General features: G+C 56.8%; 57 protein-coding genes, 1 other RNA gene and 1 pseudogene (2 of these 59 cut by a window edge). 31 read left to right on the forward strand and 28 right to left on the reverse strand.

What is annotated here, in order from left to right; all coding sequences use genetic code 11:
* Nucleotides 1–330, reverse strand: partial view of an FAD-binding oxidoreductase gene (locus TH3_RS15825; protein ID WP_007089696.1) — the beginning only. The gene continues 1,074 nt to the left of window position 1, outside the view; the window shows 330 of its 1,404 coding nt (coding positions 1–330); the start codon lies at nt 328–330; its stop codon lies off the left edge, out of view.
* Between the two features lie 197 nt (nt 331–527).
* Nucleotides 528–1,484 carry a choline ABC transporter substrate-binding protein gene (choX, locus tag TH3_RS15830; RefSeq protein WP_040061115.1) on the reverse strand — a complete coding sequence of 319 codons (957 nt, stop codon included), beginning with the start codon at nt 1,482–1,484 and terminating at the stop codon, nt 528–530.
* Between the two features lie 259 nt (nt 1,485–1,743).
* Between choX and TH3_RS15835 the strand changes: the two genes are divergently transcribed.
* Nucleotides 1,744–2,643, forward strand: a complete 900-nt coding sequence (locus TH3_RS15835; RefSeq protein WP_007089698.1) for a LysR substrate-binding domain-containing protein — start codon at nt 1,744–1,746, stop codon at nt 2,641–2,643.
* Here TH3_RS15835 and TH3_RS15840 read toward each other — a convergent pair.
* Both TH3_RS15840 and TH3_RS15845 read right to left on the reverse strand, forming a co-directional pair.
* Nucleotides 2,640–3,347 (reverse strand): TIGR00266 family protein, encoded by a 708-nt coding sequence (locus TH3_RS15840; protein WP_007089699.1) that lies wholly within the window; start codon nt 3,345–3,347, stop codon nt 2,640–2,642. The genes TH3_RS15835 and TH3_RS15840 overlap by 4 nt on opposite strands.
* 32 nt (nt 3,348–3,379) lie before the next feature.
* On the reverse strand, nt 3,380–3,985 hold the full coding sequence (locus TH3_RS15845) for a hypothetical protein (protein ID WP_139328263.1): 606 nt from the start codon (nt 3,983–3,985) through the stop codon (nt 3,380–3,382).
* A gap of 157 nt (nt 3,986–4,142) precedes the next feature.
* Here TH3_RS15845 and TH3_RS15850 point away from each other — a divergent pair, with 157 nt between their 5' ends.
* The 4 genes from TH3_RS15850 (at nt 4,143) to TH3_RS15865 (ending at nt 7,913) form a co-directional block, all read left to right on the forward strand.
* Nucleotides 4,143–5,576, forward strand: coding sequence for a branched-chain amino acid ABC transporter permease (locus TH3_RS15850; protein ID WP_139328262.1), 1,434 nt, complete (start codon nt 4,143–4,145; stop codon nt 5,574–5,576).
* Nucleotides 5,577–5,667: 91 nt separating this feature from the next.
* Nucleotides 5,668–6,666 (forward strand): sensor domain-containing diguanylate cyclase, encoded by a 999-nt coding sequence (locus TH3_RS15855; protein ID WP_007089702.1) that lies wholly within the window; start codon nt 5,668–5,670, stop codon nt 6,664–6,666.
* 233 nt (nt 6,667–6,899) lie between these two features.
* Nucleotides 6,900–7,376 (forward strand): GNAT family N-acetyltransferase, encoded by a 477-nt coding sequence (locus TH3_RS15860; protein ID WP_007089703.1) that lies wholly within the window; start codon nt 6,900–6,902, stop codon nt 7,374–7,376.
* Nucleotides 7,377–7,655: 279 nt separating this feature from the next.
* Nucleotides 7,656–7,913 carry a YjhX family toxin gene (locus TH3_RS15865; RefSeq protein WP_007089704.1) on the forward strand — a complete coding sequence of 86 codons (258 nt, stop codon included), beginning with the start codon at nt 7,656–7,658 and terminating at the stop codon, nt 7,911–7,913.
* A 121-nt stretch (nt 7,914–8,034) separates the two neighbouring features.
* On the opposite strand, the gene TH3_RS15870 is transcribed toward TH3_RS15865, so the two are convergent.
* A complete protein-coding gene (locus TH3_RS15870; protein ID WP_007089705.1) occupies nt 8,035–8,418 on the reverse strand; it encodes a hypothetical protein in 384 nt (127 codons plus the stop codon).
* A 332-nt stretch (nt 8,419–8,750) separates the two neighbouring features.
* Between TH3_RS15870 and TH3_RS15875 the strand changes: the two genes are divergently transcribed.
* Nucleotides 8,751–9,275, forward strand: coding sequence for a hypothetical protein (locus tag TH3_RS15875; RefSeq protein ID WP_007089706.1), 525 nt, complete (start codon nt 8,751–8,753; stop codon nt 9,273–9,275).
* A gap of 40 nt (nt 9,276–9,315) precedes the next feature.
* Nucleotides 9,316–10,227 carry a hypothetical protein gene (locus tag TH3_RS15880; protein WP_007089707.1) on the forward strand — a complete coding sequence of 304 codons (912 nt, stop codon included), beginning with the start codon at nt 9,316–9,318 and terminating at the stop codon, nt 10,225–10,227.
* On the opposite strand, the gene TH3_RS15885 is transcribed toward TH3_RS15880, so the two are convergent.
* From TH3_RS15885 to TH3_RS15920, 8 genes are all read right to left on the reverse strand, one after another.
* Nucleotides 10,218–10,571 carry a VOC family protein gene (locus tag TH3_RS15885; RefSeq protein ID WP_007089708.1) on the reverse strand — a complete coding sequence of 118 codons (354 nt, stop codon included), beginning with the start codon at nt 10,569–10,571 and terminating at the stop codon, nt 10,218–10,220. The two genes, TH3_RS15880 and TH3_RS15885, sit on opposite strands and share 10 nt — an antisense overlap.
* 25 nt (nt 10,572–10,596) lie before the next feature.
* Nucleotides 10,597–12,276 (reverse strand): FMN-binding glutamate synthase family protein, encoded by a 1,680-nt coding sequence (locus TH3_RS15890; protein ID WP_007089709.1) that lies wholly within the window; start codon nt 12,274–12,276, stop codon nt 10,597–10,599.
* 43 nt (nt 12,277–12,319) lie between these two features.
* Nucleotides 12,320–12,841 carry a DUF2442 domain-containing protein gene (locus TH3_RS15895; protein ID WP_167710584.1) on the reverse strand — a complete coding sequence of 174 codons (522 nt, stop codon included), beginning with the start codon at nt 12,839–12,841 and terminating at the stop codon, nt 12,320–12,322.
* An 8-nt stretch (nt 12,842–12,849) separates the two neighbouring features.
* The gene (locus tag TH3_RS15900) at nt 12,850–13,077 is read right to left on the reverse strand and encodes a DUF4160 domain-containing protein (RefSeq protein ID WP_007089711.1); all 228 of its coding nucleotides are present in this window, start codon (nt 13,075–13,077) and stop codon (nt 12,850–12,852) included.
* A 175-nt stretch (nt 13,078–13,252) separates the two neighbouring features.
* The gene (locus TH3_RS15905; RefSeq protein ID WP_007089712.1) at nt 13,253–16,906 is read right to left on the reverse strand and encodes a hydantoinase B/oxoprolinase family protein; all 3,654 of its coding nucleotides are present in this window, start codon (nt 16,904–16,906) and stop codon (nt 13,253–13,255) included.
* Between the two features lie 68 nt (nt 16,907–16,974).
* Nucleotides 16,975–18,276 (reverse strand): TRAP transporter large permease, encoded by a 1,302-nt coding sequence (locus tag TH3_RS15910; protein WP_007089713.1) that lies wholly within the window; start codon nt 18,274–18,276, stop codon nt 16,975–16,977.
* A 10-nt stretch (nt 18,277–18,286) separates the two neighbouring features.
* Nucleotides 18,287–18,799 (reverse strand): TRAP transporter small permease, encoded by a 513-nt coding sequence (locus tag TH3_RS15915; RefSeq protein WP_007089714.1) that lies wholly within the window; start codon nt 18,797–18,799, stop codon nt 18,287–18,289.
* A 127-nt stretch (nt 18,800–18,926) separates the two neighbouring features.
* On the reverse strand, nt 18,927–19,901 hold the full coding sequence (locus tag TH3_RS15920) for a TRAP transporter substrate-binding protein (RefSeq protein ID WP_007089715.1): 975 nt from the start codon (nt 19,899–19,901) through the stop codon (nt 18,927–18,929).
* A gap of 259 nt (nt 19,902–20,160) precedes the next feature.
* Between TH3_RS15920 and TH3_RS15925 the strand changes: the two genes are divergently transcribed.
* Complete coding sequence (locus TH3_RS15925) at nt 20,161–20,910, forward strand: SDR family oxidoreductase (RefSeq protein ID WP_007089716.1); 750 nt, start codon at nt 20,161–20,163, stop codon at nt 20,908–20,910.
* Between the two features lie 77 nt (nt 20,911–20,987).
* On the opposite strand, the gene TH3_RS15930 is transcribed toward TH3_RS15925, so the two are convergent.
* From TH3_RS15930 to TH3_RS23350, 4 genes and pseudogenes are all read right to left on the reverse strand, one after another.
* A complete protein-coding gene (locus TH3_RS15930; protein ID WP_007089717.1) occupies nt 20,988–21,512 on the reverse strand; it encodes a winged helix DNA-binding protein in 525 nt (174 codons plus the stop codon).
* A gap of 136 nt (nt 21,513–21,648) precedes the next feature.
* A complete protein-coding gene (locus TH3_RS23340) occupies nt 21,649–21,951 on the reverse strand; it encodes a hypothetical protein (RefSeq protein ID WP_007089718.1) in 303 nt (100 codons plus the stop codon).
* 65 nt (nt 21,952–22,016) lie between these two features.
* A pseudogene (locus TH3_RS23345) lies at nt 22,017–22,651 on the reverse strand (methyl-accepting chemotaxis protein); the annotation flags it as partial.
* On the reverse strand, nt 22,550–23,614 hold the full coding sequence (locus TH3_RS23350) for a HAMP domain-containing protein (RefSeq protein WP_007089720.1): 1,065 nt from the start codon (nt 23,612–23,614) through the stop codon (nt 22,550–22,552). The gene TH3_RS23350 and the pseudogene TH3_RS23345, both read right to left, overlap by 102 nt.
* Nucleotides 23,615–23,981: 367 nt before the next feature.
* Between TH3_RS23350 and TH3_RS15940 the strand changes: the two genes are divergently transcribed.
* The 4 genes from TH3_RS15940 (at nt 23,982) to TH3_RS15955 (ending at nt 28,521) form a co-directional block, all read left to right on the forward strand.
* Entirely contained in the window at nt 23,982–24,794 is an 813-nt protein-coding gene (locus TH3_RS15940) for a TerB family tellurite resistance protein (protein ID WP_007089721.1), read from the forward strand.
* 129 nt (nt 24,795–24,923) lie between these two features.
* Entirely contained in the window at nt 24,924–26,756 is a 1,833-nt protein-coding gene (locus TH3_RS15945; RefSeq protein WP_040061119.1) for an ATP-binding cassette domain-containing protein, read from the forward strand.
* A 166-nt stretch (nt 26,757–26,922) separates the two neighbouring features.
* Nucleotides 26,923–27,795, forward strand: a complete 873-nt coding sequence (locus TH3_RS15950; RefSeq protein WP_007089723.1) for a DMT family transporter — start codon at nt 26,923–26,925, stop codon at nt 27,793–27,795.
* A gap of 6 nt (nt 27,796–27,801) precedes the next feature.
* The gene (locus tag TH3_RS15955) at nt 27,802–28,521 is read left to right on the forward strand and encodes an N-acetylmuramoyl-L-alanine amidase (protein WP_007089724.1); all 720 of its coding nucleotides are present in this window, start codon (nt 27,802–27,804) and stop codon (nt 28,519–28,521) included.
* Here the strand turns inward: TH3_RS15955 and TH3_RS15960 are convergent.
* Nucleotides 28,515–29,384, reverse strand: coding sequence for a substrate-binding periplasmic protein (locus TH3_RS15960; RefSeq protein ID WP_007089725.1), 870 nt, complete (start codon nt 29,382–29,384; stop codon nt 28,515–28,517). The two genes, TH3_RS15955 and TH3_RS15960, sit on opposite strands and share 7 nt — an antisense overlap.
* Before the next feature lie 142 nt (nt 29,385–29,526).
* Here TH3_RS15960 and rnpB point away from each other — a divergent pair.
* Nucleotides 29,527–29,922, forward strand: an RNA gene (rnpB, locus tag TH3_RS22530) — RNase P RNA component class A.
* A gap of 54 nt (nt 29,923–29,976) precedes the next feature.
* Here rnpB and TH3_RS15970 read toward each other — a convergent pair.
* Nucleotides 29,977–30,597, reverse strand: coding sequence for a pyridoxamine 5'-phosphate oxidase family protein (locus TH3_RS15970; RefSeq protein ID WP_007089726.1), 621 nt, complete (start codon nt 30,595–30,597; stop codon nt 29,977–29,979).
* 70 nt (nt 30,598–30,667) lie between these two features.
* On the reverse strand, nt 30,668–31,240 hold the full coding sequence (locus TH3_RS15975; protein ID WP_007089727.1) for a cysteine hydrolase family protein: 573 nt from the start codon (nt 31,238–31,240) through the stop codon (nt 30,668–30,670).
* 99 nt (nt 31,241–31,339) lie between these two features.
* Here TH3_RS15975 and TH3_RS15980 point away from each other — a divergent pair, with 99 nt between their 5' ends.
* Nucleotides 31,340–32,311 (forward strand): GlxA family transcriptional regulator, encoded by a 972-nt coding sequence (locus TH3_RS15980; RefSeq protein WP_007089728.1) that lies wholly within the window; start codon nt 31,340–31,342, stop codon nt 32,309–32,311.
* A gap of 44 nt (nt 32,312–32,355) precedes the next feature.
* Here TH3_RS15980 and TH3_RS15985 read toward each other — a convergent pair whose 3' ends face one another.
* The 3 genes from TH3_RS15985 to TH3_RS15995 all read right to left on the reverse strand — a co-directional run bounded on the left by TH3_RS15985 (nt 32,356) and on the right by TH3_RS15995 (nt 34,904).
* Nucleotides 32,356–32,958, reverse strand: coding sequence for a hypothetical protein (locus TH3_RS15985; RefSeq protein ID WP_007089729.1), 603 nt, complete (start codon nt 32,956–32,958; stop codon nt 32,356–32,358).
* An 84-nt stretch (nt 32,959–33,042) separates the two neighbouring features.
* Nucleotides 33,043–34,086 carry a magnesium/cobalt transporter CorA gene (corA, locus tag TH3_RS15990; protein ID WP_007089730.1) on the reverse strand — a complete coding sequence of 348 codons (1,044 nt, stop codon included), beginning with the start codon at nt 34,084–34,086 and terminating at the stop codon, nt 33,043–33,045.
* Between the two features lie 152 nt (nt 34,087–34,238).
* The gene (locus tag TH3_RS15995) at nt 34,239–34,904 is read right to left on the reverse strand and encodes an EF-hand domain-containing protein (RefSeq protein ID WP_174441862.1); all 666 of its coding nucleotides are present in this window, start codon (nt 34,902–34,904) and stop codon (nt 34,239–34,241) included.
* Between the two features lie 615 nt (nt 34,905–35,519).
* Between TH3_RS15995 and TH3_RS16005 the strand changes: the two genes are divergently transcribed.
* From TH3_RS16005 to ftsW, 9 genes are all read left to right on the forward strand, one after another.
* Entirely contained in the window at nt 35,520–36,056 is a 537-nt protein-coding gene (locus TH3_RS16005) for a division/cell wall cluster transcriptional repressor MraZ (protein WP_007089733.1), read from the forward strand.
* Complete coding sequence (rsmH, locus tag TH3_RS16010) at nt 36,056–37,039, forward strand: 16S rRNA (cytosine(1402)-N(4))-methyltransferase RsmH (protein WP_007089734.1); 984 nt, start codon at nt 36,056–36,058, stop codon at nt 37,037–37,039. The genes TH3_RS16005 and rsmH overlap by 1 nt, the downstream gene beginning before the upstream one ends.
* Nucleotides 37,036–37,479 (forward strand): cell division protein FtsL, encoded by a 444-nt coding sequence (ftsL, locus tag TH3_RS16015; RefSeq protein WP_007089735.1) that lies wholly within the window; start codon nt 37,036–37,038, stop codon nt 37,477–37,479. Before rsmH ends, ftsL begins: the two co-directional genes overlap by 4 nt.
* Complete coding sequence (locus TH3_RS16020) at nt 37,476–39,194, forward strand: peptidoglycan D,D-transpeptidase FtsI family protein (protein WP_007089736.1); 1,719 nt, start codon at nt 37,476–37,478, stop codon at nt 39,192–39,194. Before ftsL ends, TH3_RS16020 begins: the two co-directional genes overlap by 4 nt.
* Complete coding sequence (locus TH3_RS16025) at nt 39,181–40,641, forward strand: UDP-N-acetylmuramoyl-L-alanyl-D-glutamate--2,6-diaminopimelate ligase (RefSeq protein ID WP_007089737.1); 1,461 nt, start codon at nt 39,181–39,183, stop codon at nt 40,639–40,641. The genes TH3_RS16020 and TH3_RS16025 overlap by 14 nt, the downstream gene beginning before the upstream one ends.
* Nucleotides 40,642–40,706: 65 nt before the next feature.
* The gene (locus TH3_RS16030; protein WP_007089738.1) at nt 40,707–42,137 is read left to right on the forward strand and encodes a UDP-N-acetylmuramoyl-tripeptide--D-alanyl-D-alanine ligase; all 1,431 of its coding nucleotides are present in this window, start codon (nt 40,707–40,709) and stop codon (nt 42,135–42,137) included.
* Between the two features lie 24 nt (nt 42,138–42,161).
* The gene (mraY, locus tag TH3_RS16035; protein WP_007089739.1) at nt 42,162–43,250 is read left to right on the forward strand and encodes a phospho-N-acetylmuramoyl-pentapeptide-transferase; all 1,089 of its coding nucleotides are present in this window, start codon (nt 42,162–42,164) and stop codon (nt 43,248–43,250) included.
* 17 nt (nt 43,251–43,267) lie between these two features.
* Complete coding sequence (gene murD / locus TH3_RS16040; RefSeq protein ID WP_007089740.1) at nt 43,268–44,674, forward strand: UDP-N-acetylmuramoyl-L-alanine--D-glutamate ligase; 1,407 nt, start codon at nt 43,268–43,270, stop codon at nt 44,672–44,674.
* Nucleotides 44,671–45,816 (forward strand): putative lipid II flippase FtsW, encoded by a 1,146-nt coding sequence (ftsW, locus tag TH3_RS16045; protein WP_007089741.1) that lies wholly within the window; start codon nt 44,671–44,673, stop codon nt 45,814–45,816. Before murD ends, ftsW begins: the two co-directional genes overlap by 4 nt.
* A gap of 29 nt (nt 45,817–45,845) precedes the next feature.
* Here the strand turns inward: ftsW and TH3_RS16050 are convergent, their stop codons facing one another.
* On the reverse strand, nt 45,846–46,196 hold the full coding sequence (locus tag TH3_RS16050) for a hypothetical protein (RefSeq protein ID WP_007089742.1): 351 nt from the start codon (nt 46,194–46,196) through the stop codon (nt 45,846–45,848).
* A 203-nt stretch (nt 46,197–46,399) separates the two neighbouring features.
* Between TH3_RS16050 and TH3_RS16055 the strand changes: the two genes are divergently transcribed.
* The 3 genes from TH3_RS16055 to TH3_RS16065 all read left to right on the forward strand — a co-directional run bounded on the left by TH3_RS16055 (nt 46,400) and on the right by TH3_RS16065 (nt 47,613).
* Nucleotides 46,400–46,738, forward strand: coding sequence for a type II toxin-antitoxin system RelE/ParE family toxin (locus TH3_RS16055; protein ID WP_007089743.1), 339 nt, complete (start codon nt 46,400–46,402; stop codon nt 46,736–46,738).
* The gene (locus TH3_RS16060; protein ID WP_007089744.1) at nt 46,735–47,013 is read left to right on the forward strand and encodes a helix-turn-helix domain-containing protein; all 279 of its coding nucleotides are present in this window, start codon (nt 46,735–46,737) and stop codon (nt 47,011–47,013) included. The genes TH3_RS16055 and TH3_RS16060 overlap by 4 nt, the downstream gene beginning before the upstream one ends.
* A 135-nt stretch (nt 47,014–47,148) precedes the next feature.
* A complete protein-coding gene (locus tag TH3_RS16065) occupies nt 47,149–47,613 on the forward strand; it encodes a GNAT family N-acetyltransferase (RefSeq protein WP_007089745.1) in 465 nt (154 codons plus the stop codon).
* A gap of 124 nt (nt 47,614–47,737) precedes the next feature.
* Here the strand turns inward: TH3_RS16065 and TH3_RS16070 are convergent, their stop codons facing one another.
* Nucleotides 47,738–48,133, reverse strand: a complete 396-nt coding sequence (locus tag TH3_RS16070) for a Rap1a/Tai family immunity protein (RefSeq protein WP_007089746.1) — start codon at nt 48,131–48,133, stop codon at nt 47,738–47,740.
* A 412-nt stretch (nt 48,134–48,545) separates the two neighbouring features.
* Here TH3_RS16070 and murG point away from each other — a divergent pair, with 412 nt between their 5' ends.
* The 5 genes from murG to TH3_RS16095 are packed head-to-tail and all read left to right on the forward strand — an operon-like array spanning nt 48,546 to nt 53,977.
* Nucleotides 48,546–49,745, forward strand: coding sequence for an undecaprenyldiphospho-muramoylpentapeptide beta-N-acetylglucosaminyltransferase (murG, locus tag TH3_RS16075; protein WP_076519631.1), 1,200 nt, complete (start codon nt 48,546–48,548; stop codon nt 49,743–49,745).
* Nucleotides 49,746–49,756: 11 nt separating this feature from the next.
* Nucleotides 49,757–51,166, forward strand: a complete 1,410-nt coding sequence (murC, locus tag TH3_RS16080) for a UDP-N-acetylmuramate--L-alanine ligase (RefSeq protein ID WP_007089748.1) — start codon at nt 49,757–49,759, stop codon at nt 51,164–51,166.
* Between the two features lie 40 nt (nt 51,167–51,206).
* Nucleotides 51,207–52,151 (forward strand): UDP-N-acetylmuramate dehydrogenase, encoded by a 945-nt coding sequence (murB, locus tag TH3_RS16085; RefSeq protein WP_007089749.1) that lies wholly within the window; start codon nt 51,207–51,209, stop codon nt 52,149–52,151.
* Entirely contained in the window at nt 52,148–53,062 is a 915-nt protein-coding gene (locus tag TH3_RS16090) for a D-alanine--D-alanine ligase (RefSeq protein WP_007089750.1), read from the forward strand. Before murB ends, TH3_RS16090 begins: the two co-directional genes overlap by 4 nt.
* A 39-nt stretch (nt 53,063–53,101) precedes the next feature.
* Nucleotides 53,102–53,977 (forward strand): cell division protein FtsQ/DivIB, encoded by an 876-nt coding sequence (locus TH3_RS16095; protein WP_007089751.1) that lies wholly within the window; start codon nt 53,102–53,104, stop codon nt 53,975–53,977.
* Nucleotides 53,978–54,243: 266 nt separating this feature from the next.
* Here the strand turns inward: TH3_RS16095 and TH3_RS16100 are convergent, their stop codons facing one another.
* The 3 genes in view from TH3_RS16100 to TH3_RS16110 are tightly spaced (at most 37 nt apart) and all read right to left on the reverse strand, a layout consistent with a single transcriptional unit that may run on beyond the window.
* Nucleotides 54,244–55,290: a substrate-binding domain-containing protein gene (locus TH3_RS16100; protein WP_040060061.1), complete on the reverse strand. Its 1,047-nt coding sequence runs from the start codon at nt 55,288–55,290 to the stop codon at nt 54,244–54,246.
* Nucleotides 55,291–55,327: 37 nt separating this feature from the next.
* Nucleotides 55,328–56,437, reverse strand: a complete 1,110-nt coding sequence (locus tag TH3_RS16105) for an ABC transporter ATP-binding protein (protein WP_007089753.1) — start codon at nt 56,435–56,437, stop codon at nt 55,328–55,330.
* A 29-nt stretch (nt 56,438–56,466) separates the two neighbouring features.
* Nucleotides 56,467–57,180: the 3' portion of a carbohydrate ABC transporter permease gene (locus TH3_RS16110; RefSeq protein ID WP_007089754.1), read on the reverse strand. It continues 165 nt past the right edge of the window; only the last 714 of its 879 coding nucleotides appear in the window; its start codon lies beyond the right edge, outside the window — the gene reads right to left on this strand; its stop codon occupies nt 56,467–56,469.

Consider the following 57,180-nt stretch of genomic DNA (forward strand, 5'->3'; position numbering starts at 1 on the left):
GTTATTGACCTCAAGGATCCCATCCATCCGCGAAAGATCGATGCAGATCCCGCCGCGAAGGGCCGCGACATGCCCCTCAAGCGACGATCCGGTGCCAAACGGCACGATCGGAACTTCATACTGCGCGCAAAGGCTGACAACCTTCGCGACTTCTTCGGTCGAGGTGGCAAACACCACCGCATCGGGTGGGGACGCCGCGTGCCAGCTTTCATCCTTGCCATGCTGTTCAAGAACAGCAGCAGCGGTCGACAGGCGATCCCCCAGCAAATCGCGCAAGCTCGCGATCAGGCTTTCGGGGGTTTCAATGCGGTCATATTGACGATGGGACATGACGTTCCTCTTGGTCTTTGGTGGCAGCCTGCCGCTATCACGCGGTATCAAACGGGGCGCATGCCCGGCAGGTCAAAATCTGGCCCCAGCCTAATCCGATACATTCAAAATTGGTATTACCTTTTGCCGCGAAATGCAAAAAACCGCCCGTAACGTCACGGGCGGTTTTGCAAATCCGGTCACGATATCCGCCTGTCTCAGACGCCAAGTGCTTCCTTGACCGCGGCCAGTCCGTCGCCGCCATCCTTGGTGGTCACCCCCTCAAGCCACGCATCAAGAACCGACGGATCTTCTTTCAGAAGCTTGGTCGCGGCATCATTGGGTGCCATGCCGTCATTGATGATCAGCCCCATCATGGTGTTTTCCATATCAAGGGTGAAGCTGACATTATCAAGCAACTTGCCGACATTCGGGCAGGCCTTGGCAAAGTCGCCACGCACCAGCGTATAGACATCCGCCCCGCCGTAATTCGGGCCGAAATACTCATCCCCGCCTTCAAGATAGGTCAGATCAAACTGGTTGTTCATCGGATGCGGTGCCCATGCCAGGAACACGATCCAGTCCTTGCCGCGCTCAAGGCGCTTGGCCTGTGCCAGCATCGCCTGTTCGCTGCTTTCGACAAGTTCCCAGCCCTCAAGACCGAAATCACCGGAATCGATCATTTTCTGGATCAGCTGATTGGCCGGTGCGCCCGGCTCGATCCCGTAAATCTTGTGATCGAATTCATCGCCATGCTTGCCCAGATCGGCAAAGCTTTTGATGCCTTCGGCGGCAACATATTCCGGCACGGCAAGCGTGAATTTCGCCCCCTTCAGGTTCACACCCAGATTTTCAATGCCGCCCTTTTTCTCGGCCGCATCGACAAATTTCTGCTGGGCGGGCATCCAGTTGCCCTGAAACACGTCAACTTCCCCGGCACCAAGCATTTCAAAGGTCACCGGCACGGAAATGGTTTCAACCTTCTGCTCGTAACCAAGTGCTTCAAGAACCACACCGGTCAAGGCATTGGTCGATGTGATATCGGTCCATTGCGGATCGGAAAACACCACCGTATCGCATTCCTGCGCATGGGCCGCGCCCGTCATGGCAATGCTGCCCAGAATAATGGCCGTTGCCCCCGCCGCCATCATTCCCCGTCGTCCCGCAAAACTCATGAAATTCTCCTGACTATTATAATTGGTTTTCGATCCGCGCCACCGCGCAGTTGATCCATCTGCACTTGATCCACCGGCACCTGGTCCACCGGCACTTGCTCCAAACGCCGGATCACACAGCAAGTTCCGCGATCTGCCCTTGGCATTCACAGAAATGATAGGTATCGCCGTCATGGATGGATATCGCCAATTCTTGCCTATCGGAATTCCTGTGTGAAGGCCGCTTGCATCGATCATTGGTATCAATATAATTCATATCATGAAATTCCATCACATCCCCTCGCCGCATGCCCTGATCGCGTTCGAAGCCGCCGCCCGCTGCGCAAGCTTCACAGCCGCCGCGCGCGAAGTGGGTGTGGGCCAGCCCGCCGTCAGCCATCAGATCACCGCCCTTGAAGAACAGCTTGGTCATCCGCTGTTTCGCCGCAAACATCGCGGCGTGTCGCTGACCCGCGCCGGGCAGGAACTGTTTGACTGCATTTCGGTCGCATTCGGGCAGATCGACCGCACGGTGGAACGCATCAAAACAAGGCGCTCGGCCCGGCTCAGTGTCGGCACCGACTTTGCCTTTGCCTCCTTTATCCTGATGCCGCATCTGCCGGAATTCATCGCCCGCCACCCCGATATCGAGGTCAATGTCGTCACCAACCAGACCGGGCGTTTTACCGCCGACCAGAATATCGATATCGAAATATCGTTTGATCATCACCGCCCCGAAGACGTGATGCTGATCCCCGAACAGGTCACACCGGTTTGCAGCCCCACCCTGCTTGAGGCCCGCGGCCATCCGAAAAACATCGCCGATCTGCGCCATTATCCGCTGATCCATCTCGATGATGAAATCGACCATCGCTGGTTTAACTGGGAAAGCTGGCTGCGCACCGCCGGGGTTCGGGAAACCGGCCCGCTTTACGGCCACCGGTTCAATACCTATCTGCTGGTCCTGTCGGCCACCCTGTCGGGGCAGGGCGTGGCGCTCGGCTGGACCGCCCTGTTGCAGCAGCACCTTAAAACCGGGCAGCTCGTCACCCTTGGCGATGTCACGCTGGGCTCGGACCGGGGATATGTCCTGTCCTGCCGGTCAAACACCCACCGGCAGGAACAGATCAATGCCTTTCTGCGCTGGATGCGCGAACTGGTTGCGCAAACCGCCACCTAACCCTTGTTGCGATCCTTTGGCAGGGCTGCGGCAATCCGGTCGGCCAGCCTTGCAAACGGCAATGTCTGCAACCACACCGTTCCCGGCCCTTCCAGGGTCGTGACAAAAAGCCCCTCCCCACCGAAAAGCGCATTGGTAAAACCGCCAATGAATTTGATCGAATAATCAATCGATGGCGTCATGGCGACAAGTGCGCCGGTATCGACACGCAATGTCTGGCCTGCCTGCAAATCCTTGCGAATGATCGTGCCGCCGGCATGAACAAATGCCAGCCCGTCACCGCGCAACCGCTGAAGGATAAAGCCCTCGCCACCAAATAATCCCGCGCCAAGTTTCTTGGAAAAGGCGATATCGATATCAATGCCCGATGCCGCGCATAAAAACGCATCCTTCTGGCAAATGATCTCGCCGCCCAGTTCCGGCAAATTCATCGGCACCACCTTGCCCGGATAGGGGGCGGCAAAGGCGACATGCCCCTTGCCCGATCCTTCATGCACGAAACTGGTGATAAAGAATCCCTCGCCGGTCAGCATCCGCTTGAAGCCGGAAAAAATCCCGCCGCCCGTGCCGGTCTGCATGGCAATGCCGTCCGACATATACATCATCGCCCCGGCTTCGGCGCGCACCCCCTCGCCCGGATCAAGTTCGATCTCGACAAGTTGCATTTCCTCGCCATGGATTTTGTAGTCGATCACGTCTGCCATTCGGGGCGTCTCCATTTGTATTATGCAAAAAACTACACTGGATCTTTCATTCGGCTCCAAACCGAGGGTTCGATGTCTTCATTCAGCCCCCAAAAGCGTAACTGACTTTCGACCGCGTCGTCCGTAGGATCCAGTGGAACAGCTTCACTGTCAAAGCGGGCATATTTAAAGAAATTCGAAGCATGAGCGTGAAGTTTTGTAGCATCAATTATTGCGTCTGCAATACTTTCATCAAGACCGAATGCCACCAACTTACGTGGCTCTGGCGCTAAGTCTCTAAGCATCGCAGCCTGTATTTGATATCGCGAAATCAGAGACCGAACAGCGATGCGAATGTCGTCATCGGCAGTTTCAACGACGTCTCGCAAAACACTAATTACGTCGTCAGAAATTAGAGGCTGCTCCCGGTCAGGCACCTCTTGCCAGTAAGATTTGGCATATAAAATACACGCCATCGAGTATCCACACATCTTACTAAGCGCCAATGGCATCACACTTCTAGCGGCCTCCAACCGTCGGAGCCTCTCCTCCTTATGCAATAAATCTGCCTGCTTGATCTGCTCCCGATGAGACAAATCCGCTTGTTTAATCTGCTTATTAATAATCCAAATCGTACCAAGAGCTGCCAAAGCAGCCATCAGCCCTGCGACCAGCGTCTCATGTGCGTAAACCCAACAAAGCACTGCATGCCTCCCCACCTTTAAAAGTGACATAACGAGCTTAACGCACCATGCACTTGTAAAAACACCCAAATCGCACGAGGATAAGCTGATCAAGGGCAAGCCGGAGCAACCGGTGAACACTAGATCAGGCTCAAGGCATCTTCGTCGCGTCTTCTGGCTGCTGCCATTGCTGGCCGCACTCCTGTCTTCCTGCGCCCCGCGCGATCCCTATCAGTTCAATATCTGCCGCCTCGCCCTGCCGGGGATCGAGGATGCAGATAAACAGATCCGCCTTGTCACCCGATTTGACGAAACCTCTGACGGCAACGCGATCACGCTGCGCTATCAGTTGCTCGCCCCCGGCGAAATCCCGCTACCATCCACCGAAACCCACGCCATCACCTGCCATTTCGAAACCGCCACCAAGCCCAACACACCCACCAACCTTTATGCGATTGAAACAACCCGCCTTGGCCCGGTGTCCGATGCGCATATGGTTCTGCTCAAACGGTTCTGGATTGAACGGGTCGGGCGCAGCGCACTCGAAAACTATATCGATCCCGAAAGCCACGGCCTGCGCGCCGATGTGCCCGATATCGGCCTGCCGTCGGCCTATGCGCTTCAACTGGTGTTAAGCGGCCTGTCACGCGGCGCGATTTACGGGTTGCTGGCCCTGTCCTTTACCCTGATCTATGGCCTGATCGGGCGGATCAATCTTGCCTTTGGCGAGGTGGTGATGACCGCTGCCCTTGGCACCATCATCACAAGCCTGTGGATTTCAGGCATGGTCGGCTGGCTGATCCCGGTGATGGTGGTCGGATCGGTCGTGATGGCGGCCTTTATCGGATCGGGGTTAAGTCACCTGACATGGCGCAATGTGTTCGGGCCGCTGGGTCGAAAGGCCGCCAAGGAACAGGCAAACGGACGGGCGATGATTGTCGCATCACTTGGCTGTGTGCTGGTCATTCAGGAATTTATCCGGATTGTCATATCAGCACGCAATTTCAATCTGCCGCCGATCTGGCAGTTTTCCGTGCCCCTTCTGCGCGGTGATCATTTCGTCGTCCGCCTGCACGGGTTCGATATGCTCGCCATTGGCGGGGCGGTTATGGTTGCGGGCGTTCTGGCCTGGATCATGGGCAAAACCACCTTTGGCCGGAACTGGCGCGCGATCAGCCAGGATCGTCTGGGGGCCGCCCTTTGCGGGGTGTCGCTTTCGCGGACCGAATCCCAATCCTTTGTTCTGGCGGGATTTTTATGTGGTCTGACCGGTGCAATGCTGGCCCTTCGTTATGGTGTCATTAATTTTCACAGTGGTACGCTTTTCGGGTTCAAGGCACTGACTGCCGCCATCCTCGGGGGAATTGGCCGGATGCGCGGTGCGTGGCTGGGCGGGTTATTGATCGGTTTGACCGAAACATTATGGTCGGGATATTTCGGCGGGGCCTATCGCGATGTGGCGGTTTTCGGGCTTCTGGCGGCGACCCTCGTGCTGCGCCCTCAGGGGATTTTGGGGATAAATGACAGACATGACAGCTTGTTCTCCGCACGAAACGGACAAATATAAAAGGAACGGACCCCTGAAGCGTCTGGTCACGTCGCTTGGGGCGCAAAGACCGGAACCATCAGGGAAATGGAGGGACCGAGGGCGTCAGGATATGGTGCAGTTCAAGACCCGCGACTGGCTTGCCGATGATGATGCCATCGCGCCGTCACTTGAAAAGTGGCAGCGTGCGGTCGATCTGATGACCGAACTTCTCGGTGCCAGTGCCGGTTTCATTGTCGAATATAATGACCGGCTGGGTTACCGCGCCGCGATCACCAGCACCAATGACGCCAATCCCTATGCCGGATGCGACAGCACCGTCACCGGCCTGGACACCAACATCTTCTGCCGACAGGTCATCGCGCAGGGCGGCAGTTTTTACGAACCCGATGCGCGCGGCAAATCCGAATGGGCCGACAACCCGGAACTGACCGAGGACGGCTTCTGTTCCTATTTCGGGGTGCCGGTCACATGGTCGAACGGCACGATCTTTGGCACGATCTGTGTGTTTGACTGCAAACCCACCCAATATTCCGACACCCTGCAAAAACTGATCGAAACCATCCGTGACCTGATCGAAGCCGACCTTCGGCTCTATGAACAGTTTCAGATCATGCGCAGCATCTCGCTTTCCGATCCGTTGACCGGGCTTAACAACCGCGCCGGGTTTGAAATGCTGGCCCAGCAGAAAATCCGCATCGCCAAACGCTATCACCATCATATCGGCCTGATCTTCATCGATCTCGATGACATGAAACACTGGAACGATGATTATGGCCATGCCGCGGGGGATGCCGCACTCAAGGCCGTGGGCGCGGCCATCACCGCCTCCATCCGCGAGGTCGATATCTGCGGGCGGATCGGCGGCGATGAATTTGCCATTCTGGGCTATGTCCGCAATCGCGGCGATCTGACCACCATCATCACCCGCATCCGCAATGTGCTGCAAACGACCAGAATTTCGGTACCGGGATCAAAAAAACCGATCCACGAAACCCCGAAAATAAGCGCCGGCGCCTCGGTCTTTTTCGAACCGGTCAAGGAAAGCCTCGAAGAAATGATGGATATGGCCGACCGCGAAATGTATCGCGACAAAAACCGCAAAAAATAAATCGCCTTTTTACAGTCCCTTGTGTGCCACATCACTGCACGTGACCTCAAAAAATGCGACTTTCACCCAAAGTTCAACCTGTGCTGTGGTGACATTCAGACACACCTTTGGTATGAGCCTCCCACGAAAGTCAGGATCAGACTCAAAACGTGACAACAGCCCGAAAACCCGCATGTTCCGGGCACCGACTATCGCCTGAAAAGACGTAACAATAAAAAGACAACGAGCCACGAATGCAGATCCGCAAAGGCACGGCCAACGACCTCCCCTTCATCCGCGACCTTACCAAACGCGCTACCGATTCAACCTATTTCATCGAAGGCATGGGCGATGCCGCGACCGCAACGGTTGCCCGCTATGTCGATATGTCGACCGGTGTGTTTGAAAACGCGCTTTCAAGCGACAATCACGGCGTCATCGTCGCAACCCAGGGCGACAACCTGCTGGGCTATGTCATTGTCATCCATGACAATCCCGAAATCGACTGGATCATGGTCGACCCGGCGGCACATGGGATGGGCGCGGGCAAGGCATTGATGATCGCAGCCCTTGATGCGCTGGCCGAACGCAAACCGCATGCGACCGTCAAACTCTCCGTCGTCGCGCACAACGAACGCGCCAAGGCGTTCTACCGCAAATTCGGCTTCCTCGTCACCGGCCCGATCCCGGGGCGCGATATCCCGACCGTGGAAATGCAGCGGGCGGCGTGATCGCTACGCACGACAACAGCTTGACGAACAGCCGCCGGATTGGCATTTTGGCGGCGAACCTTTATCGGAGCTTTTATGTCAGAGTCCCGGCACAGTCGCTGATCGCGGCTTGACCAAAATCTGAACGCAACCATCAATTCCGGTCGTCAGTTTCATCCTTCCGGCCGCTGATCAGCAGATCGGGTTGTCCCTGCCTTAAGACGCAGGCACGCCACCGGCACCTTTGTGCCCGTCCCGATCGGAAAAACTTCTGACTGACAGTTTTCCGGACTTACGACAGTGAATATCTCGAAAAATGAACAGCGCGTTTTGCACGCGCTGGCACAAGGCGGCCTGATCAAGGTGATCAAGGACGAAAAAAACCGGGTCTGCCAAGCCGACTGCATCACGCGCGACGGCTGGTTCCTGACCGCATGCAATATCGACATTTTCAAGAAACTGCGCAAACGCCGCCTGATCCGATCAAGCGGCGGGGCTCCCTATCGCATCACGCGAGAAGGGCTCGAAGCAGTCCGTGCGGAATTATCCCAACGCTAGAAAAACCAAAGCCCGACTGGTTTTCCGGTCGGGCTCACGCTCTCCCCCTCACATGTGAGACAGAATGCTCAAAAGCCCACAGGTCGTCACCGGTGGGCTTTTTGGAACTTCAAGCAAAAACTTACCAGCTCTTTGCTTCTTCATAGGCTTCCGGGTAGACAAAAAGAAAGGCATTCACGACATTCTCAAGTCGCGTTTCTTCCTTGAAATTGACGTTTCTGGCTTCGCAACCGTATTTCTCGACACTCACCAAGTCGATATCTCTCTTCCAGTCATTTTTCACATACTGGTTTACAAGAAACTGCGTCGCTTTGCGTTTGACGACCTTGGCATTTTCTGCTGACAAATCGGCACGTTCCTGCAATGTCAGACCGTCGAAATTTTCATAACATTTGAAATCGAACGACACGGACGCCAACGAATGTGGACGTCCGGTTTCACCCTGCCAGAAAACATTTACCGGCGTTGACGTAACCTCGGCAATCGGCCCTGCGGTTAAGTCCAAGTCAGGCGCGCTCTGTCGGGCACATGCCGAAACCAGAACAGACAGACAAACAATCGCTGCCACACGAAACAATAAAACTCGACTTTGCACCATTTCACCAAAACTCTGCACGTACTGAAAACATCTTCCGCTTCGGCAAACTGCGTCAGACGGAACATATCGATCCCTACCCTCAATGATTGATGATCCCAGTGACAGTGATCACTTTTTGGTGAATTTTCTTTTGATGTGAAACATGCCCGCAACGAGAACGTTGAGCTTCGTTCTCTGTTTTCACACTCTGGCCCTGCCATCGTCTGGGAAAAGCAGATATTTTTCACGGACACGCAGTCATGCCGAACCTGACGACCTCATTCCAGACAATCGTTGGCAACTATAAAAGCTCTGCGACGAAATTGTTCACTTCAGACATGCAGAAGCGTGTCGATAGCAACCTTGCCAGCCTGTCGACACAGATGACGGAACTCGACAATGCATCCGCTGCCACCCACGGCAAAGCATTGCCTTCCCCCCAACAGGCCGCAAAGACGCTGGCACAGGCCACCTCGGCGGTTGAACTGTCTCTGAACGCGCTGGAACAGCTTTTTTCAAGCCTCCGACGCGAAAGGCAGACCTTCATAAACAACAAGGCTCTTGTCGAACAAAAGGCCCTTTTTGCAACCGACAAAGTCCAGTCCGAACTCGATCAGAAACTTTTGGCGTCCATGCGAAACCTCGCCAACTCCATATTGTTTGCAAATGGCCAGAACTACCTTCCGCCACCCAAAACAATTATCCGATCGAAAGAAGACCTTCTGGCCGTTGACACCAGCAGTTTCGAGGCGTGGCTCGCGGGTTTTGCCGCGCAGTTCCGTTGACCAAGGGCACAATACCCTTCTATTTCCCCGGGAGATCGCAATGCCATATGTTGAACGAACAGACGTCATCATTTCCGACACCGAAGTCCTGATCAAGGCAATCGCAAAATGGCAACGCGACAATAACACCAATGGCTTTGGTCTGACGGGCAACAATCCCGGCACCGATCTGATGAATATCCTCATGGATATGATAGCCGATCTGCCTGCAACTGTTCAGGCTGGATACAATCTCAGGTTCCCTGATATGACGACCGGACCAAAGGTTCTGTCGCTGATCAAGGCAACCTTCTATGCCTATGCCCGGCATGTGCATAGCGGTGGCCCGAACATCGACATCGCGGCCAACGAAGTCGATATCACCGATCCCGGTTATGGCCTGTCATGCACTGATTTCGTCAAATATGTGTTTCTGATGCTCCGGCTGCTTCTGGTCAGCAGCGCACTTAGCCTCGAAGGTGCAATTGCCATTGCCGTCGCCTTCCTGACATGGCACGCCACCGCAGTCGGCGAACAGGACAACCATTCCGAACTGTATGTAAACATCGCCGGAATGGCGACGCAGTTTGTTCTCTGGATCGCGGGCTGGTTCGCGCATGGTTGCTTGCGGGTTGAATGGCAAAAAACCCAAACCATCGCGGACAAGGCAAGCTTCATCGCAAGTCAGGTCGGCACGGTTGCCGCCGCGGCCTCAATGGGTGCGCTGGCCTATTTCGGCACAGAGGCGGACGCATCCGACGAAATCGGCATCATGCTCTTTGTCCTGATTGGTGTTGTTCTGCTTCAAAACAACAAACCTGCAATCTTGCAGATCGGCAAAGGCATCGATGTGCTGATCCACATCATCTTTGCCCTGCTCAGTCTTGTGGGATGGTTCTTGGGAGGCGGAGTGGCTTTTACTCGATATCTACCAAGAAGGCCAGTAGGTGTACCAATGCCTATTCAACCATGACACAGAATATTCAAAAGCCTGCCCGCCGGGTCGCGAACATAAAACCGTTTCACACCCCAAGGCTCGACCGCCGGGCCGTATTCGATCTCGAGCCCGGCTTCCTTGATCCGCGCCATCATCTCGTCCACGTCATCAACCTCAATCGAAAGATCGGGCACCGGGGTGCCGGAACCGCCTTCGGTCGCGAAGCTGACCTGCGGCATGACATTCTGCCTTTCGGCGGCAAAGGTCGCGATCCAGCCGTGATCCATCACGCAATCAAGGCCAAGGACATCCTCGTAAAACGCCCTGACCTTTGCGATATCATCGACGGCAAAGTTCGAAACGATGCGTTTGACGGCCATGGGATGCCTCCTGCCTTAATGCCTCCTACTGTGCTGCCCGTTCCCCCGCGATATTCGCATGGCGTTTGAACGGCCCGAACGGGATTTCCTTGGGCGCAAAGGTTTCCGCCGATGCCCTGTCCCAGCGCGAATACCAGTCATGCAGCCCCTCGATCTCCGGCCCGCCGGACACAAGGAACCCTTCGGGCAGGTAGGGATAGGCTTCGTTGCCGTCAAGGAATTCGTTGTCCTTCTGGCGCACCATGAAGTGATAGGGCATGAAATTGCGCGGATCGGTCAGGCCCGCCGCCCCGGTAATTTCGGCCAGCGCATGCATGGTATTATGGTGGAACCGCGCCACCCGGTCGCTTTTATCACCCACATTAAGGGCCCGCTGGCGCAGCGGGTCCTGTGTTGCGATGCCGACCGGGCAATGGTTGGTATGGCATGACTGCGCCTGAATGCAACCCAGCGCAAACATATACCCCCGCGCCGCATTGCACCAATCGGCCCCCAGTGCGAGGGTTTGGGCAATATCAAACGCCGAAACGATCTTGCCCGCCGCCCCGATCTTGATCTGATCACGCACACCGGCACCCCGAAGGGCATTATGAACGAATGTCAAACCCTCGCGCATCGGCATGCCGACCCGGTTGGCAAATTCCACCGGGGCTGCCCCCGTGCCGCCTTCCTTGCCATCGACCACGATGAAATCGGGCAGAATACCGGTTTTCAGCATCGCCTTGACGATGCACATAAACTCGCGCCGATGCCCGATACACAGCTTGAAGCCGACCGGCTTGCCGCCCGAAAGATCGCGCAGTTTCGCGATGAATTCCATCAGGCCGACGGGGGTGGAAAACGTGCTGTGCGCGGCCGGCGAAATGCAATCAATCCCCATCGGGATGCCGCGTGCCTCGGATATTTCCGGGGTGATCTTGGCGGCAGGCAACATGCCGCCGTGGCCTGGCTTGGCCCCCTGGCTCAGCTTCACCTCGATCATCTTGACCTGCGGGTCGGATGCGGTTTCGGCAAAGCGTTCCTCGGAAAAAGTGCCATCATCATTGCGGCATCCGAAATAACCCGACGCCACCTGATAAATCAGATCCCCACCACCTTCGCGGTGATAGCGGCTGATGCTGCCCTCGCCGGTATCATGGGCAAAACCACCCTTTTTCGCCCCCTTGTTCAACGCCAGAATGGCATTGCCCGATAACGAGCCAAAACTCATCGCCGAAATATTATAAAGGCTGGCGTCATAGGGCTGCTTGCAGGCCGCCCCGCCCACCCGCACGCGAAAATCGATATCGGTGATGCTGGTCGGCGTGACCGAATGGGTCAGCCACGCATAGCCGGAACCATACACATCCTCGATCGTGCCAAACGGGCGCTTGTCCTCGACCCCCTTGGCACGCTGATAGACAAGCCCGCGCGACTGGCGGCTGAACGGCACCTCATCCTGATCGCTTTCGATCATATATTGCCGGATTTCCGGGCGGAAACTTTCAAGGATAAACCGGATATGCCCGCTGACCGGATAGTTGCGCAGGATCGAATGCCGGGTCTGGCGCAAATCAAACCAGCCAACCACCATCAACGCGCCAAAGATCACCACCGGCACCCAGAACCAGACATCGACCACGGCGGCACAGATCAACGAGGCAAAAGTCAAAAGCGTCACACCGGCCAGAACCGCATAACGCTGATTCAAAATCAGAAACTTCACAGTGATCCATCCCATCCAATGGTGCGGGGAGTGTTGAAGGGCATTACAATGCTGAACTTTTTTCGCGCGACGATACGCGTACTGTCTTGTGACTCTCAGCGGATTTCGGATCACGCCGCATACGGGCATACAGCACCGTCGGCTCCTGCTTCATGGTATGAATGGCTATTCTGACAGCGGGTGAAACAGGTGTATGACCGGATTTGAAGTTTTTAACCTGGCTTAACTTGTATCCAAGTGCCTGCCCGACCTGTTCATTGGTCAGCTTGAACCGCTTCTGGAAATCTTCAATCAAAGCCCGTCCGTCTTCTTCGGCCTGCTCATCGGCAATCCGCGCAAGATTTTCGGCACTATAATCAAGGCCGTTTTCCCACGCGACGCCATGCCCCCAATTGATCACACCCACCTTTGCAAAGGCATCGGGATCATCGGCAAACACGGCAAAATGACGTGACAGGGTTACCAGGCCGGAAAGGTCGGCCTGCTGTTCAAACCCGCCATCCCACTGAAGCAAAAGCGTGAATGGCCTGTCCGTTGTTTTGACTGCTGCAAGGCGTTTCATCATCGCACCTGTCATCCGTTATAGTCCTGCCAGATTGCCATCAACCGGTCGCGGTTATCAGCAACGTAACTGCTGGCCTGTCGTGTGACCTTGCCGGGCAGATCCCCGGCGAAAATTTCGGCATCTTCAATCCTGATCTTGGCAGAAAAATCGGGACCAATCACATGTATATGGGGCGGATTATGATCGCCGAAATACATATAGATTTTAAAACTGCCGAAATCCTCGATGGTCGGCATATTCCCCCCGATTTATACCCCACTTAATATAGGCCAAAAATTGGCCCCTCGCAAGATGAACAAAAAAACCGCCGGTTTCCCGGCGGCTGCAAGTCTGACAGGGAGCATCCTGTCGGGAACACCCCATAATGAGGGGCGGGTGTTCCCGAATGTCCTGTCGCTCTGAGTGTTATGATCAGGCTTTGCCGTAACCGCCGCCACCCGGCGTCTCGATGATGAAGACATCACCGGGATACATTGTGGCGCCATCCGTACCCTTAAGTTCCTCGACCGTGCCGTTGGTGCGCTCGATCGCATTGCGGCCAAGCTTGCCCGGCTCCCCGCCGCCAACGGCCTGAACCGGCACGCGACGGTGGTTTGACAGGATCGATGCGGTCATTTCTTCAAGGAAGCGCACCCGGCGCACCGTGCCGTCCCCGCCCTTGTGTTTGCCGGCCCCGCCGGACCCTTTGCGGATGCCAAAGCTTTCCAGCAGAACCGGGAAGCGCCATTCAAGGACTTCCGGGTCGGTCAGACGCGAGTTCGTCATGTGCGAATGCACACCCGACGTCCCGTCATAATCCGGGCCCGCACCGGTCCCGCCACAGATGGTTTCGTAATACTGGTGCGTATCATTGCCCCAGGTGAAGTTGTTCATCGTACCCTGCGCACCCGACATCACGCCAAGGGCGGCATACAGCGTATCGGTGACATGCTGCGATGTTTCAACGTTCCCGGCAACCACGGCGGCCGGATAACGCGGGTTGAGCATCGATCCTTCCGGCACGATCAGATTGACCGGCTTCAGGCACCCGGCATTCAGCGGAATGTCATCATCAACAAGCGTTCTGAAGACATAAAGAACCGCCGCCCTTGTTACCGCCGATGGGGCGTTGAAGTTGTTATCAAGCTGATCGGACGTACCGGTGAAATCAACCGTGGCCGAACGGGTTTCCTTATGGATCGTGACCTTGGCTTTCACCACCGCGCCATTATCCATTTCGTAAGCAAACTCGCCGTCTTTAAGCACATCAATCACACGGCGAACACTTTCCTCGGCATTGTCCTGCACATGGCCCATATAGGCATGCACAACATCAAGCCCGAAGTGATCGACCATCTTGCGCAGTTCCTGCACGCCCTTTTCATTGGCGGCAATCTGCGCACGCAGATCGGCGATGTTCTGATACGGGTTACGCGCCGGATATTTCGCACCTTCCAGAAGCGCGGTCAAACCGGCCTCGTCAAATTTGCCCTGATCAACCAGTTTGAAATTGTCGATCAGAACGCCTTCTTCCTCAAGAATACGGGAATTTGGTGCCATCGAGCCCGGAGTGATCCCGCCCACATCGGCATGGTGGCCACGCGATGCGACATAGAACAGGATTTCCTTGCCATCATCGCCAAACACCGGCGTGATCAAGGTAATATCGGGCAGGTGCGTACCCCCGTTATAGGGATCGTTGAGCATATAAACATCGCCGGATTTCATTTTCCCGGCATTGTTTTCCATGACAGCCCGAACAGACTCACCCATCGATCCAAGATGGACCGGCATATGCGGTGCGTTGGCAATCAGAAGACCTTCCTGATCAAACAGCGCGCACGAGAAATCAAGCCGTTCCTTGATGTTGACCGAATATGACGTGTTGGCAAGCGTGACCCCCATCTGTTCGGCGATATTCATGAACAGGTTGTTGAACACCTCAAGCATCACCGGATCGGCCTGCGTGCCAATCGCTTCCGACCGTTTGAGCGGCACAACACGCGTCAGCACAAGATGATCCCGACCATTGACCTTGGCCTCCCAGCCCGGATCAAGAACGGTGGTGCCGACCGGCTCGACAATCACCGCCGGGCCGCGCACCGTCGCACCGGGTTTCAGATCTTCGCGTTTATAGAACGGCGTATCTTCGGATTTGCCATCAAACACCACCTTGCGGGTGGCAAGCGGATCGGGTCTGACGCCATCCTTGGCAACTTCGGTTTCGGCATCGGGCAGGCCTTGGGTTTCGCCAATCGCCTCGACCGCGACGGCTTCCACCACCAGCGGCTTTTCATCCATGACAAAGCCGTAACGCTGCTTGTGCTGTTCTTCGAACTGCGCCTTGATCGAGGCAACATCACCGAAATCAACGATCAACGGATTATCCGTGCCGTCATAACGCAGATGCAGCTTTTTCAGCATGCTGATCTTGGCATCGGTAATGCCCTGCTCATGCAGCTCACCACGTGCTTCGGCGGCCAATGCCTCAAGGCTTTCATCAAGCCCGGCAAGGGCAGACGTTTCAAGCTTCGCCTCAACCGCCTGTTCGCGCATTGCGCGGATATCGGCAAGCCCCATGCCATAGGCCGACAGAACACCGGCAAACGGATGGACAAACACGCGTGTCATGCCCAGCGTATCGGCCACCTGGCAGGCATGCTGCCCGCCGGCCCCGCCAAAGCATTGCAGGATGTAATCCGTCACGTCATAGCCACGCTGAACCGAAATCTGCTTGATCGCGTTGGCCATGTTTTCAACCGCGATCCGAAGGAACCCTTCGGCGACTTCTTCAGGGGTGCGCACCTGTCCGGTGGCGTCCTTGATCTTAAGCGCCATGTCGGCAAAGCCCGCCTTGACCGCATCCGCGTCAAGCGGCTCGTTGCCTTCGGGGCCAAACACATTCGGGAAGAATTCCGGCTGCACCTTGCCCAGCATGACATTGATATCGGTCACCGCAAGCGGCCCGCCACGGCGATAGGCCGCCGGTCCCGGATTGGCACCGGCACTGTCTGGACCAACGCGGAAACGCGCCCCATCGAAATGCAGGATCGACCCGCCACCGGCCGCAACCGTATGGATTTTCATCATCGGCGCGCGCATGCGCACACCGGCAACCTGGGTTTCGAAATCGCGTTCATATTCGCCGTCATAATGCGAAACGTCGGTCGATGTGCCGCCCATATCAAAACCGATGACCTGATTGAAGCCATCCATTTCCGCGGTCCGCACCATGCCGACAACACCGCCCGCCGGGCCGGACAATATCGCATCCTTGCCCTGGAACTTGGCGGCATCGGTCAACCCGCCATTGGACTGCATGAACATCAGCTTCACACCGCCAAGCTCGCCCGCGACCTGATCAACATACCGGCGCAGGATCGGCGACAGATAGGCATCAACAACCGTGGTATCGCCGCGCGATACCAGTTTCATCAACGGGCTGACCTGATTGCTGACCGATACCTGGGTAAAGCCGATCTCACGTGCGATTTCGGCGGCTGCATTTTCATGTGCGGTATAACGATAGCCATGCATGAACACGATGGCACATGCCCGGATGCCGTCATCAAAGGCGGCCTGCAAGTCACGGCGCAGGTTTTCACGATCAAGGGCTGTCAGTTCCGCGCCCTGCGCGTCAAAGCGGCCATCGGCCTCGATCACGCGCTCATAAAGCATTTCCGGCAGCTTGATATTGCGATCAAACAGCTTCGGGCGGTTCTGATAGGCAATGCGCAATGCATCGCGGAAACCGGTCGTCGTCACCAGAACCGTGCGGTCGCCTTTGCGTTCCAGAAGCGCATTGGTCGCAACCGTCGTGCCCATCTTGACGGCTTCGATTTTCTCGGCCGGGATTTTCTCGCCCGCCGGAACTTCAAGCAGCTCACGAATGCCCTGAATGGCGGCATCGGCATAACGTTCCGGGTTTTCCGACAGCAGCTTGTGCGTCAGAAGGCTGCCATCGGGTTTGCGCGCGACGATATCGGTAAAGGTACCGCCACGGTCGATCCAGAACTGCCATTTCGGCTGTCCAGTCGTCTGATCAGTAGTCTGCGAAGCGGGCGAATTTTGGGTGTGCGAAGCCATGATGCTTACTCCTTCAGCATCGTATTCAAACAAATCTTGCGAATGCGCCGACCGTTAAACGGCGCGGGTCAGCCGTTCATTTTCTGCGGAAGCCAGGTGGCGATTTCGGGGAAGACCGTAATCAGCAAAACCGCCAGCAAAAGCAGGAAGAAGAACGGCAGGGAAGCCAGTGCAATGGAAAACAGGTTTTTGCCTGTCAGCCCTTGCAGAACGAAAAGGTTGAAACCGACCGGCGGGGTGATCTGCGACATTTCGACCACCAGCACCACATAGATGCCAAACCACAAAAGATCGATCCCGGCGGCCTGCACCATCGGCAGGATCACCGACGTGGTCAGAACCACCACCGAAATCCCGTCAAGGAAGCAGCCCAGCACGATAAAGAACACCGTCAGCGCGGCAAGCAACGCATAGGGCGAAAGGTTCATTTCCGCGATCCATGCCGCAAGCTCGCGCGGAATGCCGGTAAAGCCCATGGTGACGGTCAAAACCGCCGCCCCGGCAAGGATGAAACCGATCATGCACGATGTGCGCGTCGCCCCCATCAGGCCGTCGATAAAGCTCGCCCGGTTAAGCGACCCGCTGATGGCGGACAGGATCAGCGCACCGACCACGCCAAAGGCCGCGGCCTCCGTCGGGGTGGCAATCCCGCCATAGATCGACCCGATCACACTGGCAATCAGCACAATCACCGGGATCAGGCGGCCAGACGCCCGGACCTTTTCCATAAAGCCCATATCCGGCCCGGCAGGCGGCATCTTGTCCTTGTTCGCCGTCGCCCAGATCATGACAAAGCCCATGAACAGGATGATCAGCATCGCACCGGGCAGGATGCCGGCAATGAACAGGCGCGCAATCGAAAGCTCGGCCGAAACGCCATACACGATCAGGATGATCGATGGCGGGATCAGAAGCCCAAGCGTCCCTGACCCGGCCAGCGTGCCAAGGATCAGCCTGTCGGCATAGCCCTGCTTGCGCAGTTCCGGGATCGACATCCGGCCAATCGTGGCCGCCGTCGCCGCCGACGAACCCGATACGGCGGCAAAAATGCCGCAGCCCAGAATATTGACATGCAGCAACCGCCCCGGAAGCTTGTTCAGCCAAGGTGCCAGGCCGGTAAACATATCCTCGGACAACCGCGACCTAAACAGGATTTCACCCATCCAGATAAACAGCGGCAGCGGCGCCAGCGACCAGCTTGCCAGCCCCGACCACGCGGTCGTCGCGATGATCGGTCCGGTCTGCGCGCTGGTGAAAAATTCAAGTCCGATGACACCGACCGCAAATAACGACAATGCCACCCAAAGCCCCGCCCCCAGAAACAGGAACATCAACCCCATAAGGATCAGGCCGATTTCAAGTACTTCCATGACCGTCCCCCTATTCCGTCAGTTCGCTGGTTTCGCGCGTGGCAAAGACGGGCGCACGACCGCGCGCCACATCAAACAATGCTTCAAGCATGGCGATGGTAAAAACAATCAACCCGAACGCCATCGCCGCTTGCGGGATCCACAATGGAAAGGCCAGAACACCGGGCGACGTATCGCCATAGGAAAAACTTTCCTCGGCCAGCACGGCCATCCAATAGGCGAAATACCCGCCAAGAAAACTTGCCAGCGCCAGCGTGATGCTCTCGATCCCCCGGCGCAAACCGCCCTTAAGGTGCGATAACACAATCAGAACCCGGATATGGGTGCCCGCCCGAAGGGCCGGACCAAGTGCGAGGAACGTCCCCGCCGCAAGCGAGAACCCGGCAAGCTCGTTGGCATCATGCACGGCAATTCCGACAAACCGGCCCAGCGACGAGGCCAGGATCAGCAATGCGATGGCAACCAGAAAAATGGCTGCTAACCCCGCACTGAATTTGAACAAATAATCTAATGATCTGCGCACAGCAGTCCCCTTTCCGCCCGCGGGATTTCCCAGTGGTGGCTGACAATACGGACAGTCATATCATGAATTTCGGCGGGGCGTCCCGATCCGGGCGTCTTCACCCGGATCGGAAAAGTCGGTTCGTCGCTTACTTTTTATAAGCGTCGATGATGGCGGCACCGGCATCACCGGCTTCTGCCTGCCAATCGGCAACCATCTGATCGCCAACCTTGGCCAGACCGGATTTCAGCGCGTCGCTCGGGGCGGCAACATTCATGCCGTTATCGGCCAGAACCTTTTTCTTCTCGTCGGTCTCGGCCATGCTCATTTCCCAGCCACGCGTTTCGGCTTTGGCGGCGGCGTCCATGACGGCTTTCTGTACTTCCGGCGACAGACCGTCAAATGCCTTGGCATTGACGATCACCATGTTTTTCGGAAGCCATGCCTGAACGTCATAGAAGTTTTCGACAAAGTCCCATGCCTTGGAATTCGCACCGGTCGAGGGCGAGGTCATCATCGCTTCGACAATGCCGGTCGCAAAGGCGGTCGGGATTTCCGGCACTTCAACCTGGGTACCGACCATGCCGGTCAGGTCTGCCAGTTTCGACGTTGCCGAGTTATAGGCGCGGAACTTCATGCCTTTAAGGTCTTCGACCGAATTAACCGGCTTTGCGGTATAAAGACCCTGTGCCGGCCATGCGACCGCATAAAGAACCTTAAGGCCATCACCGGCCAGTTTTTCTTCAATCGCCGGGCGCGATGCATCCCAAAGCTTTTTGGCTTCGTCATAGCTGGTCGCAAGGAACGGGATCGCGTCAACGCCGTAAATCGGGTCTTCATTCGACAAAAGCGAAATCAGGGTTTCACCCGCCGGAACCAGACCGCGCTGCACCGAACGCTTGATGTCGGGGTGCTTGAACAGCGAACCACCGGAATGAACGGTGATGTCAAGCTCACCGCCGGTCGCTTCTTTCACGTCCTTGGCAAATTCGATGATGTTCTGGGTGTGGAATGTCGCGTCCGGATACGGGGTCGCCATATCCCATTTTTCGGCGGCCATGGCAAAACCGGCCGACATCGTGATTGCGGCAACTGCGACGGTGGAAAGTGCCTTTTTAAGCATCAGTCAAGTCTCCCTGTGTGTGATGAGGCCGACATGCATTTTTTCGCGCATCTCGTGACTCCGAAGTAGCCTCCCAACAGAACGGTCACATTTTACTGATAAATTGTCAATGTTATTTCATGGCTGATATGCAAAATGCGGGAAACGACGCAGGATATTTTATCGGCATTGACCCGCCAGAGCGCGCCATCAATATGATATTCCTCGATTTATGGCCGTGTGCTAGGCTCCGCGCAAATAACAAACAGGGAGAAAGCCCGTGCATGATCTTTCGGGGAAATCAGTCTGGATTACTGGTGCCGGAAGCGGCATCGGCGAGGCAATCGCAAAATCGCTTGCCGCGGCGGGCGCGCATGTCGCCCTGTCCGCACGGCGCGAAGAAACACTTCAGCAGGTCGCAGACACGATCAGGTCAGAGGGCGGAAAGGTCGAAATCCATCCGCTTGATATCAGCAACAGCGATCAGGTCGCGGACGCCGCGCGCAACATTCAGGCGTCCATGGGCAAAATCAATGTCCTGATCAATTGTGCGGGCATGAACACCCCCAAACGGCATTGGCGCGATCTTGATATTGCCGACTGGCACCGCATCGTCGCGGTCAATCTCAATGGTGTGGCGAACACGGTTTGCGCAACCCTGCCCTTCATGCGTGATCAACAGGACGGGTTGATCATCAATATCGCGTCATGGGCGGCAAAGCATGAATTCCCCGTCGCGGGCCCGGCCTATGTCGCGTCAAAACGCGGCGTTGTCGACCTGTCGCACAGCATCAATCAGGAAGAAATGCACAACAATATCCGCTGCTGCTGCATAAGCCCCGGCGAAGTCGCCACCCCGATCCTTGACCAACGCCCCGTCCCGATCAAAGAAGACGAACGCGCCCTGATGCTAAAACCCGACGATCTGGCCGACATGGTCGCCTATGTCGTCGCCGCCCCGGCACGGGTTTGCTTCAACGAAATCATCATGTCCCCGACCCATAACCGAACCCTTCTGCCGCAGCCCTAAAACGCAGACATGAAAAAGGCAGCCCCGATACCCATCGCGCTGCCCTTTGTCTGCTCTTCAGAAACTCTGGAAGTCAATCACATCGCACTGGCCGCGCGCGATGCCTGATCATACACGCCCGAAATCGCGCGCAGCGTCTTGGCCACATCGCCGACTTCCTCGTGATTAACACCCAGTCGCTGGAACGTCTCCACCAGACAGGCTTCGCGCACCTCGCGGTATTTCTCGCACATCGCGCGGCCGTCCTTGGTCGTCGAATAATGCACTTCCTTGCCGCGCTTGATCCCGTCAACCAGTCCCAGCTTGCGCAGCTTCTTAAGCGAATAATTCACCAGATGGCTGTCTTCGACATTCAGAACGAAACAGACCTCCGACAGGCTTTTTTCCCGCTCGCGTGAATTGACGTTATGCAGAACAAGGATATCAAGAACCGAAACATCGGGCATGCCCGCCGCCCGCATGCACCGCACCATCCAGCGGTTAAACGCATTGCCCGACAGGATCAGGGCAAATTCAAGCTCGGAAAGCTCGGCCGCGCGTTCCGAAACAAGATGTGACGATGATACGATACGTGGTTTGTCGGTCCGTGGTGTGTCGGTCATGCGGCGTTCCTGAAATCCCGGTGTTAACTTTCGCGATGCGCTTTGCGGCATTCACTTATACGCTTTGTCGGGATTTTATCGCAAAAAAAGCAGCCCGGACAAGGCCAGGCTGCACATTAATGTCGACATTTCACCATCAAAGTGATCGCATGCGTTCCAGGAACCCGTCAATCTGGCCGCGCAAATGACCGCTTTGCGTGCCAAGATTATCGGCCGAACCATGCACGTCATTGGCGGCAACATTGGTTTCGGCAACTGCTGCCGATACGCCCTGCATGGCGGCGGATATTTCCTCGGTCCCGGCGGCGGCCTGTTCGACATTCTGCGAAATCTCGCTGGTCGCGACCGTCTGTTGTTCGACTGCGGCGGCAACGGCCGATGCCCGTTCACTGATGTCGGAAATCATCCGCACGATTTCATCAATCGCCTCAACCGCCAATCCGGTCGCCTGCTGGATACCGTTAATCTGGCTGGTGATTTCATCGGTGGCCTTGGCCGTCTAATTGGCAAGGTTCTTGACCTCGCTTGCCACAACCGCAAAACCTTTGCCTGCATCACCGGCACGGGCGGCTTCGATGGTGGCATTAAGCGCCAGAAGGTTGGTCTGCCCGGCGATATCGCTGATCAGGCCAATGACCTCGCCGATCTTGAGCGCCGCATCATTCAGCCCCTGAATGTTTTCATTGGTATGGCGCGCACGTTCGGTTGCCGATTGCGCCATGTTCGATGTTTCGCTGACCTGACCGGAAATCTCGTTGATGGATGCCGCAAGCTCGGTCGCCGCCGTCGCGACAAGCTGCACATTCGCCGATGCTTCCTCGGTCCCCGATGACACCGCCAGGGACTGGTTTGCCGCAGTATCCGCACTTTTGCGCAGCACATTTGACACTTGATGCAGCTGGTCAACGGCACCGCCAACCTCGGCCATGACGGCCACCACCGCCTGATCAAACTCGCGGATATACCGCTCCTGGGTTTCCAGGCGTTTACGGCGGCGCTCGTCAGCCTCGCGCTGGGCGGCTTCAAGCTTGACGCGTTCAATACCGTATTTCACGGAACACCAGAACCGCCCGGCCCATCTCGCCGATCTCGTCGGCCCGATTGACTTCATTGATGTCGACATCAAAGTCGTTATGCGCCAACCGCGTCATCTTTGTCGTCAGTCCGGCGATCGCGCGCACAATTGCTTTTGACAGCAATACGGACAGCACCAGCAACGCCAACGCCCCCACAACAAACATCACGACCGTCGTGATCAGGCTACGCTGCGAAATGGCGTTTGCCTCCGCCTTCTTCGCGGCTGCGATGGCCGCTATATCGGCACTAAGCTGTTCCAGAACCGGTTCGGCTTCGGCGTAATAGTCGCTCAGCTTGCCCAATTCTTCCTCGCGCTGAAGGATCCCCGCCGCCAGCGCCTTGAAATCCGTCACATAGGATTTCATCAGATCGGCAATCTTTTGCTTTTCCGCAGCAGGAATACTGTCGGCGGCGGTCAATGCCGGACCAAATTCCGCCAGACGGTCATCAATGCGCGCAACATATTTCGGATCAATCCGCGCCAGGAAATCCTTCTCGTGGCGGCGCATCATCAACATGATGATTGTCAGCTTGTCGGCTTTGTACTGATCCAGCGCTTCCTCGACATTGTGAACGGACGCGCGCAGACTGCCAAGCAGGCCGCTTTCTTCATCCAAACCGATTTCGCGTTGCAAATCCGTGATTTTGTCGAATTGCGATGCATAATTGTCAAACGAAGTCTCGATGGACGAAATTTCATCATCAAACGGATCAAGGGCCGAATCATTGGCCAGCTTTTTCAAACCGGCCTGAACAATCGCAACCGTTTCCGCATGGTCGGCGGCGTATTTTTCATCCAACCGCAGCAGAAAGTCTTTTTCACGCCTCCGGGCGTTCAGGAATTCTCGGGCGATCCCGTCAACGATCAATCGGTCATCGACGGCTTCCTCGGCAGTCGTTTCCGCAGTTTGACGCTGATAATCCGCGACAAACAGGACCATGGCAACGATCGCAAAAATAGAAAGCGCAGCTAAACCTATCAACGAAATCTGATAGATCAGCTTCATGCGCGACAAAAAGCTCATTACGAATCTCCCAAGAGACTTATATTCAACAGGACACTAACCCTAGGTATAGTACCATACACTTTGGTATAGTAGGTCACGCGTTTTCCGCCCTATTGCCCTGCATCTGATGCATGAGTGCTATCTTGGGCTGCACCTGTGCGTTTTCATCTCCGGTTGGGTTACCGTTTTGTTACAATGGTGCACGCCGGACTGAAAGACGCCACTTGCCAAGGCCTCAGACCCTTGAAAGGACGCGACATTTACCCCCTGCCGCCGCCGCATCCGGTACACTGCAACGATTCCCTGAATGAAAAGACTGGCTTCCTGCTTCACCTGTACTATCTAATGCGCTTTGCCTGTCGGCATCTGGCCGATACGGCGATAAATGAATGTCCTTTTCGCAACCAAGAGCCTGATCAGAAGTATGAGCATCTGGGGTAAAATCATCGGCGGCACCGCGGGCTTTGCCCTTGGCGGGCCGCTTGGCGCCATTCTGGGGGCGGCGGCCGGTCATGTCGTCGACAGGATCAAGCACAATATCCGCACCGCCCGCATTGGCGGCTATAGCGGCAGTACACAGGGCAGCTTCCCCGGCGGGCAGGATGCGCGTCAGGTCGCCTTTGCCACTGCCGTTGTCGTGCTTTCGGCCAAGATGGCCAAGGTCGATGGCGTGGTGTCGCGTGATGAAATCAACGCCTTCAAGCGCGTGTTTCACATCCCGCCCGGCGAGGAAAAGAATGTCGGTCGCCTGTTTGACATGGCGCGCAAGTCATCCGACGGCTTTGAACCCTACGCCCGGCAGATCGCCCTTCTGTTCCGCGGCGAACGTGCTTTGCTCGAAGGCATCCTCGAAGCGCTTTATCAGATCGCGCTGGCCGATGGTGCCCTGCACCCGGCCGAAAAGGACTTCCTGCACAAGGTCGCAACCATTTTCGGCTTTGCCGATATTGATTTTGATCGCGTGCATCATGCCTATACCAGCCCCGGCGGCCCCGATCCCTATGAACAGCTTGGGCTGGGCCGCGATGCCAGCGACGATGACCTCAAGGCCGCCCATCGCAAACTGTCGCGCGAAAACCATCCCGACACCCTGATCGCCAAGGGCATGCCGCCCGAATTCATCGAACAGGCAAATCACAAGATGGCCCGCATCAATGCCGCCTGGGATCAGATCCGCAAGGAACGCAATATCCGCTAGGGTCACGCCCTGATAACAGCCACTTGCGACGCACCCCTGCCCTGCATGCAATGATTTCCCTTGCAAGATGCCGCGATTTGCGGTTTGCAGGGGGCCAGTTTTCATGACCTCAAGCTTATCGGTTTTTCCATGGCGCCACCGCTGATCAATATAAACGATATCCGTCTGACCTTTGGCGGCAACGATCTGTTTTCCGATGTTTCCTTTGCCATCGGGGATCGGGATCGCCTGTGCCTTGTCGGGCGCAATGGCGGCGGGAAATCGACCCTGCTTAAAATCATCGCTGGCGAAATCGAAGCCGATGGCGGCGAACGCTTCGTTCAGCCGGGCTGCAAGATCGCCTATCTTAATCAGGAACCGAAATTCGACGGCTACGCCACGGTCGAGGAATATGTTCTGTCCGCGCTCGACGAACATGAAATCGATTATGCCTATCGCGTCTATATGCTGCTGGACTCGGTCAATATCGATCCGCAGGCCGACCCGACCAAACTCTCGGGCGGCGAAGGCCGCCGGGCGGCAATCGCGCGCGCCCTGATCGCCGATCCGCAGGTCCTTCTGCTCGACGAGCCGACCAACCATCTTGACCTGCCGACCATCGAATGGCTTGAGGGCGAGATCAAAAACTTCCGCGGTGCGGTTGTCGTCATCTCGCACGACCGCGCCTTCCTGAACGCGATTTCAACCGGCATCCTGTGGATTGATCGCGGCGTCATGCACCGCACCGATCAGAACTTCTCGAAATTCGAAGAATGGTCCGAGGAAATCTTCCGCAAGGAAGCCGAAGAACGCGCCAAGCTTGATAAACTGATCGCCCAGGAAACCGTCTGGTCCGTGCAGGGCATCTCGGCGCGCCGCAAACGCAACCAGGGCCGTCTGCGCCGCCTGTGGGACATGCGCGAAACCCGGTCGCAGCAGATCGAACGCATCGGCAACGTGTCGCTGGCGGCTGACGCCGGCAGCACATCGGGCAAGGTCGTGATCGAGGCCACCGACATCACCAAATCCTTTGGCGACAGAACGATCCTGACCGGTTTCTCGACCCGTATCCTGCGCGGCGACAAGGTCGGCATCATCGGCCCGAACGGGGCGGGCAAAACCACCCTGCTTAAAATGCTGACCGGGCAACTTGAACCCGATAGCGGCACGATCAAGATCGGCACCAACCTCAATGCCAGCTATTTCGATCAGAAACGTGCGGCCCTTGATGACAATATGACCCTGTGGGATACGCTGTGCGATATCGGCGGCGATCAGGTCATGGTGCGTGGCAATCCGCGCCATGTCGTAAGCTATCTGCGCGATTTCCTGTTCGACGAAAAACAGGCGCGCAGCCCCGTCGGTGCCCTGTCGGGTGGGGAGCGCAACCGGCTTTTGCTGGCCAAACAGCTTGCCAAGCCGACCAACCTTCTGATCATGGACGAACCGACCAACGATCTCGATATGGATACGCTTGATCTGTTGCAGGAAATGCTCGCCGATTACGAAGGCACGCTTTTGCTCGTCAGCCACGACCGTGATTTCCTTGATCGCGTCGTGACCTCGTCCATCGTGATGGAAGGCAACGGCATCGCCACCGAATATCCCGGCGGCTATTCCGATTATATCGCCCAACGCAAACTGTCCGCCGCCCCGGCTGTCGCCGAGGAAAAGCTGGGCAGCACATCGGGCAAAGGCGGCAAAAAATCCGTCTCGTCACAGGCCGCCAAGCCCAAACCGACCGGCAAGATGAGCTACAAGGACCAGCGCGAATACGACAACCTGCCCGGCCAGATCGCCAAGCTCGAGGCCGAGATTGCCGAAATCGAAGCCGCCCTGTCCGATGGCAGCCTGTTCACCAAGGACCCGGATGCCTTCCAGAAAAAGGTCGACCGCATGGCCGCCGCCCGTGCCGAACTCGAAGCGGGCGAAGAACGCTGGCTCGAACTCGAAATGCTCCGCGAGGAACTCGGGCTGTCATAACGCTTCACAGCCAATGCTTTACGGCACTATTCGGATCGGTCACAATTTACCCGACAACTGAAAACAATTCACTTGTCGGGTTGCTCTTTCCATCGGATGAAGGGGCATACCGATAAACCCGCAAACGCGCCACCAGCGCCGATGCGCTTTGCCGAAAGCCCCTGCCATGCCCCTCAAAGCCGTTCTGATGGCCCTGTCCGTTGCCGTGATCTGGGGCGTCAATATGCTGACCGTCAAAGGCGCGGTCAGTGAAATACCGCCCCTGATGCTGACCGCGATCCGTTTTGGATCGGTTGCGATCCTGCTTTTGCCCTTCACCAAAATGCCGTCTGGCCGCTTTGGCCGTCTGGCCATTCTGTCGGTCATCTTTGGCACCGGCCATTTCGGCGTGCTGTTCTTTGCGCTTTCGATGCTTGATGCCGGGCCGGTGGCGATTATCGTTCTGCTTGGTGTGCCGTTCTCCTCGATGCTGGCGACCTATTTCTTCAATGACCGGCTGGGCTGGAAACGGCTTTCGGGCATGACGCTGGCCTTTGTCGGGGTGATGATCATGTTCTGGGACCCGACCATGACCGACCTGCAATTGCCCCTGTTGCTGGTGGTGTTTGCCGCCTTCATGTGGGCGGTTGCCAATGTCATGATCAAAAAACTCGGCAATATCGACACCTTCCAGCTTAATGGCTGGATGGCTTTGATGGCCGCCCCGCAATTGCTGATCCTCTCGCTGTTCCTCGAACCGGCTGCGGTTGAGGCGGTGTTCAATGCAAGCTGGGTCGCATGGGCCAACACGAGTTTCACCGTCGTGATGTCGTCCATCGTGGCCTATGGCTTCTGGTATCATTTGCTGAAAACACAGGATGTGAATGTGGTGGTGCCGTGGTCGTTGCTGGCCCCGGTGATCAGTGTTGCCGGATCGTTCATTGTCTTTAACGAACCGATCAGCACCCTTAAAATCATCGGCGGCCTGACGGTTCTGGCCGGGGTTGGCGTGATCATGCTGCGCAAACCGCCGCAGCAACAGGAACAGGGAATGGACTGACCCGAGATGTCTGCTGGAAACACGGATTTCAAGAACCGCATCATCGCCCGCCCCTCGCCCAATTACGGCGACAGGCCCGATTGCGTACCGATTGATATCCTCGTCCTGCATTATACCGGCATGCAAAGCGGTAAGGCCGCCCTTGATCGCCTGTGTGATCCGGCGGCCTCGGTCTCAAGCCATTATCTGGTCGAGGAAGACGGCACCATTTTCCGTCTGGTGGACGAGGATAAACGCGCCTGGCATGCCGGGCGCGGTCAGTGGCAGGAATGCGATGATGTGAATTCCAGTTCCATCGGCATTGAAATCGTCAATCCCGGCCATGAATTCGGTTATCGTCCCTTTCCCGACATCCAGATCGACGCCGTCATCGCGCTGTGTCGCGATATCCTGACCCGTCACGATATCCGACCGGATCGCATCATCGCCCATTCCGACATGGCCCCGGACCGCAAGGAAGACCCCGGTGAACTTTTCCCATGGGATCGTCTGGCGGCAAACGGCATCGGCCTGTGGCCCACGGCGGACATCACCAAAAACGATGCCGCCTGCACCGAAACCGAATTCGATGCGATGCTCGACCGTCTGGGATATGGCCCGAATGACGCGCTTGAACGCCGCATCGCCTTTCAGCGTCACTGGCGGCCATCCAATATTTCGGGAAATGTGGACGGTGAATGCGCCGCAATTTTGCGCGCATTGCTCGATAAAGCCGGACTTTACTGAACGATCAGGCCACCCGGATTGGCAATCGGCACATCGGATAACCCGACATAGCGGGCAAAACCGACCCGGCTAAAGCCAAGATGCCGGTGATAGATACCATCCACCACCCCGGTCAGAAGCCCGCGCGCCATTTCCCGGTCAAAATCGTTCAGCACCGGCGCCAGATCGGACCGCAGGCTCAAATACCGCTCCTCAATCTCGACCGCAGGCAAAAGCACCTTGAACCCCGTCAGGCTTTTCTGATCCCCACCAGCAAAACGCAGAAAGGCCAGATCGCTAAACAGCACATCGACATGGTGCCGTTTAAGCATCTCGAACCCCTTGGCATATTCGGCAACTTCCACCGGATGCATGGTTTCGTTGGCAAGGATTTCCGCCGGATAGGACTGCCCGATCACTTTAAGCCAGTTGGTGTTATCAAGGCTGCGCATCCCCTGATAGGTCGCAAGGCTGAAACCCGAATTGACCACGGCCACCGTCACCTTGCTAACCAGGGACTGGGACGATATCACAAGCCCGGTTTCATCAGCCTTGGCAAGATCATCAAGCAAAACGCCATCCACCGCCCCCTGCCGCAGCGAGAAACGGCACCGCGCCATCGGCATCGCGACAAAACTGACGGAATGCCCGGCATTTTCAAGGAACCGGGTCGCCAGATCCACCGCAAGCCCGCGCGCAACACCCTGATCGTCATAGGCATAAGGCGGCCAGTCGTCATAGCACAGACGCACGTCTTTCGCCTGCGCCCCAAAAGACACAGCACAAAAGATCAATATTGCGCCTGAAATCCAAAGCGCCGCACGCATGGCCAATCCTTCAAATGAAAATCCGGCATCATCAATATGAGCCTGAAAACACGACATACCCCCTTAAGAGGGATATGGCAAACCCGCAGATTTCCGGGCTTCCATGCGTTTTTGGCATGGTTCGGATAACGATCGTATAAGTCCCTGTACAAACTGCTTTTTCTTGACGACGCGATCAATGTCACCTACATCACGCCCACCAGATGGCCGGATGGCCGCCCCTGTTCTTCGGAACGGGGGAGGAAAGTCCGGGCTCCATGGAAATACGGTGCCAGTTAACGGCTGGCGGGGGCGACCCTAGGGAAAGTGCCACAGAAAGCAAACCACCTGATCGCGCAAGCCATCAGGAAAGGGTGAAAGGGTGCGGTAAGAGCGCACCGGTCCTTCAGCAATGCGGGACGCATGGTAAACCCCACCGGGAGCAAAACCTAATAGGAATGGTCGGCCGGATGCTTCGGCATTGTCGGCAGGCGGGTTTCCGCGCCACCATTCGGGTTGGTTGCAGGAGGCGTCCGGCGACGGGCGTCCCAGATGAATGGCCATCCAGTGCGGTTCGCCGCATGGACAGAACCCGGCTTACAGGCCATCTGGTCTATTTTCTTTTTTGCCCGATATGACATCGGCGGGGACATGCCCCGCCGTGAATGCCTTAACCGCGTTCGGCGATGGATTGCGCGAAATACTTATCGGCATCTTCCTGGGTGCCAACGTCGAAACTCGCTGCCGTCTGATCCTTGATGATCTTGCCAAGGGTCGGCATCACCTTGCGATCCACCTGGCTCTCGATGCTCCAGAGTTTGGACCGCATCAACGATTTCGCACAATGCAGGAACGCTTCCGCGACCCGGATTTTGATCACCGTGATCGGCGGTTTTGGCGTATCGGCAAAATGCGCCAGCAATGCCGGATCATTATGGATTTCCGCCGTGCCATTCACACGCAGCGTATCGTTGAAACCGGGCACGAAAAACAGCATCCCGACATTCGGGTTTTCAATGATGTTCGATAACGTATCAACGCGATTGTTGCCCGGACGATCCGGCATCAGAAGCGTATTGTCATCAAGCACCTTGATAAAGCCCGGCCCGTCGCCGCGCGGGCTGACATCGGCATTGCCCTTGGCATCGGCCGATGAAATCACGGCAAAGGGTGCCAGTTCGATAAAATGCCGGCAATGCGGGTCAAGCTTCGTCAATGCCTTGGCAACCGCCAATTCCATCGGCATTCCGTAAATCTCGCGCAGCTTCTCGGCAGTATCGATCTTGGTCATGGGGCAAACCTTTTCAGGGGACGATTATCATGGTGACGGGCGGCAAAACTGCGACAAACCCAGATGCAAGTCAATCGCAATCCCCCCCGATCACCTGATCTGTCGTGCAAACTTTGGCAAACTCGCCGTTCAAACTCGCCAGCGCCACATCATGCACAAGATCGGCACCAAACACCCGCCCATCGGGCAATTTGCGCTCAAACGCAAAACAGGCATCACTGACAATCGTCACCTCAAAGCCAAGGTTCGCCCCCATCCGCGTCGTGGTATTCACGCAATGATCAGTCGATATCCCGCAACAAACGATCCGGTTGATCCCGCGCGCCCGCAAATCGGCCTCAAGGCGCGTTCCGATAAACGCCGAATTGACCTGCTTGCCATAAACCGGCTCACCATCCTTCGGTGTGGCAAACTCAATAAATTCATGCCCCGGATGATCGGGATAAAGCCGCGAAATCGGCGTGGTCGAATCATGGCGCACATGGATCACCGGCCATCCCATTTCGCGCCAATGCGCCAAAATCTTTGCCCCGTTTGCTTCCGCCCCCGGATTATTGCGCTGCCCCCAATAATCCAGATCGGCAAAACCCTGCTGCCAGTCGATCATGATCAGGGCGGTATTTGCGGTTTTGGTTTCGGTCATTCTCAATCTCTCCGGCGCGGTTGAATGTTGGCCCTAGATTATCCGATCCCCGAATGGCATAAATGACAACAACCCCTCATTTCAGGACAAAGCCCCTTGATGCCCCGGCTGCCCCGCCTCATCGTTTTCATCCTCACCCCGCAAACCGTGATGCTTGATGTCACCGGCCCCTTACAGGCGTTTCACGAGGCCCGCGATCCGGCAACCGGCACCCCGCTTTATCGCACCATATTGGCCTCAAGCCACGGCGGCCCGATCATGACCGATACCGGCATCGCATTGGATACCGTCGCCCTTGCCGATCTTGATCCGGGTGAAATCCACACCCTGATCGCCGCCGGGTCCGATGAAATGCTTGATGCCCTTGGCGATGCCAATCTGATCGGCTGGCTTGAAAAACACCGCGCTCAAATCCCCCGCATCGGCTCGGTCTGCATCGGGGCGTTTATTCTCGGCGCCGCCGGGATACTTGATAATCGCGCCTGTGTCACCCACTGGCGCTGGTGCGACCGCCTGCAAGCCATGTTCCCGCAAAGCCGTGTCGCCCCCGATCCGATCTTTGTCCGCGATGGTCCGGTCTGGACCTCGGCCGGGGTAACAACCGGGATTGATATGGCGGTCGCGATGATCGAACAGGATCTTGGCCGTGACGTCGCCCTTGCCGTCGCGCGCAGCCTGATCGTCTTCATCCGCCGCCCCGGCGGCCAATCACAATTCAGCCTGCCGCTTGAACATCAGGCCAATGACAATACCGGGCGCTTTGATGCCCTGCATGGCTGGATCACGCAAAACCTTCAAACCCGCCTTTCGGTCGAGGACCTCGCCGAACAGACGGGCATGAGCCCGCGCAACTTTTCACGCACCTACAAATCCGCCACCGGCCTGAGCCCGGCGCGCGCGGTCGAACTGATGCGTCTCGAAGCCGCAAGAACCGCCCTTGAACAAACCGACAAACGCATCAGCCAGATCGCGCTTAATTGCGGCTTTGGCGATGACGAACGCATGCGCCGCTGCTTCGTCAAACATCTGGGCGTGGCACCCAGCGACTATCGCGAACGGTTCAAATTGTAATATTTAACTTCCTCAAAAAACCAATATCACATCGAAGAAATTATTTACTTGGTTCCATTCTTAACAATTGAAACTGCCTTCAATAATTTATCCGACATTTTTGGATCTATATCGCTTCGGCTCAATATCTCGGCAGCCATTCTGTCATATTCTTCAAAATCGAGGGTACCAGACTGAGAAATTCGATCAATGTAACCACAAATATCGAGAGACTTACAGTAAATAAGAGCTAGTCGTGGGAACCCAAAATCTCTTAATATCATGGCATCTAGATACATCTTATCTATAAAAAATAGGTTCTTATCTGATCCGGAGTAAGCATTATTTCTTTTCATAAAATGATATAATTTTATACGAAACGCCCACAATGTGCTCCGATCATCTTCATCAAGCAATAACTCACCCGTTTCCTGCCCATTAAATTCAAAATTCAATCGACAGTAATATTCACCGCACTCCGATGACTTAACCGTAATATAATTGCGATCAATCTCTACCAAAAAATTAAACACATTTTTCAGCCCAATAACCTTATGACTGAACTCAAAATTCTTCGGATTATTGATGTCTATTGTATATTGTGAATATTCAAGGGAATAAGATACGCTCGGAATCAATAAAAGAATAAAAACAGCAAATGCGCGCATCACCCCACCCCCAAGACCCTAGACTCAACGAAGATTATCAACTTCGCACTTTCTGAGATTGAACAGACGACGTCCAGAAACCACCTAAAGCCACCCTTTCCGCTTGAAATACCAAAGCGGAAGAACAGCCGACAGCACCATCAGGCCAATCGCCAGCGGATAACCAAACTGCCAGTCAAGCTCCGGCATGACGCTGAAATTCATGCCGTAAATGCTCGCGATCAAAGTCGGCGGCAGGAAGGCAGCCGCCGCGACCGAAAAAATCTTGATGATATTGTTCTGTTCCAGATTGATCATGCCCAGCGTCGCATCAAGCAGGAACGTCACCTTGTTGGCGATGAAATTGGCATGTTCGGTGATCGACACGATATCGCGCGAAATGGTTTTAAGCCGCGTCTTGGCATCCTTTTTAAGCCGCGTCTGTGTTGACAGAAACAGCCCCAGCCGATGCAGGTTCAGCAAACTGTCCTTAGCCTTGCCCGAAAGGTTCCCGGCCCGCCCGATGCGGCGCAGAACCGCGCGGTGATCCTGATCATGGGCCGGGTCATCGGGATTGGCGAAAACGATGTTTGACAACCCTTCAAGGTCGGCGGCCGCCTGTTCCATGATATCGGCCAGCCGGTCAACAATCTGTTCCAGCAACCCGAACAGAACCGCCTCGGCACTCGATGCCAGCGACGGGCTGCGATTGACCCGCCGGATAAAGGTCTTGAACGGCACCGGGTCGGCATAGCGCAGCGTGATCAGGGTTTTCTTGACCAGGATAAAGGTGATCGCGGTGGTTTCGGGCTCGTCACTATTGGCCTTGTTTAGCACCGATACCGTCATGAAAAGCGCGCCGTCTTCGTCATACAATCGCGATGAAAGCTCGATCTCCTGCATTTCCTCGCGGGTCGGGACTTCGATATCGAACCGCTTCTCGATCTCGTGAATTTCGTCATCGGACGGGTTCAAAAGGTCGATCCAGACCGGTGTGCGCTCCGCCTTTGGCGGCTTTGCGACACTTTCCGCGCTGTTAACTTCGCCATCAACAGCATCGCCGCTACTGACCAATGCAGCATCATCCGCCGGGGCGGCGGTATCGTCGGACGGGGTCCGGGCCGGGGCAAAAAATTCGTTGCTGTCCATGGTCACTCTCCATCCGCGCCGGTTGACCGGACATTGCCGGGTGCCGGTCTATTTCGGGCTTGTGCGCTTCCTGTCATAGGCCCGAAGGCCCCGTTCTGTCACGCGCCAAGCCATTACAAATCGGTTAAACACCGCCAAGGCACATCATCGCGCTATTGAAACGGCAGAACCGTCTGAAACGCAAACGGATCAATATCCGCATCGTTCCCGCGTTTTTCATCAAACTGCGCCTTGGCATAGGTCAGGAACTCATCCTTGCTGATCATTTTGTCAGAATTGGCGTCAACACTGCCAAACAGCAATTCGAGCCGTCGGCTTTCGGTCCGCAACCGCTGGCGGTTGGCTTCCGCCGTGCCCGGCAATGCCTCGACCGCGGCAAATTCACGCCCCACCAGAACACTGTCGCCATTGATATCGCGCCGCCGGAACATCCAGCTGGCATAGGCCGCCGCCTCGTCCGCACTGATCCGCCCGTCATGATCCATATCGATCGGGTGATATTGCTGCCGATACATCGTGACCTGTTCGGGGATGCCGGTCGCGGCGGCACTCGCCGCATTCTGATTGGCCAGCGCCTTGGCAATCGCATCCTCAAGTCCGGGGATTGCCGCCGCACCCGTGCCGTTGGTGCCAGTCCCCGTCGGCAGACCCTCGCCATCCTCAAGCCCGCCCAATCCGTTAAGCGCGCCCAAACCGCCAAGCCCGAACTGCCCCATCAATTGCGGATTATTCTGCAACTGCTTCATGATCAGTGGCAATAACTGGCGCATTTCAGGCGATGTGACTTCGGGCGAAATCGTCGCACTGCCCTTATCCATCTGAAGGCTCTGGGCATGCACCGGCCCCCGAAGGCTCAAAACCGCCACAACGGCACACGTCATTAACAATATGGCAGCTTTTTTCCGCAACACTCGTTCCCTTCGCCTGTCCTGACGCCGCCCCGCCTCAGGATCACCATCATAGCATATCAGCACGGACCAGATCGCGGGCAACATTGCCCCATCAAAACCGATTAACGATCAAATGCCAATCCCCGAAGCCGGGATCGGCCCCCAAACCGGATCATCGCCATGTTGCGTGAAAAGCCTCTCCGTCATCCCGTCAAATCCCATGCCGATCAAAAAAGGTCTGCGAATGGATTTGCATGGGCGCGCGTGGGGGCATCTATGGGCTTTCATGGGCAACAGGTAAAAATCACCCGGAAAACGGTTACTTTTGGCCCATTTCCACCCCATTCCGATCTGCCGCAAAGCCGCAGGAAACCACATTATCACCCTATTTGATCCCATCAATTCCCATTGACCCCCATCAAATCCCATGGTACCCCATAACTAGGCACATTTACGGTGTCATGCGGGGCATATCCATTTCGGCGCGGAAACTGATCACTCTCTGGCGGTTCGAAATGGTTTTTTGATCAGGGGAATGGCGAAGTGCTGTTCACAGGAACGCACATTCACAAGCTGGACCGAAAAGGGCGCGTCTCCGTGCCCAAGCGGTTCCGCGCGACCCTGGAACGTGAAACCTTCGCTGGCATCTATCTGTATCAATCCCACAAGGAAGCCGCCCTTGAAGGCTGTGGCGAAAGCCACATGGACCGCATTGCCGCGTCGATTGACGAACTGGCGATGTTCTCCGACGAGGCCGACGACCTTGCCGATACCATTCTTGGCGCATCCCACATGCTGCCGTTCGACGGCGAAGGCCGCATCATCCTGCCCCCGGAACTGATCGAATTCGCCCGCATCGAAGATCAGGTCGCCTTTGTTGGCCGTGGCCGCACCTTCCGTATCTGGAACCCGGAAATCTTCAAACCGCTGCAGGACGCCAGCCGCACCCGCACCTTCAATCGCGGATCGACCCTCAAACTCAAACCGGCATCCGATTTCGCGCCGGGCAGCCGCCCCGCTGCCCCGACCAGTGAAATCGCCCCGGATGAAGAGGGACCAGATGATGGGGGGAGCGCGTGATGAGCATCCATGACCTCAGCTTCGCCACAGGCGATGGCCCGCACAAGCCGGTGCTATTGCGCGAAGTTCTCGATGCCCTGGCCCCCAGGGCGGGCGAGATCATGGTGGACGGCACTTTTGGCGCGGGTGGATATTCCCGCGCCATTCTCGATCATGCGGACTGCGAACTTTACGCCATTGACCGCGACCCGACCGCCGTTGCCACCGGAAGAGCAATGGAAGCCGATTATGCCAATCGCTTCCACATGCTCGAAGGCTGCTTTGGCGATATGGGCACCCTTTTGCCCGCCGCTGGCGTTGATCAGGTGGACGGCATCGTCCTTGATATCGGCGTATCTTCCATGCAGCTTGATCAGGCCGACCGCGGATTTTCCTTCCGCGAAGACGGGCCGCTCGATATGCGCATGTCGATGTCCGGCCCGACGGCGGCTGATTTCATCAATACCGCCGACGAAGAAGACATCGCCAACGTCATCTATCGCTATGGCGAGGAACGCGCATCGCGCAAGGTCGCGCATAAAATCATCGAAATGCGCGCCGAGGCCCCGTTTGAAACCACCCTGCAACTGGCCCGCGCGGTGCGGTCGGTCGTGCGCAAATCCAAGGACGGCATTGATCCCGCCACCCGCACCTTCCAGGGCCTTCGCATTTACGTCAATGACGAGCTCGGCGAACTTGAACGCGCCATGCAGGCGGCTGAAAACCTGCTCAAACCCGGTGGCCGTCTGGTGGTCGTGACCTTCCATTCGCTCGAAGACCGCAGCGTCAAAACCTTCATGAAGGAACGGTCCGGCGATCCGTCGAAAATGTCGCGCCGCCTTCCGGGCGAGCCAAAGGTCGCAACCCCGACCTTCACCACCATCACCCGCAAGGCCGTAACCGCGCAAAAAGACGAACTGCGCGCCAATCCGCGTGCGCGTTCGGCCAAACTGCGTGCGGTTGCCCGCAATGAACAGCCAGCAACTCAAGGGGGGCGCAAATGACACGCGCCATGACCTTTATCGGGCTGTTTCTGACCATCGTTATTGGGGCGGGCACCTATTGGGTGTCGCACGAAGTCGAACGCCTTGAAAAACGCTATTCCGCCATTCAGTCGGAAATCCTCAATGAACAGGAAAGTATCCATGTCCTCGAAGCGGAATGGAGCTACCTGAACAATCCGCAACGCATCGAAAGCCTGGCCAAGACTTACCTTAAACTCGATCAGATCGCCCCGCTTCAGATGGCCAGCATCGATGACCTGCCCGAAGACGCCGATCTGCATCAATATCGTCTTGATAAATTCGGCGAGGCCGTCGCCTTCCTGCCGGTCCCGCGTGCGCGCCCCGATGAACTGGCCCCGGACGAAGCCGCCGAAGCCATGATCATCAATGCCCCGTCGCTTGCCGCAACCCGGTCCGATGCGCAGGAGGGCGGACAATGAGTTTCCATCGTTTCTCATACTGGCTGCGCGGTGACCGCCCGGAACTCAGCCCCGATCAACGCGAACGTCACGCGATTGAAACCGCGCGCAACCGCATCTTCATTACCGGTGCGATGTTTGCCGTTGGCTTTGTCTGGATCACGGCGGGTCTGGTCGATGCCACCGTTCTGCGTCAGGGCAATGAACCCGAAATGGCATCGGGATCGGATACCCGCGAACTTAAAACCGAACGCGCCGATATCGTTGATCGCAACGGCATGCTGATTGCGACCGATCTTCCGACCAACTCGCTTTATGCCGATGCGCGCGTGATCAAGGACCCGGTCGGATCGGCCGATCAATTGCTGACCGTGCTACCCGAACTCGATCGCGATACCCTGATCCGTCATCTAAGCTCGCAAAAGGCCTTCGTCTGGATCCGTCGCAATCTGACCCCTGAACAGCAATATGCCGTCAACTCGCTTGGCGTGCCGGGGCTTAATTTCCAGCGTGAAGAACGCCGCGTCTATCCGCATGGTCGCCTGTTTGCCCATGTGCTCGGCTTTACCGATATCGACAATAACGGCATCGCCGGTGTCGAACGCAAATTCGATAACGAACTGCGCATCAATAACGGCCCGCTGCAACTCTCCCTTGATACCCGCATTCAATACGCGCTTGAGGAAGAAGTCGAAAGCGCGATGAAAACCTATGATGCGGTCGGGGCGACCGGCATGGTCATGGATATCTATACCGGCGAAGTGCTCGGCATGATGTCGCTGCCCGATTTTGATCCGCACCGCCCCGGTCAGGCCCCGGCGGATGCGCGCTTTAACCGCGCAACGCTGGGCGTTTATGAAATGGGCTCGGTGTTCAAACTGTTTAACACCGCCATTGCGCTTGAAACCGGCACCGTCAATCTGCAAAGCATGTATGACGCCTCGCAGCCGATCCGCGTCGGGCGCTTCGCGATTAGCGACTATCGCGGCGAAAACCGCTGGTTGTCGGTGGCCGAAATCATCAAATATTCGTCAAACATTGGGTCGGCCCGCATCGCCCTTGATTTCGGGACCGAGACCCAGCGCAAATATCTCAAGAAATTCGGCATTCTCGATACCCCGAAAATCGAGCTGCCCGAAGTCGGTTCCCCGCTTGTGCCCAATCCGTGGCGCGAAGTGAACACCATGACCATTTCCTTTGGTCATGGCCTTGCCGTGACACCGCTTCAGGTTGTCAGCGGCATTTCCGCCCTTGCAAATGGCGGCATTTTGCGCCCGGCAACCATCCTCAAACAGGACGGCGCACCGGCGGGCGAACGTATTATTTCCCGGCAGACCTCGGACAAGATGCGGCGTTTGATGCGCCTCGTCGTGACCGATGGATCGGGCAAAAAGGCTGAAGTTCCGGGTTACTTCCTTGGGGGTAAAACCGGGACGTCGGAAAAACTCGTGAACGGGCGCTATGTCAAGAACGCCCGCATGTCGACCTTTGTCGCCGCCTTCCCGATGCAGGACCCGAAATATGTGGTTCTGGTGACGCTGGACGAGCCCAAAGGCACAAAAGAAACCTATGGATTTGCCACAGCCGGTTGGGTGTCCGCCCCGGCAGTAGGCAAGGTTGTGACACGTATTGCTCCCCTTCTGGGCATTGAACCGGCGAATGCGAAGGCGCCGGAGATTGAGCAAGCGCTGCAGATCGACCTTCGCAAGGGGGAGCGCAAACTTGCGTCTTTCTGAACTCATGGCAGGTGATCAAGCGGCACTTAAACATGCCGACGGACAGGACCCGAACATTACGGGCCTGACAGCAGACTCACGCACCGTGAAGGATGGCTATCTGTTTGCCGCCCTGTCTGGTGCCAAAACCGACGGATCGAAATATATCGATGATGCGATCCGCCTTGGTGCGGCCGCCATCCTGGCAAAGGAAGGCACGCCAAAACCCGTCGCCGCAACGGTTCCGCTGATCCCGGTGGAAAACCCGCGACAGCGTTACGCCCAACTGGCCGCGCGTTTTTATGGCAAACAACCGGCCAATATCGCGGCGATCACGGGGACGAACGGCAAAACCTCCACCGCCGTTTTCACCGAACAGCTCTGGACCATCATGGGCAATATGTCGGGCTCCATCGGAACCCTTGGCATTCGAGCTGCGGGTGCGAAAATCCCCGGCTCGCTGACCACGCCCGATCCGGTGGCACTGCATCAAAGCCTTAATGAAATGGCTGAAATCGGTGTCACCCACGTCGCGATGGAAGCCTCCTCGCACGGGCTTGATCAGCATCGCCTTGACGGGGTGAAAGTCACGGTTGCCGCCTTTACCAACCTGACCCGTGATCACCTTGATTATCACGGCAATTTCGAAAAATACTTCGCCGCCAAGGCCCGCCTGTTTGCCGATCTTCTGGCCGAAAACGGCACGGCAGTTCTCAATGCCGATGTCCCGCAATTCAAAATCCTGCGCTCGATGTGCGAAGGGCGCGGCATTTCGGTGATGTCCTATGGCGAAAATGCCGACGATATCAAACTGCTCGAAGCCAAGCCCGATGCCACCGGCACCAGGCTCAAGCTCGCCATCGAAAAGGGCGAATATGGTGTGCATCTGCCCCTCATGGGTTCGTTCCAGGTGATGAATGCGCTTGCCGCCCTTGGCATCGTCATTGCGTCGGGGGCTGATGTCGATGATGCGGTTGCCGCCCTTGAAAAGCTCGAAGGTGTGCGGGGCCGCATGGAACTGGTTGGCAAAACAAGCTTCGGCGCGCCGGTCTTTGTCGATTACGCCCACACCCCTGACGCGCTTGAAACCGTGATCAAGGCTGTCCGTCCGCACGCCAAGGGCCGCATCATCTGCGTCTTTGGCGCAGGCGGTGATCGTGACACCGGCAAACGCCCGGAAATGGGCCGCGTGGTCAAGGAAAACGCCGATATCGCCATCATCACCGATGACAACCCCCGAAGCGAAGACCCCGCCAAAATCCGTGCCGCGATCAAGGCCGCCTGCGACGGTGCGGTTGAAATCGGCGACCGGGCCGAGGCGATCAAACGCGGCATCGGCATCCTGCAACGCAACGATATTCTTATTATTGCCGGAAAAGGCCATGAAAGAGGCCAGATTGTCGGCGATACGGTTCTGCCGTTCGATGATGCCGCGGTCGCGCGCAACATCCTTCTGGGCGGTAACTGATTGATTTTAAAACCAGCCACGACGCCAAAGATCGTGCTGGATGCGGATACGAAAGAAACCCAAAAATGACCAAGGCTGTTTTATGGACGGCAAAAGACGCCGAAAAAGCCACCGGGGGCAAGGCCACCGGCAACTGGCAGGCGTCCGGCGTATCAATTGACAGCCGCAAGGCCGCAAAGGGCGATCTGTTTATCGCGCTCAAGGGCCCCAATTTCGATGGTCACAAATTCGCCCAGGCCGCCCTTGATAACGGCTGTGCCGCCGCCATGGTGTCGGACACCAAAACCCTTGGCAATGGCGCACCGGCCCTTGTGGTCGATGATACGCTCGATGCGATGGTCCGCCTTGGCCTTGCCGGGCGCGAACGCAGCACCGCCAAAATCGTCGCCATCACCGGCTCTGTCGGCAAAACCGGCACCAAGGAAGCCCTTAAATACGTTCTGAACGAACAGGGCCAGACCCACGCCAGCCCTGCGAGCTTCAACAACCATTGGGGTGTGCCCATGAGCCTCGCCACCCTGCCGGTGGCGGCCGAATATGGCGTGTTTGAAATCGGCATGAACCATCCCGGCGAAATCAGCCCGCTGGTCAAGATGGTCCGGCCCAAAGTCGCCCTGATCACCACGGTGGTTGGCGCGCATACCGAATTCTTCAGGGACGAGGCCGAAATCGCGCAGGCCAAGGCTGAAATCTTCGATGGCCTTGATACCGACGGCACCGTGATCCTCAACCGCGACAACATGCATTATTTTGCACTCGCACGTCGGGCCAAGGAACTCGGTATTAAGAACATCAAGTGCTTTGGCACCGATGCCATGGCCGATTACCGCCTGTTCGAAGCCAACATTGTCGCCAATGGTTCTGCCGTGCGCGCCCGCATTGGGGGCCGCGATATCGAATATTTCATCGGCTGCCCCGGCGAACACTGGGTCATGAACTCGCTTGCGGTTCTCGCTTGCGTTGATGCAATCGGCGGTGATGTGCTGCGCGCCGCACAGGATCTGGCCGATTTCACCCCGCCCGCCGGCCGCGGGGAAACCCATATCCTGCCGCTGCCCAATGGGGCTGATGGCACCTTTACCCTGATTGACGATGCCTATAACGCCAACCCGACCTCGATGATGGCGGGTTTAAGCGTGCTGGCCCAAAGCAAACCCGAAGGATCGGGCCGCAAAATCGCGGTTCTGGGCGATATGCGCGAACTGGGCGACGATGCGCAAAAACTGCATGCAGACCTGCATCAGCCGCTGGTTGCCCTTGGCATCGAACGTGTTTATACGGTCGGCCCGTTAATGGCCAACCTGACGGAAACCCTGCCTGCCGACCTTCTTGCCGGCCATTTTGACACCGCCGAAGACGCAATCACGCCGATCAAGGCCGATTTGCAGGCCGGTGACGTGGTTTTGATCAAAGGATCGCTTGGCATTTACGTTTCGAAAATTGTCTCGGCCTTAAAATCATCGGATGGCGCATCTGGCGCCGCATCCAAAAATTAAGACGCAGAAGGAACCCCCGGGGCGATGCTCTATAATCTGCTTTATCCGCTGGCCGACCAGTTTCCGATCTTCAACCTGTTTCGTTACATCACATTTCGGACCGGCGGGGCGATTATCACATCCCTTATTCTGGCCTTCGTGCTGGGCCCGTCCCTGATCAACTGGCTGCGCTCCAAACAAAGCGAAGGCCAGCCGATCCGCGATGACGGCCCCGAAAGCCACCTTCTGACCAAAAAGGGCACGCCAACCATGGGCGGCCTTTTGCTGTTGCTCTGCACCTCCATCGGCACATTGCTGTGGGCGGATCTGTCCAATGCCTATGTCTGGGCGGTGCTGCTGGTCACCATCGGCTATGGCTTCCTTGGCTTCCTTGATGATTTCCTGAAAGTATCGAAGAAAAACACCAAGGGCCTGCCGGGCAAACTGAAACTGCTGGGGCAGTTTTCCATTGCCGCCGCCGCTGCATGGTGGATTTCCACCAACACCGCCGATCCGCTCTCGACCGCGCTGGCCTTCCCGTTCTTTAAAAACTACCTGCTTGATCTCGGCTGGTTCTTTGTACCGTTCGCGATGTTCGTCATGGTGGGTGCATCCAACTCCGTCAACCTGACCGACGGCCTTGACGGCCTTGCCATCGTGCCCGTCATGATTGCGGCGGCCAGCTTCGCGCTCATCACCTATCTGATCGGCAACATCCAGTTCGCGGAATATCTGCAGGTCCATTATGTCGCCGGATCGGGCGAACTGACCATTTTCCTGGGTGCTCTTGTCGGGGCGGGTCTTGGCTTCCTCTGGTATAACGCCCCGCCTGCCATGGTGTTCATGGGCGATACCGGGTCGCTGGCCTTGGGCGGTGCGCTGGGTGCGGTTTCGGTTGTCACCAAACACGAACTGGTCCTTGCCATCATCGGCGGTCTGTTTGTCCTTGAAACCCTGTCGGTGATCATTCAGGTCGGCTCGTTCAAAATGACCGGCAAGCGCGTGTTTCGCATGGCGCCGCTGCATCACCATTTCGAAAAAAAGGGCTGGCAGGAACCCACCATCGTTATCCGGTTCTGGATCATTGCCGTCATTCTGGCCCTTGTCGGGCTGGCAACGCTTAAACTCCGTTAAATTAAGGACATCCCGCCTTGATCGACCTGTCACATCTGCGCGGCAAAACCATCGCGGTTCTGGGTCTGGGCAAATCCGGACTGGCCAGTGTAAAGGCACTGGTCAATGGCGGTGCCATCGTCTGGGCATGGGATGACAACGCGGAAAGCCGTGGCCAGCTGGAGGCCTTCGGCCTCGCCCCGATCAATCTCGCGGAATGTGACTGGACGGAACCCGACATGCTGGTCATAAGCCCCGGCATTCCGTCCACCTTCCCGACACCGCATCCAGCCGCCGAAAAGGCCCGGCGCGCTGGCAAGCCGATCATCTGCGATGTCGAACTGCTCTGCACCGCCCTTCCCGATGTGCCCAGCATCGCGATCACCGGCACCAACGGCAAATCAACCACCACGGCCCTGACCGCCCATATCCTGTCGAACGCCGGGATCAAAACCCAGGCGGGCGGCAATCTTGGCAATCCGGCGCTGGGCTTTGACCCTGCCGGTCCTGATGACTGCTTCGTGCTGGAACTCTCGTCCTATCAGCTCGAACTGCTCCATGACGCCAGTTTCGATGCCTGCGGCCTGCTCAACATCACGCCCGATCATCTGGATCGTCACGGCGGCATGGATGGCTATATCGGTGCCAAACGCCGCGTCTTTGCGCGCAACAAGGGCCCGAAATGGGCGGTGATCTCGGTTGATGATGATCCCTGCGCGCGCATGGCGGTCGAACTCGCCCGCGAAGGCGGTCGCCGCGTGATCGAGGTATCGGTCCATAAACCGGCCCCGCATGGCATTTACGTTGAAAACGGCTGGCTGATCGATGATCTGTCGGGCGCACAGGCCCGGATCATGGATCTGGTCACGGTCGCCCATATGCCCGGCGTCCATAACTGGCAAAACATTGCCTTCGCCTATGCCCTTTGCCGGGCACGCGGGGTTGTGGCATCGAAAATCATCGAAGGCATCATGACCTTCCCCGGCCTCGCCCACCGGCAGGAACGGCTGGGCATGGCCGATGGCGTCACCTTTGTGAATGACAGCAAGGCCACCAATGCCGAAGCCACCGCCAAGGCCCTTTCGGCCTATCGCGATATCTACTGGATTTTGGGTGGCAAACCCAAGGAAGGCGGCATTGACGGCCTGCAGGCGTTTTATCCGCAGATCAAAAAGGCCTATCTGATCGGCACGGCTGCCGATGCCTTTGCCGAAACGCTGGGCGATGACCTGCCGTGGCAGAAATGCGAAACGCTGGATCGGGCCACCGCCGCAGCCTTCCTTGACGCCAGGGAAGGCATCGCATCACGCACGGTCGATATGCCGGTCGTGCTGCTTTCGCCGGCCTGCGCATCGTTCGATCAGTTCAAAAGTTTCGAAGCCCGCGGCGATGCCTTCCGCGACCTGTTTAACGCGCTGGCACATGCCGGGCAGGAGAAACCATGAAATCCCTGTTTGGCAACAGCACCAACAACAACATCGCCTTTTCGCGGGCCGATACCTCGGTGCTTGGCATCTGGTGGTGGACGGTGGATCGCTGGATGCTGGCCGCCGTCATCCTGCTGATGGGGATTGGCGCGTTGCTCGTCATGTCGGCAAGCCCGCCGGTGGCGGACCGCATCAATGTCGACAGCTTCCATTTCGTCCGTCGGCAGTTCGTGTTTCTCGGCCTTGCCGCGATCTGCGCCTTTGGCATTTCGCTGCTCTCGATCAAATGGGTGCGGCGTCTGGCCTCGATCATGTTTCTGGGCGTGATCTGCCTTCTGATCATCACCCCCTTTGTCGGCTCGGAAATCAAGGGGGCGGTGCGCTGGATTCATCTGGCCGGGATCACCCTGCAACCGTCCGAATTCCTCAAGCCCTGCTTTGCGGTTGTGGTCGCATGGATGTTTTCCGAAGGCCGGCTTAACCCGAACTTCCCGGGCTATATCGTCTCCTGCATGCTGCTTGCGACCTGCATCATCCTTTTGATGATCCAGCCCGACTTTGGCCAAACCGTCGTGGTCACCGCCATCTGGTCGACCCAGATTTTCCTCGCGGGCCTGCCGATGGTGCTGGTCTTTGGCCTTGGCCTTGGCGTGGTCGGCCTGGCGGTTGGGGCCTATCTGGTGCTGCCGCACGTGCAGTCCCGTGTGGACCGCTTCCTTGATCCGGCATCGGGCGACAACTATCAGATCGACCGCTCGATGGAGGCCTTCATGAATGGCGGCCTGATGGGTCAGGGCCCCGGCGAGGGATCGGTAAAAAACTACCTGCCCGACGCCCATTCCGACTTCATCTTTGCGGTCGCGGGCGAAGAATTCGGCCTTCTGTTCTGCGTTCTCGTGGTTGGCGTCTTCAGCTTCGTCATCATGCGCGGCCTCTCGCGCCTGATGGGCGAACGCAACCTGTTTGTCGTGCTGGCCGTGACCGGCATTCTGGTCCAGTTCGGCCTGCAGGCGGTAATCAACATGGCCTCCACCCTGCAACTCGTCCCGCCAAAGGGCATGACCCTGCCCTTCATCTCCTATGGCGGCTCCGCCACCGTCGGCATCGCAATCGGCATGGGCTTCGTGCTGGCCTTAACGCGCAAACGTCCGGGCGAATAAGCCAACCGCCACAGAACATCCTTTTGATTCTACAACGCCAATTGGTCTTTGAACTCTTTGGATATCAAATCTCGAATCACAGACGCCTGTAATCGAATTTGAATCCATTCGACGGAAAAGTACGCGGCCCAAGGGTCTGATGCTTCAGGAAGCTTATCAATAGCCGCAATAAATTCCGAGATGCACCGACACAGAAACGGGCTCATTTTTTCGGCATTCTCTTCTACCCATTCGGTCAGCAACATATCGTCGATTGCATTACACATTTCATCAGGGGAACTGACCCATTTCCCAATGCCAAACCAACTTTCCCTTTGGTATTCAACGTCAGAGAAATCAGTAAATAGCGATAAGACCCTGGCAACCGTTAGATCATTCATCGACTGATCCTAAATTCAAAAACAGCACAAAAATCACCCGAGACACTACCACTATTGCCGAACCATCCAAACCACCGTCACTCCCGCGAAAGCGGGAGTCCATCTTGCCAAATGTTCTTCACGTCCGCATCCGGCCTTTTTGGCATTGACGCCACCGTCAATAAAGCGGATCATGCACCGTACACGGTACAGATCAGGATCATATGAAGAAACTTGAAGCACGTTTCTTCCGGACCCTTGGCGGGATTGAACCTGTCCGGGAATTTCTCAAGGAACTTGCGCCGCAAGACCGCAAAACGCTCGGCATGGACATCGCAACCGTGGAATATGGCTGGCCTGTCGGAATGCCAGCCTGCCGGTCACTCGGCAAAGGTCTTTGGGAAGTCCGCAGCAACATTTCCGACAAAAGGATTGTCAGGGTTGTTTTCTGCATCGCCGACGGACAAATGCTTTTGCTTCATGCCTTCATCAAGAAAACGCAAAAAACGCCCCAAACCGACTTTGACCTTGCTCTGACGCGCAAGAAGGAACTGGAACAATGACCAACCATACTGGCTCTTCTTTTGACGACTTCCTCGAAGAAGAAGGCATTCGCGAAGAAATCGAGACCGTGGCCATCAAGCGGGTTCTCGCGTGGCAACTGCGTCAGGAAATGGAAAAGCAGAATCTGAGCAAGGCCGAAATGGCCCGCCTGATGAAAACAAGCCGCACACAGCTTGAACGCCTGCTGGATGACACCAACGACAAGGTGCAGCTCGACACGATCCAGCGCGGCGCCAAGGCCGTCGGCCGCACGCTCAAGCTCGAACTGGTCTAAGGCCCTACACCTCCACCCTCACCACCCCTCCCGCGAAACGGGAGTCCAGCCTGCCCGTTCCTCAAAAACACCAGCCTTGATTGACTTTTAGCGATACAGTACCCGTACCTGTTCGCCCCAACCCAAGGCCCCACCATGATCGATATCCAGCACGCTAAACCCCGCCACCGCACCGGATGGGAACGCCTCTGGCGGCAAAACATCATCCAGTTCGGCGCACCCGATATGACCGATGATGTGATTGATGGCCTTTGGCAGCGCATCCTTGACCCAGACCACCCGATGCAGGCTTGGCTGGCACTGGATGCTGACCAAGATGATGATGACCAATCCGTCATCGGACTGGCCCACCTCATCATCCATCCGCACACCTTCACGCTGCGCAATGTCGCCTATCTCGAAGATTTCTGGGTATCACCCGATCACCGCAGTCGCGGCATCGGCGGCCTGATGATGGATGCCCTGCAAGAACAGGCAAAACAAAACAACTGGCTCCGCCTCTACTGGCTCACCGCCAGCGACAACCACGGCGCCCAGCGCCTTTATGACCGGCTGGCGAAACGGGTTGATTCGGTGCTGTATAAGATTGATACGGTTTAAAATGAGGACTTCATTATCATGGAAATCATCAAGAAAACGATCATCCCCTCTTTTTTTAAAGATCGTAGTTCACTTGCATTTTAAAACGCCACAAAGCTGAGAACCAGATACTCAAAGCTTTTGACTATTTCGGAATTCCGGCGCCGTCATCGCAAGGAAAGCTACCTTTCATAGCTAGCCAAATAAAGATGGATGCGGAAACATTCAAATCCTCTTTATTAGTCTGCATATAAGACTTCACGATATCAGCATAGTATCTCAACGGTTTCTTTTCCGGCGCACATATCGGTGCGTAAGGTGCGCTCATACTCTGGCTAGAAAAATTTGCTGTGGCGATCCCATCAAGAACACCGGCAATGTAAAGAAGGCAAACCAAATCCCCAGAAGTACCCTCCGCCTGCAAACAATTATCGCGTAATTGCATTGCATCAAGATGATTCCCTTTCATTTCCGGGAAGCCGCTTGCAGGATAAGCAGAAACAAAGAGGATGCCGACAATAACAATGATATTACGAACCATGACTATTCCTCCCTCAATCCAGTCATTATGCTAGCAGACCCACAACACATCCACATTAGTAAGTTTTATGTCGCAAAAGATCATTAGCAAATCCTGCGGAAAAGAATGTGATCTCTGGAATACCTGCTCCTGATAAAAAAGCTGGATTCCCGCCTGCGCGGGAATGACAAACCGGGGGTTCACTCTCCAACCACAAGAACCACCGTCACTCCCGCGAACGCGGGAGTCCATCGCGCCACAGGCTCGGTCTCGCCTTCCCGTCAACCGCGCCCCACATCCCAAAACCTCAAACCGCACCAATCCACCCCCAAAAAAACGACAAAATCCTCCCCTACAAACACCCGCGCTTGAAGGGATGTTAACCTTTCTCGGGTTCTGATAGGGGCAATCCGTCGTTGCATATGTGGATCTGATGACCGACATCCAGAATATTGAAGTTTCCCCGATGGAACACCCGTTGGCAGGACAGGTGATCGCCCTGACATCGGGCGGCACCGGCGGCCATATGTTTCCGGCGGTTGCACTGGCGCGCGCCCTTGTTAGGCGTGGCGCGCACGTGCTGTTTTTCACCGATGCCCGTGCATCGCGCTATACCGAGGGGGTCGAGGGGGTTGAAACCATCATCCTGCCGGCGGGCGGCATTGCCGGAAAGGGTCTTAAGGGCCGTCTGACCGGCGCACTTCGCCTTGGCCTTGGCACGATGAAGGCACGATCCCTTCTGAAAAAAGCCCGCCCCGCTGCCGTTATCGGCTTTGGCGGTTATGCCTCGATCCCCGCCACCCTTTCGGCCAAATGGCTTGGCATTCCCTTTGCCATTCATGAACAGAACGCGGTTCTGGGCCGGGCCAACCGGATGGTTGCGCGGGCCGCACACCGCATCGCCACATCCTTCCCGACGGTCAAGCTGATCGCACCCAATGACGCGGCCAAGGTCATCTGGACCGGCAACCCGATCCGCCATGAAGTCGCCGCCATCGCCAGCACCGAATATGACGCCCCGACGCCTGAGGGCCCGGTGCGCCTGCTGATCACCGGCGGGTCGCAGGGCGCGCGCGTCCTGTCCGAAATCCTGCCTGCCGCCTTGGTCGCCCTGCCACGTGATTTGCGCAACCGCCTGATCGTGACCCAGCAGGCGCGCGCCGAAGACATTGAAGCCGTGCGCAAAACCTATCAGGGTTCGGGCATTGATGTGACGCTCGCGTCCTTTATCGAGGATATCCCCGAACGTCTGCGCGACTGCCATCTGGTGATTGCGCGTTCCGGTGCCTCGACCGTCGCCGAACTGACCGCGGCCGGTCGCCCGGCCCTTCTGGTGCCGTTGCCGAGTGCGATTGACGATCACCAGCGTTTCAACGCCCAGCAGGTCGAAGAAGCCGGTGGTGCGTGGCTGATGTCACAGGACCGTTTCACGATCGATATTCTAAGCGAACGGTTGACCAAACTTCTGCAAAACCCGGCGGCGTTAACCCGTGCGGCAAAGGCCGCCAAGGCAACCGGTCGCCCCAATGCCGCCGAACGGCTGGCCGACATGGTGCTGGATCTGCTGGGGCTGAACCCGGCCGGTAGCCCCGATAATGACAACATGACAAAGAAAGACCCCCAGAAGGTATGAGGAGACATTCCATGAACACCCTGCCGCTCAACATCGGCACCATCCATTTTGTCGGTATTGGTGGCATCGGCATGTCCGGCATTGCCGAAATCCTGCACAACCTCGGCTACACGGTGCAGGGATCGGATATTTCCGACAATGCCAATGTGCAGCGCCTGCGCGATCTGGGGATCAGGGTTTTCGTCGGCCATCAGGCCGCCAATGTCGAAGACGCCAAGGTGGTCGTGATCTCCACCGCCGTGAAGCCTGATAACCCCGAAGTCGTCGCCGCACGTGCTGATATGATCCCGGTGGTGCGCCGCTCTGAAATGCTGGCCGAACTGATGCGGCTTAAGGCCGCGATTGCGGTTGGCGGCACGCATGGCAAAACCACCACCACCTCGCTGGTTGCCACCATGCTTGATGCCGCCGGCCTTGATCCGACCGTGATCAATGGCGGCATCATCAATTCGTACGGCACCAATGCGCGCCTTGGCGATGGTGACTGGATGGTGGTCGAGGCGGACGAGTCTGATGGCACGTTCGTCAAGGTCCCCTCGACCATTTCGGTTGTGACCAACATTGACCCGGAACATCTTGATCACTGGAAAAACTTTGATCAGTTGCGCGAGGCCTTCAAGAACTTCGTTCAGAACATCCCGTTCTATGGCTTTGCGGTTCTGTGCATCGACCATCCCGAAGTCCAGGCCCTGATCGGCAAGGTCACGGATCGTCGCATCTTTACCTTTGGCTTTTCCCCGCAGGCCGATGTGCGTGCCGTCAATGTCCGTACTGAAATCGGCCAAAGCACCTTTGACGTGGTCATTCGCGAACGGGTCGATAGCGCAGAACGCGTGATCAAGGATGTCCGTCTGCCGATGGTTGGCGATCATAACGTCTCGAACTCGCTGGCCGCGATCACGGTCGCACTCGAACTTGGCATTGCGGATGATAAAATCGTCTCCGCCTTTGACGGTTTCACCGGGGTCAAACGCCGCTTTACCAAAACCGGCGAGGTTGATGGTGTGACCATCATCGATGATTACGGCCACCACCCGGTCGAAATCAAGGCGGTGCTGAAGGCCGCCCGCAAGGCAACCGGCAACAACGTCATCGCCGTGGTGCAGCCGCACCGCTATTCGCGCCTGCATGACCTGTTCGAGGAATTCTGCACCTGCTTTAACGACGCCGACAGCGTGATCGTCGCCGATGTTTACGAAGCCGGCGAAAGCCCGATTGAAGGCGCATCACGCGATGCCTTGGTCGAAGGGCTCCGCAACCGTGGCCATCGCCATGTTGCCGCCCTTGAAGGCCCCGAAGCATTGGCAAGCATGATCGCCAAAGAAGCCAAACCGGGCGATCTGGTCGTCTGCCTGGGTGCCGGATCGATCAGCGCATGGGCCAACGCCCTGCCCGCCCAGCTTGAAGCGCTTAAGAACTGAGACTGAAACCGAAACCTGAAACGGATTTGACGAGTTTGTCATGAGCACGCCGGGACATCACACACCGCTTATTGATCGCCTGCCAAAGGTGCGCGGCAAGCTGCGCGAAGGCGCACAATTGTCCAAGGTCACCTGGTTTCAGGTCGGCGGCCCGGCCGATGTGATGTTCCGTCCAGCCGATGAAATGGATCTGGCCGATTTCATCAAAAACCGCCCGGCCGAAATTCCGATCACCGTCATCGGGGTCGGCTCAAACCTTCTGGTCCGTGATGGCGGCATTCGTGGCGTGGTCATTCGCCTCGGTCGGCCCTTTACCGATGCCATCATCAAGGACGGCGAAATTCATGCCGGGGCCGGTGCGCTTGATCTTAACGTCGCGCAAATGGCGCGTGATGCCGGGATTGCCGGGCTGGAATTCCTGTCGGGCATTCCGGGCACCATTGGCGGCGCGCTTCGCATGAATGCCGGGGCCTATGGCGCGGAAATCAAGGATGTTCTGGTCAGCGCCAATGCGATTGACGGCAATGGCGATCTGCATACCGTCACCGCCAAGGCGATGGATATGACATATCGGCATTGCGGCCTTCCCGAAGACTGGATTTTCACATCCGCCATCCTGCGTGGCAGGCCGGGCGACCCGGCCGAGATCACCAAACGCATGGATGAAATCCACGAAGCCCGCGCCGGATCACAGCCGATCAAATCGCGCACCGGCGGATCGACCTTCGCCAATCCCCTGCCGGATCGCGCATGGGAAGTCATTGATGCCGCCGGGTGCCGGGGGCTGACGATTGGCGGGGCGCAGATGTCACCGCAACATTGCAATTTCATGATCAATCTGGGCAATGCCACCGCCTTTGATCTCGAAGAACTCGGCGAAACCGTGCGCGAGCGCGTGAAAAAACATTGTGGCGTCGATCTGCGCTGGGAAATCCGGCGCATCGGCGACCGACTGGGACACTCGATCATAGGAAAAGACGCATGAGCAAGCATGTCGCCGTCATTTATGGCGGCTGGTCCGCAGAACGCCCCGTTTCCCTGTCCTCGGGCACGGAATGCATCAAGGCGCTGCGTGAAAAGGGCTACCGCGTCACCGAAATTGATGCCGACCGCGACCTTGCCGCACAGCTTGCCGCGATTGATCCCAAACCCGATGTCGTGTTCAACGCCCTGCATGGTCGCTGGGGCGAGGATGGCTGCGTGCAAGGGTTGCTTGAAATCATGGGCATTCCCTATACCCATTCGGGCGTGCGCGCATCCTCCATCGCCATGGATAAAATGTCGGCCAAGGCGATGTTCATGGAATATGACATCCCGTGTGCCCGCCATGTCTGGGTGTCGCGCGATGAAATTGCCGCGGGTAATGCCCTGCCGCCACCCTATGTTCTCAAACCCAATAACGAAGGATCATCCGTTGGGGTGGAAATCATCCTGACGCCCGAGGAAGAACAGAACATGCTGGCCCGCGAATGGACGCATGGCGACGGCGTGATGCAGGAAGAATTCATTCCCGGCCGCGAAATGACCGTGGCGGTCAAGGATGGCAAGGCGATGGAAATCATCGAAATCATGACCGGCAATCATGCCTTTTATGATTTTGAATCAAAATATGTCGCCGGCGGGTCCGAACATATCATCCCGGCCGATATCCCCGGTGACCTTCGCGCCAAAATTCAGGATTGCGCCGAAAAGGCCTATCGTGCGCTTGGCTGCCGCGGGATTGCGCGCGCCGATTTCCGCTATGACCCGGCCGAGGACCGCGTCGCAATCCTTGAAATCAACACCCAGCCCGGTATGACCCCGACATCGCTTGTCCCCGATGCCGCCCGTCATGACGGTCTAAGCTTCGCCGACATTGTCGCCTGGATGGTCGAGGATGCCTCATGCGAACGCTGATGCTCACACTTGAGCATAAAGTCTCTGGAAATGGCTGCCATGTATAGCACCCCGCCCAGCACCCTTGAAGAACAGGCCCGCGAACGCCGCGAGAAGCTTGAACAGCAGCACAGTGTTGGCGCCAACCTGAAAAAACTGGTACGTGTTTTCTGGTGGTCGAGCCTCACGGCCCTCCTGATCGCCGGGCCCTTTGCGCTTTGGTATACCGGCAAGGCCGAAAAGTGGTATGCTGTCGCCGAGGTGGAGGCGATCCGCCTTTCCGCCGAATTTGGCATGACGGTGAAAAACATCGAGGTCCGGGGGCGCGAAAAGACCGACCCCGAGGCCCTTCTTGCCGCCATCGGCCAGAAGCCCGGCACCCCGATTGTCACCTTTGATGTCGATGCCGCGCGCGAACGCATCGAACAGCTTTCCTGGGTCCGCAACGCGATTGTCGAACGCCGCCTGCCCAGCACCCTGATCGTCTCGATCACCGAACGCCAGCCGGTCGCACTATGGCAGACCGACACCAGCCATGTGGTGATTGATGCCGACGGGGCGCAGCTTCAGAATTATGAACTGGGTGATTATCTGGATCTGCCGGTCGTGGTCGGTGCGGACGCCCCCGAAAATGCCAGCGAAATGCTGACCACGCTCAAATCCATCCCGCGCCTGTTTGACATGGTCAGCGGCGCACAGCGCATCGGCAACCGCCGCTGGAACATCCAGCTTTCCAACGGCATGTTCATCCGCCTGCCCGAGGAAAACATGGACAAGGCCTGGGCCCGCCTCGATCAGCTTGATCAGGAACACCACATCCTGTCACGCGACGTCCTGATCGTCGATCTGCGCCTGCCTGATCGCACCTTCGTGCGCCTGACACCGGGCGCTGCCGAACAACGCCGCAACCCGCCAAAAAAAGGTAACGCGGCCTAGGGCCGCGCACCTGCCCAAAAGACACCCCGAATGAATCCTCATACAAATATAATTAATGACAGTTTTCCGGTGTTTATCTGACAGGCTGGGGCTCAAAACCTGCCTGAAATGCCGGTTTTGAAAATCAATTCCTCATACAAATAAAACCGCTGTTTTTACGCTTCGTCGGGTCAAAGATTCACGCCCGAAAAGTGATCAACAACCAAAAATGAATAATCGACTGTATTTTTCATTTTAAGTGAATAATAAATCCGGTAACGGGCGGCTTAAATATCGTTGCGCCAGACCGGGATCGGCGCGCTCAGCGATTGCAGATTTGCCCCTTCCCGCCCCTCGATCACGTCCAGCAAATGGGTCGCCAATTGCTGCCCCGCCACGATCAGATCCTCGCGCAGGCTATCGATCCGGGGCCGGGTAAAGTTCAGCAAATCCGACGTTTCCTTGGCGATCACATCGATGTCCCGCCCGACATCCATCCCCGACTGGATCATGCCGTCAATCAGCGCCATCGCACACAGTTCGCTACCGCAAATCACCCCGTCGGGCACATAATCCTGATGGCGCAATGCCATGCCGGCCTGACGCAAAACCTCGCTGCTGCTGTCAAGGTCAATCCCGCCAAGCACTTGAAAAGGCAAATTTTCTGCCTCCGCCACCGCCGCCAGCCCGGCCAGCGTTTCCTGATAATATGAAAATTCCGACGGCGGCGAAAGCAATGCCAGCCGCCTGCGCCCCCGCGCAATCAGACGCCTTGCCGCCATCTCGCAAAACGCCCGGTTATCAAAATCGTGATAGGCATGACCCGGTGCCGAAAGGCACCGCCCATGCGCCACAAACGGCAGCCCGCTTTGGCTCAGCGCCTGCACCCTCTCATCATCGGGCCTGATATGGGTAATGATCACCCCGTCAGCGGCACGGGTATTTAACACATATCGCACCGGGTCCATCGGGTCATCGGCACGTGATTGTGGTGTGACGACAAGGTGATAGGGCGTACCGCGAATGACATCGGAAATGCCGACAATCAGCCGTCTGGCAAATTCCGGCACCTTGTCGGTCTGATCAAGGATCAGGCTGATAACATTGGTTTTTCCCGTCCGCAATCGCACTCCGGCCCGGTCCGGGTGATAGCCGATGGCATCCGCCACCTTGCGCACGCGCAGCTTGGTTTTCGCGCTGATATCATGCGCATCCTTAAGCGCGCGCGACACCGTCGTCACACCAAGGCCGGTCATTTCCGCAATGGTTTTAAGGGTCGGCCGGGTTTGGGCGGCAGGCCGCCCCGCATTCCCGGCAAGATCGTGATCAGACAGTTGTCAAAGCCTCCGTGGGGTATTCCAGGGTCAGGACCTAACGCAGTCTTACGCCGCTTTCGGGGTCAAAAAACACAACTTTTTCAAGGTTGAACACCAGTTCGGCGTGGCTGTTGGCCTGCCCGTCCCAGTCCTGATGCAGGCGGGTCACCACCTCCTTGCCGCCCAGCGACGTGATGGCAAAAATATCCGCCCCGGCCGGTTCAACCACATCGATCCGGCACGATGCACTAACCGCCTGCTGTCCGTCGCGCACCAGTGCCCGGTTGTCGGCATCGGTGATGGCTTCGGGCCGGATACCGACAATGACTTCCTGCTCGTCTCGCGCCCGGACATCCGCAGGCAGGTGTTGAAATTCAAGCATCAGCGGCTCTTCGCCCGCCCGCGCCATTTCAACCGCACTGCCCCGCACCGTCGCCGGGATCAGGTTCATCGCGGGCGATCCCATGAAATCGGCGACAAACAGGTTGGCCGGATCGTTATAAATTTCCGCCGGGGTGCCGTATTGCTGGACAATTCCGTCCTTTAAAACCGCGATCCGCGTGCCCAGCGTCATGGCTTCAATCTGGTCGTGGGTGACATAAACAATCGTGGTGCCAAATGTCTGATGCATGCGTTTGATTTCGGTGCGCATATCCACGCGTAGCTTGGCATCAAGGTTTGATAACGGTTCATCAAACAGGAAAAGCTGCGGATTGCGCACAAGCGCACGGCCCATCGCAACGCGCTGGCGCTGCCCGCCTGAAAGCTGGCCGGGTTTGCGATCCAGAAGATGTTCGATCTGAAGCGTCTTGGCGACCTCGGCGACCTTGGCGGCGCGCTCATCCTTTGGCATGCCGCGCATTTCAAGGCCAAACGCGATGTTCTGCCCGACATTCATGTTGGGATAAAGCGCATAGCTTTGAAACACCATCGCGATATTGCGCTCCGACGGCGGCAGATCATCAATGACATTGCCTGCAATCCGGATTTCCCCGGTTGTCAGCTTTTCCAGCCCGGCAATGGTATTGAGCAAGGTCGATTTGCCACAACCCGACGGCCCGACAAGCACCAGAAAACCGCCTTCTTCAACATCAAGCGTAATATCGCGCAGAACCTTGATCGGACCGAAACTTTTGCACACCTTGTCGATTTGCAGAAAGGACATGATAACTTCCCTGTAAGTCTTTTTATGAGCTAACCCTTGACCGCACCGGCCATCAATCCGCGCACGAAATAGCGCCCGGAAACGATGTAAACGATCAGTGTCGGAAGGGCGGCAAGAACCGCACCGGCAAAGTGCACATTGTATTCCTTGACCCCGGTCGAGGATGAAACGAGGTTGTTGAGCGCAACCGTCATCGGCATCGAATCAAAATCGGCAAATGACGCCCCGAACAGGAAATCATTCCAGATATTGGTAAATTGCCAGATCACGGTCACCACGATGATCGGCCCCGAACTGGGCAGAAGAATGCGGGTAAAGGTCCGCCAGAACCCGGCCCCGTCCATCTTTGCCGCCTTGATCAGCTCGTCGGGGAATGCCGCATAATAATTGCGGAAAAACAGCGTGGTAAAGCCAAGACCGTAAACCACATGCACCAGAACCAGCCCGCCGGTCGTACCCGCCAGACCAATCATGCCCAGCACGCGCGCCATCGGGATCAGGACGATCTGGAACGGGATAAAACAGGCAAACAGCATCAGCCCGAAAATGATCTTGTCCCCCGGAAACCGCCATTTGGTCAGGACATACCCATTCAGCGCCCCAAGCCCGGTCGAGATGGCGACCGCCGGTACAACCATCATGATGCTGTTGATGAAATAGGGTTTAAGTCCCGTCGGCTCGACCCCGATCTGGGCCTGTGACCACGCGGTAAGCCAAGGCTCGAAGGTGAACATTTCGGGGAA

The organism is Thalassospira xiamenensis M-5 = DSM 17429, assembly GCF_000300235.2.
GTDB classification, from domain to species: domain Bacteria; phylum Pseudomonadota; class Alphaproteobacteria; order Rhodospirillales; family Thalassospiraceae; genus Thalassospira; species Thalassospira xiamenensis.

Coding starts and splice junctions, on each gene's coding strand:
- choX (WP_040061115.1), bottom strand. CDS start 1,484: ATGAGTTTTGCGGGACGACGGGGAATGATGGCGGCGGGGGCAACGGCC.
- TH3_RS15835 (WP_007089698.1), top strand. CDS start 1,744: ATGAAATTCCATCACATCCCCTCGCCGCATGCCCTGATCGCGTTCGAA.
- TH3_RS15840 (WP_007089699.1), bottom strand. CDS start 3,347: ATGGCAGACGTGATCGACTACAAAATCCATGGCGAGGAAATGCAACTT.
- TH3_RS15845 (WP_139328263.1), bottom strand. CDS start 3,985: ATGGCTGCTTTGGCAGCTCTTGGTACGATTTGGATTATTAATAAGCAG.
- TH3_RS15855 (WP_007089702.1), top strand. CDS start 5,668: ATGGTGCAGTTCAAGACCCGCGACTGGCTTGCCGATGATGATGCCATC.
- TH3_RS15860 (WP_007089703.1), top strand. CDS start 6,900: ATGCAGATCCGCAAAGGCACGGCCAACGACCTCCCCTTCATCCGCGAC.
- TH3_RS15875 (WP_007089706.1), top strand. CDS start 8,751: ATGCCGAACCTGACGACCTCATTCCAGACAATCGTTGGCAACTATAAA.
- TH3_RS15880 (WP_007089707.1), top strand. CDS start 9,316: ATGCCATATGTTGAACGAACAGACGTCATCATTTCCGACACCGAAGTC.
- TH3_RS15885 (WP_007089708.1), bottom strand. CDS start 10,571: ATGGCCGTCAAACGCATCGTTTCGAACTTTGCCGTCGATGATATCGCA.
- TH3_RS15895 (WP_167710584.1), bottom strand. CDS start 12,841: ATGATGAAACGCCTTGCAGCAGTCAAAACAACGGACAGGCCATTCACG.
- TH3_RS15900 (WP_007089711.1), bottom strand. CDS start 13,077: ATGCCGACCATCGAGGATTTCGGCAGTTTTAAAATCTATATGTATTTC.
- TH3_RS15905 (WP_007089712.1), bottom strand. CDS start 16,906: ATGGCTTCGCACACCCAAAATTCGCCCGCTTCGCAGACTACTGATCAG.
- TH3_RS15910 (WP_007089713.1), bottom strand. CDS start 18,276: ATGGAAGTACTTGAAATCGGCCTGATCCTTATGGGGTTGATGTTCCTG.
- TH3_RS15920 (WP_007089715.1), bottom strand. CDS start 19,901: ATGCTTAAAAAGGCACTTTCCACCGTCGCAGTTGCCGCAATCACGATG.
- TH3_RS15930 (WP_007089717.1), bottom strand. CDS start 21,512: ATGACCGACACACCACGGACCGACAAACCACGTATCGTATCATCGTCA.
- TH3_RS23350 (WP_007089720.1), bottom strand. CDS start 23,614: ATGAGCTTTTTGTCGCGCATGAAGCTGATCTATCAGATTTCGTTGATA.
- TH3_RS15940 (WP_007089721.1), top strand. CDS start 23,982: ATGAATGTCCTTTTCGCAACCAAGAGCCTGATCAGAAGTATGAGCATC.
- TH3_RS15945 (WP_040061119.1), top strand. CDS start 24,924: ATGGCGCCACCGCTGATCAATATAAACGATATCCGTCTGACCTTTGGC.
- TH3_RS15950 (WP_007089723.1), top strand. CDS start 26,923: ATGCCCCTCAAAGCCGTTCTGATGGCCCTGTCCGTTGCCGTGATCTGG.
- TH3_RS15955 (WP_007089724.1), top strand. CDS start 27,802: ATGTCTGCTGGAAACACGGATTTCAAGAACCGCATCATCGCCCGCCCC.
- TH3_RS15960 (WP_007089725.1), bottom strand. CDS start 29,384: ATGTCGTGTTTTCAGGCTCATATTGATGATGCCGGATTTTCATTTGAA.
- TH3_RS15970 (WP_007089726.1), bottom strand. CDS start 30,597: ATGACCAAGATCGATACTGCCGAGAAGCTGCGCGAGATTTACGGAATG.
- TH3_RS15975 (WP_007089727.1), bottom strand. CDS start 31,240: ATGACCGAAACCAAAACCGCAAATACCGCCCTGATCATGATCGACTGG.
- TH3_RS15980 (WP_007089728.1), top strand. CDS start 31,340: ATGCCCCGGCTGCCCCGCCTCATCGTTTTCATCCTCACCCCGCAAACC.
- TH3_RS15985 (WP_007089729.1), bottom strand. CDS start 32,958: ATGCGCGCATTTGCTGTTTTTATTCTTTTATTGATTCCGAGCGTATCT.
- corA (WP_007089730.1), bottom strand. CDS start 34,086: ATGGACAGCAACGAATTTTTTGCCCCGGCCCGGACCCCGTCCGACGAT.
- TH3_RS15995 (WP_174441862.1), bottom strand. CDS start 34,904: ATGGATAAGGGCAGTGCGACGATTTCGCCCGAAGTCACATCGCCTGAA.
- rsmH (WP_007089734.1), top strand. CDS start 36,056: ATGAGCATCCATGACCTCAGCTTCGCCACAGGCGATGGCCCGCACAAG.
- ftsL (WP_007089735.1), top strand. CDS start 37,036: ATGACACGCGCCATGACCTTTATCGGGCTGTTTCTGACCATCGTTATT.
- TH3_RS16020 (WP_007089736.1), top strand. CDS start 37,476: ATGAGTTTCCATCGTTTCTCATACTGGCTGCGCGGTGACCGCCCGGAA.
- TH3_RS16030 (WP_007089738.1), top strand. CDS start 40,707: ATGACCAAGGCTGTTTTATGGACGGCAAAAGACGCCGAAAAAGCCACC.
- mraY (WP_007089739.1), top strand. CDS start 42,162: ATGCTCTATAATCTGCTTTATCCGCTGGCCGACCAGTTTCCGATCTTC.
- ftsW (WP_007089741.1), top strand. CDS start 44,671: ATGAAATCCCTGTTTGGCAACAGCACCAACAACAACATCGCCTTTTCG.
- TH3_RS16050 (WP_007089742.1), bottom strand. CDS start 46,196: ATGAATGATCTAACGGTTGCCAGGGTCTTATCGCTATTTACTGATTTC.
- TH3_RS16055 (WP_007089743.1), top strand. CDS start 46,400: ATGAAGAAACTTGAAGCACGTTTCTTCCGGACCCTTGGCGGGATTGAA.
- TH3_RS16060 (WP_007089744.1), top strand. CDS start 46,735: ATGACCAACCATACTGGCTCTTCTTTTGACGACTTCCTCGAAGAAGAA.
- TH3_RS16065 (WP_007089745.1), top strand. CDS start 47,149: ATGATCGATATCCAGCACGCTAAACCCCGCCACCGCACCGGATGGGAA.
- TH3_RS16070 (WP_007089746.1), bottom strand. CDS start 48,133: ATGGTTCGTAATATCATTGTTATTGTCGGCATCCTCTTTGTTTCTGCT.
- murG (WP_076519631.1), top strand. CDS start 48,546: ATGACCGACATCCAGAATATTGAAGTTTCCCCGATGGAACACCCGTTG.
- murC (WP_007089748.1), top strand. CDS start 49,757: ATGAACACCCTGCCGCTCAACATCGGCACCATCCATTTTGTCGGTATT.
- murB (WP_007089749.1), top strand. CDS start 51,207: ATGAGCACGCCGGGACATCACACACCGCTTATTGATCGCCTGCCAAAG.
- TH3_RS16090 (WP_007089750.1), top strand. CDS start 52,148: ATGAGCAAGCATGTCGCCGTCATTTATGGCGGCTGGTCCGCAGAACGC.
- TH3_RS16095 (WP_007089751.1), top strand. CDS start 53,102: ATGTATAGCACCCCGCCCAGCACCCTTGAAGAACAGGCCCGCGAACGC.
- TH3_RS16105 (WP_007089753.1), bottom strand. CDS start 56,437: ATGTCCTTTCTGCAAATCGACAAGGTGTGCAAAAGTTTCGGTCCGATC.